The sequence below is a fragment of the Pseudomonas protegens genome (assembly GCF_003363755.1).
Classification (GTDB): domain Bacteria; phylum Pseudomonadota; class Gammaproteobacteria; order Pseudomonadales; family Pseudomonadaceae; genus Aquipseudomonas; species Aquipseudomonas danubii.
This window is the reverse complement of the sequence record NZ_CP031396.1, coordinates 57,672-113,682: the sequence shown is the minus strand read 5'-3', so window position 1 is coordinate 113,682 and position 56,011 is coordinate 57,672. Positions and strand designations below refer to the sequence as shown.

Below are 56,011 nucleotides of genomic sequence, written 5' to 3'. Positions count from 1 at the left end.
ATGAGTACCGACTTGAGGGCCGTCAGGTTCAATTCGGCCTGTAGCCCGTCATAGAGGCCGGCCAGGCGCGGTTGCGCCGAGATGCACAGATGAAGGCTGCGGCAGTAAAGAGCGGCAACTCCCTGCTCACCGATAATCGGCGTAAGGGCGAGGCTCATGCGCTGCAAGGTTGAGACAATCGCCTGAGCGATGCTTGCAACGTCAGCCTCCGGGCCAACACTTCGCGCCAGAGAAGCTACGAACTGGCGGCTCTCTTCGCTTAGCGTGGACATGGCTGGCTGATAGTGAGTGAGAAGAATTCCATGGTACACCCTATAGCCGCGTATAGAAGCGCTATTGCATGCGGCCCTGTCCCTACAAAGAGGGCTCCGGGGCCTGGCTGCTGAGAAACAGCGTCCAGGCCTCAAAAGCCTGTTGATGCCTGCGGGTTGCGTTCTCCCACTCCGGCCCGCAGGTCTGTCGTGCGGAAACCAGCATCATCATGCTCGTCGTTGCAGCATCCAGCTCAAGTAGCAGCTTGTACGCCTCAAGCCGGAAATCATCGACGGACTTCATGGTTTGTCCCTGGTGGCGACACGTCTGGGCGAAGAAATCTTGTTCCTTCTGCCGTGGAGTGCCTGCAAAACCAGTAGTTCAAATCGATCCTGCTCGGGAATGCGCCCTCGCCTGATCTCGCCCCTGATCAGACATTTCTTAAAAAACCGCTTTCCACGCACGCCGGGGCCTCTGTTAATCCGCTCTTAACGCCAGCGCAATGCAATCAGCCCGCCATTGCGGGCGCAAAGTGCGGGCGTGAATCAATGGCTTGAAAACCTCCCACGCAGAACACCGGACCGACTACCGGCCGCGGCGCGACCACTCAATGCGCCTGCCGCTGCGTGCAACAGCCTTATCCAACGGCCCAACTTGATTGATCGGCGCCAGGCAATGTGCGCGGCTATCCGTGCAGGTCGCAAGCCAGTAACCGCCGTCCAGCCCGCAATCAATCAGGTTGAGGCCTCTCAACCCTAGCCGCTGGCGCGACTGGCTGACAGTGCGTCCAGAAACCCAGACTGAGGAGTGTGCGAATGGTCCAACTGGACTTCTATGGAACCCTGGTGGCCGCATCGTTGGTGCTGTTACTGGGGCGTGGCCTTGTCACCCGAGTCGGTTTCTTGCGTGCCTACAATATTCCCGAACCTGTGGCCGGAGGCTTGGTGGTGGCCTTGCTGCTTCTGCTGCTGCGGGGTATGGGGGACATGGAAGTCAGCATTGATACCTCGCTCCAGGCGCCCTTGATGCTGGCCTTCTTTGCCACCATTGGCCTGAGCGCAGACTTTGCCAGCCTGAAAAAAGGTGGGCGCAACCTGACGGTATTCCTGCTGCTGGTGACCGGTTTTCTGCTGGTACAGAACGCCATGGGCATCGGTCTGGCCAAGGCGCTGGGGCTTGATCCCTTGATGGGGCTGTTGACCGGCTCTGTGACACTGTCCGGCGGTCACGGCACGGGCGGAGCCTGGGGCGCAGTGTTCAAGGAGCAATATGGCCTGGCCTCGGCCCCCGAAATCGCCATGGCCTCGGCCACCTTCGGCCTGGTGCTGGGGGGCTTGATCGGCGGTCCGGTCGCCCGCCTGCTGGTCAAGCGGGTGCAAACCCCTGGGGCCGTGCAAGGCGAACCGCGCTTGCCCAGAGGCTATGAGCAGCCCTACAAGGAGCGGCAGATCACCGCGCTGAGTTTCATCGAGACCCTGGCCCTGGTTGCCATCAGCCTCCAGGCCGGGAGTTTTCTCAGCGGCTTGATCCAGGGCACGGCGCTGGAACTGCCGACCTTCGTCTGCGTGCTGTTCGTCGGGGTGGTATTGCGCAATGGCCTGTCGGCGCTGGGCTGGCATCAGGTCTTCGATCAGGAAGTGTCGCTGCTGGGCAACGTGAGCCTCTCGCTGTTCCTGGCGATTGCCTTGATGTCGCTGCGGCTGTGGGATCTGGCCAGCCTGGCCCTTCCCATCCTGATTCTGCTGGCCGTGCAGACCCTGGTGATGGCGCTGTTTGCGATCTTCGTCACCTTCCGCGTCATGGGCCGCAACTATGACGCTGCGGTCCTGGCTGCCGGCCATTGCGGTTTCGGGCTAGGCGCGACGCCGACGGCCATTGCCAATATGCAGGCGGTGACCCAGCGCTACGGGCCATCGCCGATGGCATTCCTGGTGGTGCCGATGGTGGGGGCATTTTTTATCGACATCAGCAACGCCATCGTGATCAAGCTGTACCTGGCGCTGCCTTGGCTGGGGGTTGCTGCTTGATGGAGCGCTCCGCCCGCCGGACTCCTGTGCCGGCGGGCGAATCATGATCAGCACAGCCATAGAGCAAAGCTGTACAGCACAATCGCACACGTACAACCTAATCGAGCGGCTGCTGCTCTTCGCCGCCCAGACAGGCACTGGCCTTGCGCATCGGTCGCCGCACCCTCGGCCAGCGCCGGCGCAGGCAAAGGAACAGCGCCACGACCAATACCAGGCCAAGCATCAAGCAAAAACCCCACATTGCCCTCTCCTTCCATTGCCGAAGCCGGCAGCGGCTTCACCCTGAAGACTTTTTAGCCTCAATCGCTGCAAAAATCCTGTACAAAATCAAATTTTATGTACAACTATTACTCATGGATTTTGACAGTGCGAGCAGGGAGTCAGGCTCGCTGCCACGTCAATCGGTGGGTAAAACACAATGAGCACTACCTTGAACATGCAGTCCCTGGGTGCGGGCTATCGTGCTCTGGTGATTGGCGCCAGCGGCGCGCTGGGCTCGGCCTTTTGCCAGTGGCTCGAAGAGGACCCGCGCTGCGCCGGGGTGCGCGCCCTGTCCCGCGGCACGCTTCCCGCGCTCGACCTTGAACAGCCCGACAGCATTGCCCGGGCCGCCGCCGAATTGGCGGATGAGGCGCCATACCAGCTGATTGTGCATGCCGCCGGGCTGCTGCATCGCGCCGACATCAAACCGGAAAAAACCTACGCCGCCCTTGAAGACCAGGCGCTCAAGGCCGTGTTCCAGGTCAATGCCGTGGGCCCGGCCCTGGTCCTGCGGCACTTTCTGCCCTTGCTGGCGCCCCAGGGCGCGATGGCGCTGCTGTCGGCCAAGGTCGGCAGCATCAGCGACAACCGCTTGGGCGGCTGGTACGCCTATCGCGCCTCCAAGGCCGCGCTGAACATGCTGGTTAAAACCGCGGCCATCGAACTGGCGCGAACCCGGCCCGGGGCCCGTCTGCTCAGCCTGCATCCCGGCACGGTGGTGTCGCAGCTGTCGCAACCGTTTCGCGGCTCCGCGGCAGCGCGGCCGGCCAGCGTGGCGGCCTGGGAGCTGCTGACACTGATCGACCGCCTGAGTGCGGCCGACAGCGGCCAGTTCTTTGCCTACGACGGCGAGCGTCTGCCATGGTAAGCGCCGGTACTGGCGGCCGACTGGGGCTGGTGCTGGGCGACCAGTTGTCGTTCGACCTGGAGTTGCTCAAGGTCCTGGACCCGGCCCACGACACACTGCTGATGGCCGAAGTCGACAGCGAAGCGCGGTATGTCCGGCATCATCCACAGAAAATCCTGCTGATCTTCAGCGCCATGCGCCACTTTGCCGAGCGCTTGCGCGAGCAAGGCTGGCGGGTGATTTACGTCAAGCTGGACGACCCTGACAACAGCGGCAGCCTTCCTGGCGAGTTGCGGCGCTGGCAGACGGCCCTCGGCGCGGCTCAACTGCATGTCACCGAGTGCGGAGAATGGCGACTGGAACAGGCCCTGCGCGATGCCGGCCTGCCCCTGACCGTTCATGTGGATCGGCGGTTCCTGTGTTCGCGCGAAGCGTTCCGTGATTGGGCGGCCGGGCGGACGTCGTTGCGCATGGAATATTTCTACCGCGAGATGCGCAGGCAAAGCGGCCTGCTGCTGGAGCCCGACGGGCGCCCCTGCGGTGGCACCTGGAACCTCGATGCCGACAACCGCAAGGCCCTGCCCCGGGGCTTGCGCGGGCCCTTTGCGGCGCGCTTCGGCCATGACGCCATTACCCGCGAGGTACTCCAACTGGTGGGCCAGCGCTTCAGCGATCACTACGGAGACCTGGCGCGCTTCGACTATCCGGTGACCCACGAGCAGGCGCAGGAGCTGTGGCAGCACTTCCTCGACTTTTCCCTGGCCGCGTTCGGCGATTACCAGGACGCCATGGCCGAGGGCGAGCCCTTTCTGTTTCATGCGCGGATCAGCGCCGCGCTGAACATCGGCCTGCTGGATGTGCGCCAGCTCTGCGCCGATGTCGAGCGTGCCTACCGCGAGAACCGGGTGGCACTGAATGCCGCGGAGGGTTTCATCCGCCAACTGATCGGCTGGCGTGAATATGTACGCGGCATCTACTGGCTGCGCATGCCGGAATACGCCGAGCTCAACGGCCTGGGCAATACCCGGGCCCTGCCGGAGTTCTACTGGAGCGGCGCCACCGACATGCGCTGCATGTCCCAGGCCATCGGCCAGACCCTGGAACTGGGTTACGCCCACCATATCCAGCGGCTGATGGTCACCGGCAATTTTGCCCTGCTGGCCGGCATCGCCCCCAAGGCCATCTGCGACTGGTACCTGGCGGTCTACCTGGATGCCTTCGACTGGGTCGAACTGCCCAATACCCTGGGCATGGTGATGCACGCCGACGGCGGCTACCTGGGCTCCAAGCCCTATTGCGCCAGCGGTCGTTATATCCAGCGGATGTCCGACTACTGCGGCGGCTGCCGTTACCGGGTGGACCAGGCCACCGGCAGCGATGCCTGCCCGTTCAATGCCCTGTACTGGCATTTCCTGATGCGCCACCAGGAGCAACTGAGCGCCAATCCGCGCCTGGCGCTGACCTATCGCAACCTGCAGCGCATGGACGCCCCGCGCCGGGACGCCATCTGGCAACGGGGCGAGGAGTTGCTGGCGCGCCTGGACGCTGGAGAGGCCCTGTGAAGAAGTCCGAACTGCCGCGCAAGGACTGCGCCGCCTGCGGCCGGCCCTTTACCTGGCGCAAGCGCTGGGCGCGTTGCTGGGATGAGGTGCGCTGGTGTTCCGAACGCTGTCGCCGCAGCGCCCGCGCCAGGCAGCCATGAGCCCTGGGCAGGCTACAGGCAGTCTTGCGCGGCCTTTTCGAAATGGGACGGGGCAAAGCTGGAGGCCAGCAGATGCCGCTCATAGAGGAACACCTTGCCGCCATTGGGGGCCTTGTAGGCTTCCAGTACGTTGTCCGCCGCCACCTTGCTGGTGACCACGATCCGGTAGCCGCGCTGCGACTGCGAAACGGTGGCGGTCTGGTCGCTGCTCTGCAGCTTGGGGATCACGCAATCGGCGTACTGGGCGGGTGTTTTGCGGGTCTGCATGACTAGGCTCGGGTCGTTCGGCGCGGAGGCACAGCCGGCCAGCACGAGAACGGCAGAAGTCATGGCAAACAGGGGTAAAAGGCGCATCGGACAAATCCTGGAGTCAAGAACGCGGTACAGGGCGCCACGGGTTGAACCCTGCGGGCGCTATCGAGGGCGGCGATTTTCCACGGTTGACGCGTCCGACAAAATAGCTGTTTTTTGATTGTCACTATCACTTGAACCAATAGTTGCCCTCCGGGCAGACTGCCCGGCAGTCCAACTACAACTAAAAGGGATTCTTGCGTGCGAACTTTTGACCTTATCCGCGATGCCGTCCTGCCCGAATTTCGCGAGCGGGTGGCCGACTACCTGATCGAGTATGAAAGCGTATTGCGCGACGACAGCGCAGAACCGCAGGCATTGCAGGCGGTTGCCTACCAACTGCGCGGCTATTTGCGCGGCCTGAACACCACTCGGGTGCTGGGAATGGCGGACTGGGAAGAGCTGGATCGGCGGGTGGTGGCGACCTGGTTGAGCCCGGCCGCCGGTGAAACCCTCGAATAACCCGGCTTCTCAGGGTGCCGACGGCGCTCCCTTGCTGGCGGCGAGGTAGGCGGACAAACGCTTGCCCATTTCCTCTCCCAGGGCCTGCAGCCCACTCATGGGCCGCACCATGACCTCGAATTCGACAATCTTGCCGCCCTCGTCAAAGCGGATCATGTCGATCCCCTTGACCTGTTTGTCGCCGACCCGGGCACTGAACTCCAGCACCACGCTCAGGCCATCGGCGGTGGCCAGCTCGCGGTGATAGGCAAAATCCTCGAAGACATTGAGCACCGTGCCAAGGATGGTCGCCACGACCTGGGCTCCCGGGTAGGCGGTATGGGCCATGGGCGAACGAAACACCACCTTGGGGTCCAGCAGTCCGGGCAAGCCGTGCAGGTCTTGCCCGGCGACCATGGCGTGCCAGCGTTGCAAGGATACGGCGGCCAGGGGTTGCAGTTTCAGTTCTGACATAGGGGGCTTCCTTAAGCGGTCTTGTTGTTGTGGCGCCCAGGCTACGAGCCAATCTTAGCGCCGTCAAGATTATGGCTCATGATAAGATTTCGGCGTTTTTTTTGCCTTTCCGTCGACGCCATTCGGGGCCTTCCAAACATGACCAAGCACTCCTCGCGCTCACGGGATTCCTACCACGTGGGCAATCTGGCACCGCAACTGCTCGATGCGGCCCGGGACATGCTTGAGGAAGTCGGCCCGACCAAGCTGTCGCTGCGCGCTGTGTCCGAACGGGTCGGGGTCAGTGCCACGGCGGCCTATCACCATTACGCCAATCGCGCGGAGCTCATTGGCCACTTGGCCGCTCAAGGCTTTCACGAATTGGCCCAGGTGTTGCCCCGGGACAGTACCCAGAGCGGTCAGCACAAGTTGCGCGATGCCTGCCTGGCCTACTTCAGTTTTGCCCGCGCCAACCCGGCGCTGTACCAACTGATGTTCGGCCCCGAGTTCGCCACTGGCGAGATGCCGCCCCTCTTACTCGATGCCCGCAACCAAGCCTTTGGCGAGCTACGACGGATCATTGCCGAGATCCTCGAACTGGACATCGAACAACCCGAGGTCCGTCGGGCCGCCCTCGCCGGCTGGTCCTATACCCACGGCCTGGCGTCGCTGGTGATCCATGGCGTCCTGCACTTTCCCGCCGGCACCTCCGACCAGCGCTTCGTCGACAACACCCTGCAAGGCTTCCTGCAGCTGTTCCAGGCCGGTAGCCGGGAATGAAGTTCGCTGACGACAAGCTCAGTGTCATGCTCAAAAGCGCTCCCGCAGCCGACGCGCATCGGGTCCGCGATTTGCACAGGCGCCTGAGCCTGCAAGCGTGACCTGGACGATGCATGGGAGGAGGACCGGAAAAAGACCCTCACAACTTGAACTTCAATCGGCACCCACTCATCCTTGCGAACCGTTTTCCCTCGAACAAGAGACCCCCATGGCCAACCCAGACCTCATTTTCACCCCCGACCCGGACGCGGACTCCATCTCCTCCGACGTCGCCGCGTTCAACGGCATCCTGGTTTCCACCCAGATCCCGACCCGTGCCGACGGTAGCCTGGAACTGGGGGACATCACCCTGCAGAGCGAATGCACCCTGCAGGCGCTGAAAGTGGCCCTGGAACGGGCCGGCAGTTCCATGGATCGGGTCATGCACTTGACCATCTACCTCACCGACATGGCCGACCGCGCCGCGTTCAACGAGGTCTACCAGCGTTTCTTCGCCAAGCCCTGGCCGGTGCGCGCCGCCGTTGGCGTGGCCGCTCTGGCGGTGGAAGGCATGCGCGTGGAAGTCACCGCCATGGCCGCCAAGGCCTGACGCAGCGACTGTAACCGGCGGCTGCGCGCAACGCGTGGCCGCCACCGGGCAGCATACGGATGCCGGGCAAGCGTTTCGCCGCTACAATGCGCGCCTTGACCCTGATAAGCCTGACTAAAAAAACATGTCCTTGCCCAAACATCACCTGGAACTGCTCAGCCCTGCCCGCGATGTGGCCATCGCCCGCGAAGCCATCCTGCATGGCGCCGACGCGGTGTACATCGGTGGCCCGAGCTTCGGCGCCCGTCACAACGCCAGCAACGAGGTGGGCGAGATCGCCCAGTTGGTGGAGTTCGCCCGCCGCTATCACGCCCGGGTGTTCACCACCCTCAACACCATCCTCCACGACAACGAACTGGAGCCGGCACGCCAGCTGATCCATCAGTTGTACGACGCGGGTGTCGATGCGTTGATCGTCCAGGATCTGGGGGTGATGGAGCTGGATATTCCGCCCATCGAGCTGCATGCCAGCACCCAGACCGATATCCGCACCCTGGAGCGGGCCCGGTTCCTCGACCAGGCCGGTTTCTCCCAACTGGTGCTGGCCCGTGAACTGAACCTGAAAGAAATCAGCGCCATCGCCGCCGAAACCGACGCGGCCATCGAGTTCTTCATTCACGGCGCCTTGTGCGTGGCCTTTTCCGGCCAGTGCAATATCTCCCACGCCCAGACCGGTCGCAGCGCCAACCGCGGCGACTGCTCCCAGGCCTGTCGCCTGCCCTACACCCTCAGAGACGAGCACGGCGGCGTGATCGCCTACGAGAAGCACCTGCTGTCGATGAAGGACAACAACCAGAGCGCCAACATCCGCGCCCTGGTGGAAGCCGGCGTGCGCTCGTTCAAGATCGAGGGGCGCTACAAGGACATGGCCTATGTGAAGAACATCACGGCCTACTACCGCCAGCGCCTGGACGACGTCCTCGAAGACCGTCCGGACCTGGCCCGCGCCTCCAGCGGCCGCACCGCGCACTTCTTCGTCCCCGATCCGGACAAGACCTTCCACCGTGGCAGCACCGACTACTTCGTCAGCGAGCGCAAGATCGACATCGGCGCCTTCGACTCGCCGACCTTTACCGGCCTGCCAGTGGGCAGCGTGGAAAAAGTCGGCAAGCGCGACCTGCAAGTGGTGACCTTCGAGCCGCTGTCCAACGGCGACGGCCTCAACCTGCTGGTCAAGCGCGAAGTGGTGGGTTTTCGCGCCAACATCGCCGAAGCACGCGGCGAGTTCGAAGAAGACGGTGAGAAACGTTACCGCTATCGGGTCGAGCCCAACGAGATGCCCGATGCCCTGCAGCGCCTGCGGCCCAACCATCCGCTGAGCCGCAACCTCGATCACAACTGGCAACAGGCCCTGACCCGTACCTCCGCCGAGCGGCGCATTGGCCTGTCCTGGCTGGCCACCCTGCGGGAAGAACGCCTGCAACTGACCGCCACCAGCGAAGAAGGCATCAGCGCCAGCGTCGCCCTGGACGGTCCGTTCGGCGTGGCCAACAAACCGGAGCAGGCCCTCGGGCAACTGCAGGACCTGCTGGGGCAACTGGGCACCACCCTCTACCACGCCACGAACATCAAGCTGGATGCGCCCCAGGCGTACTTCATCCCCAATTCCCAGCTCAAGGCCCTGCGCCGGGAAGTCATCGAAGCGCTGGACACGGCCCGCGTCGCGGCTCATCCACGGGGCACGCGCAAGGCCGAAAGCAACCCGCCGCCGGTGTACCCGGAGTCGCACCTGTCGTTCCTGGCCAACGTCTACAACCAGAAGGCCCGGGACTTCTACCACCGTCACGGCGTGCAACTGATCGACGCCGCGTTCGAGGCCCACGAAGAGCACGGCGACGTGCCGGTGATGATCACCAAGCACTGCCTGCGCTTCTCCTTCAACCTGTGCCCCAAGCAGGCCAAGGGCGTGACCGGGGTGCGCACCAAGGTGGCGCCGATGCAACTGGTGCACGGTGACGAAGTGCTGACCCTGAAGTTCGATTGCAAGCCCTGCGAAATGCACGTGGTGGGCAAGATCAAGGGCCACATCCTCGACCTGCCGCTGCCGGGCAGCGCCGCCGCCGAAGCCGTCGTCGGCCACATCAGCCCCGAAGACCTGCTCAAGACCATCCCCCGCGCACCGCATTGAGTGCCGGGCCGGCGCAACCCTAAGCGGTTGCGCCGGTTGCAGCAGCCGACAGCCGCTCACCCAGCACCTGCTCCAGCACCGCGAAAAACTGCTTGATGTGCGGCTGCTTCAAGGCTTGCGGCCGGGTCACCAGGTAGACCTCCAGCGGCGCAAATGTCATGGGCGCAAACACCTCCAGCAGATCCCCGGCCAAAATCCGCGGCATCACCGCAACCCCCATCCCCTGACGCACCGCCTCGACCTGCGCACTGAACGAGTTGACCCGGATCTGCTTGCCGTCAAGGCCTGCGGCCTTGGCCGTGCGCATCGGCGGCAAGTTGTCCAGGGGCGGCAGCAGGCCGATGGTGGGGGCGGTGGCCGGGGTGATGCCCGGGCAGCGGCGCAGCAGCTCCGGGCTGGCGAACACCCCGTATTCAAGCTTGCCCAGGGCTCGATAGATCAGCGACGGCTCTCCCAGGTGCGCGGTTCGCACGGCGATATCCGTCACACCGCGAGCCAGCTTGTGAAACTCTGCACTGACCTGCAATTCCACCGCGCATCCAGGGTGAGCCGATGTCAGGCGCCGGGCCGCCTCGAGCACACTGGAGGCAAACCCCTCCCCGGCGCTGACCAGGATGCTGCCCTGCAGTTCGCTCGGTCGCGGCGGGTTGCCCAGGGCCCGCTGTCGCCTGAGCCCGGCCTCCGCCGCCAGGGCCACGTCCACCAGCGCCTGGCCCCGAGGGGTCAACCAGCAGCCTTCGACGCCCCGCTCCAGCAACGGCTCGCCCAGGGCCGCCTCCAGCTGGCTCAAGCGCCGGGACACCGTCGACGGCGCCACCTGCAGCAACTGCCCGGCCTGTAGCAAGCTGCCCCGTCGCCAGACCGCCAGCAACAGGCGCAGATCATCCCAATTGGCTTCCAAAGTGCTACTCCCTGCCGTCAGCTGTGCAAATTCGCAAAGCCATTATGCAGGACTCGCCATTTTTCCAGGGTCTCGTCCAAGGTATATCTAGCGCCCTCGCCTCCCCATGGAACGGATTGAATGAGCAACGCCCCCGAACACCCTGTACCCACAGACACCGATAGCGGCTATTGCCCTGAAATGCACTGCACCTTTGTCACCGGTGCCACCGGCCTGCTGGGCAACAACCTGGTACGCGAGCTGCTGGCCCGAGGCTGCAAGGTCAAGGCCCTGGTGCGCTCCAGGGCCAAGGGCGAACAGCAGTTCGGCCCCCTGCACGGCCTGGAACTGGTGGTCGGCGACCTGGCCGATGTCGACGGGTTCGCCGCCGCGTTGCAGGGCTGCGACACGCTGTTTCATGCCGCGGCGTTCTTTCGCGACAATTACAAGGGCGGCAGCCACTGGGAGCAGTTGCACAAGATCAACGTCCTGGGCACGCAGCACTTGCTGGAGCGGGCCTACGGCGCCGGCATCCGCCGCGTCGTGCAGACCTCGTCGATTGCCGTGCTCAACGGCGCGCCCGGCAGCCTGATCGATGAAACCTGCCTGCGCGACCCGGCAGGCGCGGACCACTACTACCGCAGCAAGATCCTCGCCGATCGCGTCCTGCTGGCCTTTCTCGACAGCCATCCACAGATGCAGGGGTGCATGGTCCTGCCCGGCTGGATGTGGGGCCCTGGCGATATCGGGCCGACCTCCGCCGGGCAATTGCTCATGGACGTGGTGCGCGGCCGCCTGCCGGGACTGGTTCCCGGCAGCTTCTCCCTGGTCGACGCCCGGGATGTGGCCCTGGCGCAGATTGCCGCTGCCCGCTACGGACGCCGCGGCCAACGCTACCTGGCGGCGGGCCGGCACATGACCATGGCCCAGTTGGTGCCCATCATCGGGCGTATCGCCGGGGTCGCCACGCCGACACGCCCGCTGCCGGTGCCCTTGCTCTATACCCTGGCCGCCGTGCAGGAGGTCTATGCGCGCCTGACCGGCAAGCCGGTGTTGCTGAGCCTGGCGACCGTGCGCCTGATGCTTCGGGAAGCGGACCGCAGCCACTTCGACCCCCGCAAGAGCGAACAGGAACTCGAGCTGAGTTTTCGCTCCCTGGAACGCACCATTGGCGATACCCTGGCCTGGTACCGGGATCACGGCTGGATCGCCCAGGCTGCCCCCGCCTCCTCAAGCAGCACCAACAAGGACGTAGAAAGCCGTTGAACAACACCATCATTCTCATGCGTCACGGTCAGCCCCAAGGTATCGCCACCCGGAAAGTTTCCGCCCTCGACATGCAGGGCTGGATACAGGACTACGAACGTTCCGACATCGGCGGGCAACCGGCTCCGTCCTCGAGCCTGCAACTGGCCGCCAGCGCCGGGGTGGTTGTCTCCAGCAACGCTCCGCGGGCCCTGGCGTCCGTCCAGGCGCTCAGGAGGGAGCCAACCCTGGTGGACCCGGTGTTCGGCGAGGCGCAACTGCCCTACGCACGCTGGAGACGACCACGCCTGTCGCCCTTTACCTGGGCTGCGATCCTGAGAATCCTCTGGGTGTGCGGTTACTCAAGACAGGTCGAATCGGCCGCTGCGGCCCGCCAGCGCGCCGCTGTCGCCGCCCATCGATTGCAGTCCCTGGCCGGGCAACAGCCGGTGCTGTTGCTCGGTCATGGCTGGATGAACCGCCTGATCGGCAAGCAGTTGGCCGCGGCCGGCTGGAAACGCCAGCACAGCGACGGCAGTCGCTACTGGAGTGCGGCAGTCTATCGACGGCAATAGCCCGCCCGGGGCGGCCCGGGAAATCCGCCACGCCCTGAGTCCTGATGGAATTTAACGGCACCGAACACTGTCTATTGCGCGCCGGTTGTCCGGCAAACGGGTATAGTTGCCGGCTTGCCCGGCGCGCTACAGGCAGCTTGGGCTACAGGACTTGGTCAGGACTTAATGGTTGCCGCGTGTTGGTAAGACTTCTATTGATTGCACTGCTGCTGGCGGTATCGGCCTGCAGCTCCAATTCCTCCAGCCCTGGCGGCACTGGGCCGCTCAAGGCCGGTGAATACCGGGTCAAGCGTGGCGACACGCTGTATTCGATCGCCAGCCGCAATGGCACCAACTGGAAGGAAGTGGCGCGGCTCAACGGCCTCAAGGCGCCCTACACCGTGGAAGTCGGCCAGGTACTGCGAGTTGGCGGCGCGACCAGGACCACCCGCGTAGTCAGCAGCAAGTCGCGCAGCACCGCCAGCAAGAGCAAGGTCAAGGCCGCACCGCCCGCCCCGCCCATGCCCAAGGTCACCCTACAAGGCTGGAGCTGGCCGCTGCGCGGGGTGCTGATCGGCCGTTTCTCCCCCACCGGCAAGCTCAACCAAGGCATCCGCATCGCCACCACCCAGGGCCAGCCCATCCACGCCACCCTGGGCGGCAAAGTGGCGTTCGCCGGTTACATGCGCGGCTACGGCAACCTGATGATCCTCCAGCACGGCCCCTCCTACACCAGCACCTACGCCTACAACAGCCGCTTGGTGGTCAAGGAAGGCCAGATGGTGATCAAGGGCCAGAAGATTGCCGAGGCCGGGTCCCAGGACACCGACCGCGCCCAGTTGTACTTCGAGATCCGCGCCAATGGCGTACCGGTGGACCCGTTGCGGTTGCTGCCGCCGGGGTGAGTGCACCAAGCCCCCTGCGCCCAGGGCCAAGGCACGTCAACGAAACCCGGGGCAATGGCCTCTCGCGCTATTGAGCGGAGGCCGCGCGGAGTCAAATGCCTCGCAGTTCGTGCTCGATGGCATAGGGATCGCCCTCCCACCAGGTGGGAGTCTCCAGTAATTCCGGGATCGCCACCTGCCGTTCAAGCTGCGACTTTAGCGTCTTCAGATGCACCCGCATCTGTAGGGTCGGCTCCAGCTGGCAGAGGGCCTGCCAAGCCAACCGGATATAGTCCAGATAGGGCTTGGCCTGCTCTGCACTAGTGGAGGCAGACTCCCAGCGAGTAATAAACGCATCCAGATAGGACAGGGCATTCTTCGCCAGTACTTCCCTGCTGACCAGGTCCTGGGGGTTCTCGATCAGTTGCTTCAAGGCAGCACATCCCAGCTCTTTGCATGCCTGCGTATACAGGGGGGAGCGCTCTTCTGTCAGTACCCACTTGAGCCGCGCATCATCCAGGATCAGTGCATTCATGACGCCATTGGGTATGGCGAACAGATGGATGGCACGGCGTATCAAACGAGGCGCGAGTACCTCTTGTAACACCGTCACATAGTGCTCGCGCGCACGAGAGAATTCCCAAGAAGGGACACTCAGGGTGCCATGAAAAGGTTCGGCATCCAGATACAGGCGCTGCGGATCGTCACACTGAGCGGCAATGATCGCCGCCAGTCGCAGCTCGCGCTCACGGAGCGCCCTTTCAGATGCGCTAGCGTCTTTGGCAACGCTTCCATAAAAGCTCCTGATAAAGCCAATGCACACTTCATGGTCGCCGCGCGCCGTGGACACGGCCCCTTCAATCTCGGTCGAGTAACAGAACTCGATCAATCTCAGGAGCTCTGCGGCGCTGCGCATCGCTCGTTCGAACGCCTCCCGTGAGTAGAGGGACGCGGTTCTGCCCAACTGCTCGCCATACTGGAAATTCGCCATGTTGAGCATCGCGCTGGCCACGGCAACCTCACCTTCATCGCTACGACTGGCCGCCTCACGAATGAAGTCGTTGAGGGTCTGGGCACTCGGGTATTCCCCCCAGGATTTCACCAACCGGGAAAACTCGGGAATGGTGAACTCCACCTCGCGGACCGCCAGGCTCATCTCATAGTGAATGTTTGCCAAAGACAGTTTGCTTCTGGCACGGCCCAGCTCTTCGATCAGCTTCCACAGGCGCTTGTTATTGACTTCGTCCTTGGGACATTGCGCGGCGTTGAGCGCTGCCTGCTTGTGCTGCTCCAGTTTGGCGTTATTGGCATTGCCGAACATGCTGGCACTGAAGGCCGAGTGGAAACCCAGCAGGTGCTCTTCAACCACCTGGGCCACCTTGGGTTCGGTCTCACGCAAGAGGGTTTGCAGGATGATTCCGCGCCAGTCCAGTTGCCCATCGGCATGTCGATCAGCTGCCGCGCCAAACACCGACAAGCTGCGGCAGATGCGTTTGGCCTGGCGCGGATTGGTGGGAAACCACTCGGCGGTCTGCGCGATGGCCGTGTCCGGCAGGAATGGGCAGCAGTATTTCAGGTTCCTGGCGACCATTCGCTGCACCTGCTTCGGGCTTGGCTCGGGCAGGGTCACCGGTACATCGATGATCTTGTCCAGAAAGTGCAGGGCCGACTCGCCGAAGGCTTCGGAATAGGAGCGAAGTGCCTTGCCCACCACGTCCTTGTCGAAGGCCAGGACAAAGACGAATCCCGGCCAGTCCAGGAGCTCGCGCAGCGTCAACAGGGTCGTCGGGAGCATCCGGGGATCGGCACGGTCGAGGTCGTCGACAAAAACAATGATGCGTCTATCGCCCAGTTGCTTGCGCAGGGCATCCAGGTCGCTTTTTTCCAGCTGCAGTATTTCGCTCAGTTTCTCGAAGACCAGCCCTGCCGCGCCGGCGGCCAAGGTTACGATTTCGCTGTAGCTGGCCGACTCGGGCAGTTTGAGGTCAGCGGTTTTATTGGCGGCTTTTTCCAGGATCTCGGCGATCTTTTTCGACTGACGCTTGGTCCAGTGCTTGAAGGGTTCGCCAACACCTGAACGTTGCAGTGTATCCGCCAGCGCCAGATAGAACTGGACGATGAACTCCTGCTCCCCGGTGGTGCGCCACGCGGGAAGCCGCACTACGATGTCGTCCTTCTCCTCGGCTATGAGCTGCAGAAAATTCAGCACGCTGGTCTTGCCGCTGCCCCACTGACCATAGAGGCCGATCCGCGCCGACCAGCCCAAGGGCGTCGCGGTGATCATGCGATAGACCAGCTTGGCCACCGGCCAGCGGTCCAGAAGGTCGTCGTCGCGTCGGGTCAGCGCCGCGTCGTGCCCGCCCGGGGCGGAAAAAGCCTGTGTGGCTGACATCTGCTTACGTCCTTACTGCTGCGGCTTGATCAGCTCGATGGAAATCATTTTGTGCATGCCACTGAGGGGCACCAGACGCTTGACGTCCATCTGGTAGAAACCGGCCACCGGACTGATGGACGCCGGCATGGCCGGGGTGCAACCGGTCAGGCTGTAGAGGTTCATGTAGTCGGCATTGGGGTCGCCCACGGTGCCCTGGCGCATGGACAGGCTGCAACGCAGGCTGCCCTTGAGCCCCGGGCCACCGTCACCCTGGACTTCCAGGCGCAACGAGCAGACACCCATGCGCCGCCCACCCATCCAGGGGTCCTGGGCCTGCGGGCATTCCTGGTCGCCAACGGTGGCCATGACCTGACCCACCAACTGGCGCAGGTCCTTGTTCTGGTCGGGCCAGACTTCGCCGTTGTCGACCATGCGGTCCTTGATGAACAGGGTGTAGCGCACCGGGAAGCCGACCTTGTTGCTGAGCATGAACGCACCCTGGGAATAGGCCAGCTTGTCGCCGGCCATACAACCGGCGCGATCGGTGACGGAGAACTCGGTGGTGTTGAGGTTCTTGATGTCGGTGCCGCCGTTGAATCTGATCAGGCACTGGGCTTGCCGGCCATCGCGGCAGTTGTTTTCCACCAGGCGCAACCCCTTGCCGACCACAGCGCTGTCGTCGATGACAAAACCGTTGAAGTTGGTCATGTCGCTGGGCAGCACGCGGTTGACCCGCAAGTCGACGAGAAAATCGCCGTTCTGTGCCAGCGAGGGCTCCAGGTTCATCGAGAAGCGTGCATTGCATTGCTGCTTCAGGGTCACCTTGAAGTTCTGCGCATCCGGTAGGCCACCGATCATGCCGCCCGCACCGATCGGCAGGCCGAGTACGCTGCCCAGGGTGGTCAGAATGCCCGAGATCATGGCCTTGGTCTTGGCATAGGCCTCCAGCTCGTCGTTGGTCATATCGCTGACTTGGGCTTGGCTGAAGTTGTTCGACTGGTTCCAGTTGAAGCTGGTGGTGGAGCGGATGGTGCCGCTGAGCCGGGCTTCGTCACAGGCCCCACGTTCCTGGCAGAACTTGAGGTTGAACCCCCAGTCCTTGCTGAAGATATCGAGGATGTTGAACATCGGCTTGCTCAAGGCCATCACCAGCATGCCCTGCTGGCGCGCGCCGATCACCACGGGACCGGACTCAAGGCCCTTGGCGGTGGCGTATTTGGGCACGCTTACCGGGTATTTGCGCTCGAAATCCGAAGAGTCGACGTGGAACGGCGGCTCGAACGTGATGGGATAGTCGCCTTCGTTCTCGATCACCAGGGTGATGAAATCAGGCTCCGCTGCCTGAGTCTCAGGGCTAAGAACCACCAACGGCAGGCCGAGCAGGCAGCTGGTCAATACGGCGGTTTGGCAGCGGGTCCAGAATCCGGTTGGGCGCATCGTCAATCCTTGAACGAGGATGGGGGACACTCACTTTAATGACTTTATGGCCCATTGCCACTTCTTCGTTCATGACCTCCGATTGACATCAAGCAGCACCGATCGCATCGGTCTACAGTTAATCGTCAGGCTTGCCCTCCTCCCTTGCCGAGCCGGCTCAACCGTCGAGAGCCCCCCATGCCGCCATTCGAAGCACGCCCGATTCAGGTACAGCACCTCAAGACCGCCTGCTCAAGTTGCAGCGTGCAGGAGTTGTGCCTGCCCATCGGCCTCAGCCACCAGGAAGTGGAGTGCCTGGACACCTTGATCCTGCAACGGTTGAAGGTGAAGAAAGGCCATGCGCTGTATCACGCCGGCGACCCCTTGCATTCGCTGTACGCCGTGCGCCTGGGGTTCTTCAAGACCTGCGTGCTGTCGGTGGATGGCCGCGAGCAGGTCACCGGGTTCCAGATGGCCGGCGAGATTCTCGGGCTGGACGCCATCAGCACCAACCAGCATGCCTGCAGCGCCTTTGCTTTGGAGGACTGCGAGGTCTGCCCGATTCCCTTTGCCCAGCTGGAGCACTTGTCCCAGGCCCTGCCTTCGCTGCAGCACAACCTGAACAAGATCCTCAGCCGGGAGATCGTGCGTGATCACGGCATGTTGCTGCTGATGGGCAACATGAACTCCGACGAGCGCCTGGCGGCATTCCTGCTCAATCTGTCCCAGCGCCTGAGCCTGCGGGGCTATTCGTCCCGAGCCTTTATCCTGCGCATGCGCCGCGAGGAAATCGGCTCCTACCTGGGGCTGCGCCTGGAAACCGTTTGTCGGGGCATAGCCCATCTGCGGGACCAGGGCCTGGTGACCATCAACGGCAAGCAGGTGGAGATCCTCGATCTGGAGGGCCTGAAGCAGCGGGTCGCGGGTTGCCAGAACGCGGCCAGGGACTAGGTCGCCGGGCCAGGCTGCAACTCCACGCTGTCCCGGTATTCCGGCACCGACACCGACCAGCCCAGTTCCAGGCTGATGCGCCGACGCAAGGTGTCGGCGGCGTTGGCCTCGCCGTGGACCACATACGTGTGTTTCGGCGGGCGCTTGAAGCCTCGCAGCCATTGCATGATCTCGTCGGCATCGGCATGGGCCGAGAGGTTCTGCATGGCCGTGACTTCGGCGCGGATCGGCACCTCCCGGCCATGAATGCGCACCGACTCGGCGCCGGCGATGATCTGCGCGCCGCGGGTGCCGCCGGCCTGAAACCCGGGAAACAGCAGGCTGTTGGCCGGATCGGGCGCCAGCACCTTGAGGTGGTAGAGCACCCGGCCACCGGTGGCCATGCCACTGGCGGCAATGATCACCGCCGGGCTCTTGAGCTGGTCCAGGGCCATGGACTCCTGGGTGCTGCGCACGATGTGCGCCACATGGCACATGCCTTCGCACTCCTCCCGGGACAGTCGATGGTCGCTGCGAAAGCGCTGATACAGATGGGTGGTGTCGGTGGCCATGGGGCTGTTGAGGTAGATCGGCAGGTCGGGAATCGCCTGGCGCTGGCGCAGGCGATACAGGTGGTACATCAGCAGTTGCGCGCGCCCCACGGCAAAGGACGGCACCAGGGTGATGCCGCCACGCTCGGCGGTGCGGTTGATGACATCGGCCAGTTGCTGCTCGGGGTCGTCCCGGGGATGCAGGCGGTCGCCGTAGGTCGACTCCACCAGCAGATAATCGGCTTGCTCGATGCTTTCGGGGGCGAACATCAGCGGGTCCTGCATGCGGCCCAGGTCACCGGAAAACACCAGGCTCATGCCCGCGGCGTCGACCTGGACCGTGGCGGCGCCGAGAATGTGCCCGGCGCCGCGCAACTGGATGTGCAGCCCCGGCAGCACTTCCACCCGGTGGTGCAATTGCAGCGGATGCAGGAGTTTCAGGGCCTGCTCGGCATCGCGCTCGGTGTACAGCGGCAATGCCGGAGAGTGCTTGGAGAAGCCATGGCGGTTGGCATAAGCCGCCTCCTCTTCCTGCAGGCGCGCACTGTCGCGCAGCAGAATCCTGGCCAGCTCGCAGGTGGCCGCCGTGGCATACACCGGCCCGCGATAGCCATTGCGCACCAGCAGCGGCAGGTAGCCGCTGTGATCCAAGTGAGCATGGGTCAGCACGATGGCGTCCAGCTCGCGCAGCGGCAGGCCGAAGGCTTCCCAGTTGTGCTGGCGCAGCTGCTTGTAGCCCTGGAACAGCCCGCAGTCCACCAGCACATGCCGGTCCTCATGCTGCAACAGGTATTTGCTGCCGGTGACGGTGCCGGCGGCACCGAGAAAGCTCAGGCGCATCTCCATCTCCTTCGTGTCGGGCGAGGTTGCGGGGCATGGCCGCACCTCACTCCTGGGGCTCCACCAGCATCAGGCTGCAGGGTGTGTGATACAGCAGTTGCTCGGCGCTGGAGCCGATGAAGCGTTGCAAGCCCCGGCGATGTGCGCGCCCGAGGACCATCAGGTCGAAATCGTTGTCGGCGGCAAAGCGTGCGATGACCTGATGCGGCACACCCTCCAGGCGATAGCAGTGCTCAGGGGCAATGGCGTAGCGCTCGGCCAGGGTCTCGAACGCTTCCTGCTGCGCATCATTCACCGCATCGCGCAAGCTGATGTTGGTGTCAGGACTGTAGATCGGCAGGCCGGTGGCGTTCTCAGTGGCCCAATCCACCACATTCAGCAAGTGCACCCGGGCACCGCAGTGTTTGGCCAGGGTCGCGCACATCTCGAGAATGCGTTGGTTCAGGCCCTGGGTCAGGTATTCCAGATGGGACAGGTCCAGGGCGGCCAATACCTTCAACGGCAAGGGGTGCCGACAGTCCGTCACCAGGTGCAACGGCTGGCGCAGCTCGCGCAGCAGCAACCAGTCCAGGGGCTTGTAGAAAATCCGCCGCAGGGCCGGTACTGGCTGGGCGTCCTTGATCACCAGGTCCGGGTGGTAGTCGGTCACATAATCGAGGATGTCCTGCAGCCGGGCCTTGGCCCACAACACTTCGGTGGTCACCCGCAGGCCATTGGCCCGTTCGAAGCGAGCCTGTTGCTCCAGCCACTGCCGATGCACCTGCAGGTAGCCTTCCCGGGCCTGGGCCATGGCCTGGTGATCGAACAGCCCGGCGACCTCCAGCACTTCGATGAAGTCGAAGGCGACGATGTGCAGGCTGGCGCCCATGGCCCGGGCCAGGGCACTGGCCCGGTCGAAAGCCGGCGTGCGGGACAGCGCCGTGGGGGCGATCAACAACACGCGTTGCAGTGTGGACATGAGCACCTCCCGGGCGGCGCACTGGACAACGGCCCGGGAGTCCCGAGCCGATGCGCCGATGATGCGCGCCGCTCGGGCCGCCGATTTGACAAAAGTCACAAAGCCTCGGGTTAAGCCCGCGCCGGCAGTCAATATCCGCGGCGGTGGGCCGCATCTGATCCAGATCAGATCCTGCCCCGGGCAACAGGGGTAAAGGATAGTCAGCACGCGGCCGCGGGTCGCGGGCCCACCTTCATCGTCCCCAGAGGATCGCCCCATGTTCAGCATCAAGGAACACAACGATCAGGCCGCCGCTGCCTACGGCACCGTGACCGGCCTGCACTGGATCGAGGCGCTTAACGACGGCCGCCACGTGCTGATACGGCCCTTGGCCGAGAAAGACCGCGAGCGCGAGTACAACTTCATCAAGCGCCTGTCCCCGCAATCGCGACACATGCGCTTTCTGGCGCAGATCAAGGAGCCCGACGCCGCCATGCTCGAGCAGTTGATGGATGTCGACGGCAAGCAGCGTCTGGCCTACATCGCCCTGGTGCATGAACAGGGCCAGTTGATCGAGATCGGTGTCAGCCGCTATGCCGCCACGTCCCACGATGAATGCGAATGCGCCGTCACCGTGGCCGATCAATGGCAGCATCTGGGTCTGGGGTCATTGCTGATGACCCATCTGATCCGCGCCGCCCGCCAGCATGGGTTTGTGCAAATGTATTCGGTGGACAGCGTGAACAACCAGGCCATGCGCGAGCTGGCCGCGCACCTGGGTTTCACCACCCACACCGACCCTGACGACGCCCATCAGGTGGTGCATCGTTTGCTCCTGTGACCGGCGGTGCCACGCCGGTGTGGCACCGGCGTGGCCTGGTGCGGCTCATGGCAAGGGGTCACGCGGCGGCTTGACCGCCCAGATACTGCAGGGTGCCTGCAACAGCAGATGTTCGGCGGTGCTGCCCAGGCGCTTGTGCAGGCCGCGGTGCTGGGTGGTGCCCATGACGATCACATCGCTCTGGTGCTCCTCGGCGAAACGGCAGATTTGCTGCAGCGGCATGCCCTCGATGAAGTGGCTGCGTTGCGGGGGCACGCCGTGGCGCTCCGCCAGAGCGCGATAGACATCGTGTTGCGCCGCGCCGAGGGCTTCATATAAACCACTGGCCAGGGACAGCGCGCCGGCTCCGGTGTCTTTGGCATAGACGGCCACCCAGTCATACACATGCAGCAGGTCCAGCTCGGCGCCGCATTGCTCGGCCAGTTTCACCGCCGCGTCGACGATCTGATCGTTGAACTGCAAGTCCTGCACTTCGCTGCGCAGCACGTCGATGATGGCCAGCACTCGGCGTGGCCGTGGGTGCCGGGCCTCGGTCACCAGATGCACGGGCAGCGCGCAATCGCGCAGCAACTGCCAGTCCAGCGGGGTATAGAAGATCCGCCGCATCGCCGACTCGGCATGGGCGTCCTTGATGATCAGGGCCAGGGGCATCTCGTTGGCGAACAGCTGGATCTCCTGATACGGCTGGCTGGCCCAGCGCGCTTCGCAGGTCACCGACAGGCCACGCTCGCGCATGCCTTGCGCCTGCAGCTCCAGCCATTGCCCGTGCTGTTCCAGATAGGCCGCCTGCAACTGCTCGGCCTCACGGCTCTCGAACAGCCCGGCCAGCGTCAGGGCCTGCAGATGATCCAGGGCGACGATATGCACCGGCAATTGCATGGCCAGGGCCAGTTGCTCCGTGCGTTCGAACGCCGGCGTGCGCTGCATCTGCTGGGGCGCGATCAGGAGTAAACGCGGGGTTTGCGACATGGTTCACCTCGGCACTGGAGCTTGAAGAAACCGCTAGGGGGTCATTCAAGACTGAGCGCAATGGCCAGGCACGAGTTGATCTTTATCAGGCGTCGCGGCTTTTTTTCGACCCGGCAGCCGCTTATTGCAGCCAGACACCGATCCACATCGCCAGGGTCAGCAGCGCCTGCCCGGGCACGACGTACAGCGCAAAGCGCCATCCACCGCTGAGGGCCGCCAACATGCACTTGCTCAGGGAGTTGCTGCTGACCGCCAGCATCACCGCGCTGCCGATGGCACTGCCGGGCAGTTGCCCGGACTTGACCAGCGAAGCAATGGACGCCGTGGACGCATGGGCATCGGCAAAGCCGCTGATCAAGGCGCTCAACATCAGGCCCAACTGCCCGAAGTAATTGAGCATCAGCGAACAGGCGAAGGTTATGGCGCTCATGGTCAGGGCCACGATCAAGGCCAGCTTGGGATTGAACGCGCCCTTGTCGCTGACCGGTTCGACACTGCTGGGCTGGCTGCGTGGAAACACCAGGCAAGCGGCATACAGCGCGGTGCAGAGCCCCCCCAGCACCAGGGGCAGCCACATGGTTTGCAGCAGTGCGCTGTCGACCGTTACCAGGATCAGAGCGATCTGGGTCACCGTGGCCAGGTTGGACAGCAGCGCCGCGGCGGCCAGAACCCTGACCTGCCCGGGCGCCTTGGCGACCCGCTGGCCCATGGAGGCGATGGTCAAGGTGCTGGAAACGAATCCCGACGCCACGGCGCTGAGGGCATAACCGTAATGGGCGCCCAGGGTCCGCACTGCGACGTGGCCCAGGGCCCCTACCGCCATCAGCAACACGGTCAGGGTGCCGATGGTGCGCAGGTTGAACGCCTCATAGGGGCCGATGAAACGATCCGGCGCCAGGGGCAGGATCACCAGCGCCGCCACCAGCAGCGTCAGACCGTCGGCGATTTCCCGGTCGCTCAACTGACTGCGCACAAAGTGATGGAGTGTCTGTCGATAGGCCAGCAAGGCGGTCATGACCACGGCGATGGCCAGCGCCAGCTCCGGGGCCGTGCCACACAAGGCCCCGAGGATCAGCACCGCCAGCAGCGCCACTTCGCTGGTGACCCCCGGGTCCTCTTGCTCGTTGCGCCAATAGGCCACCGTCACCAACCCGGCCACAGCAATGGCCAGCGAGGCCAACAGCAGCGGACCGCCGACTCGCTGGCCGATGAACCCCAACAGCGCGGTGATGGCGAAGGTACGCAACCCGGCGCTGCCACGCTGAGGCCCCTGCCCTTTGCGCCGCTCGCGCTCCAGGCCCACCAGCATGCCGATCCCCAGGGCCGCGGCGGCGTTGGTCAGGTCGATGGTTTCAAGCATTGCACGCCCCAAGAAGACAGCCCACACCGAGAATAGAGCGCTGCCGGCGCTTTCGCGAATCGGCCGCCCAGCGCCTTGCAGGAGCCGGCTTGCCGACGAAGGCTGAGAGTGATGCAGGGTTTGCGGGCCTCTTCGCTGGCAAACCAGTTTCTGCGGCCAGTGCTGCCGATCAGCTCGGGCGACGTTTCAGGGTCTGGCTGGGCAACTCCTTGAACAGCGCCCGATAGCTGCTGGAAAACCGTCCCAGGTGCCAGAACGACCAGTGCATCGCCACCTCGGCCACGGTGGTCTCGCTGGGCCCGCGGCTGAGCAGTTCGCGGTGCGCGCTGTTGAGCCGGCGCAGGCGCAGCCACTGGCTGGGGGCCATGCCGGTAAAGGCTTTGAACGCGCTTTGCAACTGACGCAGGGAAACCCCGGCCACCTGGGACAGCTCCAGCAGATTGAGGGTTTCCTCGGGGACGTCGGCGGCCCACTGCGCCACCCGCTGCATGATGCCCCGCTCCTCGTTGCGCCGTTGCAGGCCACCCGGGTCCAGGCGCACGCAGGCGTTGTCGAGGATGTACAGGCAGTCGTCCAGCAGTTGCTGGGTCAAGGCCTCGCGGCTGGGGGGATCGAGGGTCTGGGACAGGCGGGTCAAGGTGGCGCTCAGCCAGCGGCAGAACAGCGCGTTCTGCTGGCTGCCCAGCGGCGCCATGAACAGGCCGTCGAGGCGCTCCACCCCCAGGCCCTGGCGCTGGACGAACTCGGGGCCGAACACCACCGCCACTTCCTGGTAGTTCTCCGGGGTGATCCAGATATTGCGGCTCTCGCCATTGAGCAGGTACAGGGCGTTGTCGCTGCGGTCGAAACAGAACGCCAGGGCGCCTTGCGGGGCGCTGAAATTCTGCTCGACCCGGGTGTTCATGCACTCCTCGTAGATCTCCACGCCCTGCAGGTCGAGGTAGCGCACCAGGCCGTTGAAATGCCCGGGGGACATCTGCTGGTAGTGCTGCACCCAACCCGGGGTGGCACGGATCTGATCGGCGACATCGAAGGTGTTGAACGCTTGAACCTGAAGCGGATTGGACGCTGTCATCGGGGGACCTTGCGCACTCTTTTGGTGCGCTTTGGTGCTGCTTAAAGTGGATAGATGGAACAACAAGGCTCGCCCAAGATAGTCGCCAATGCGCCGCAGGGGAAGCCTTGCCGGGATACTCCCGCTCACCTCGGAGCAGACAAGAACAATCATCGAGGTCTTTATGAACGCCCCTTTCGATCAGCTGTCCTCCTGGCTGAAAGATCACAAGATTACCGAAGTCGAATGCGTGGTCAGCGACCTGACCGGCATTGCCCGCGGCAAGATCGCGCCCACCAACAAGTTCCTGCACGAGCGCGGCATGCGCCTGCCGGAAAGTGTCCTGCTGCAAACGGTAACCGGGGATTTTGTCGACGACGACCTGTACTACGAACTGCTGGACCCGGCGGACATCGACATGGTCTGCCGCCCCGACTCGTCATCGATCTACCTGGTGCCCTGGGCCATCGAACCCACCGCCATCGTCATCCACGACACCTTCGACAAGTTCGGCAACCCCATCGAGCTGTCGCCGCGCAACGTGCTGAAAAAAGTGCTGCAGCTGTACACCGACAAGGGCTGGCAGCCGATCGTCGCCCCGGAAATGGAGTTCTACCTGACCCAGCGCTGCGAGGACCCGGACCTGCCGCTCAAGGCCCCCCTGGGCCGCTCCGGTCGCGCGGAAAGCGGCCGCCAGTCGTTCTCCATCGACGCCGCCAACGAGTTCGATCCGCTGTTCGAAGACGTCTATGACTGGTGCGAAGCCCAGGGCCTGGACCTGGACACGCTGATCCACGAAGACGGCCCGGCGCAGATGGAAATCAACTTCCGCCACGGCGACGCCCTGGACCTGGCGGACCAGATCACCGTGTTCAAGCGCACCCTGCGCGAGGCGGCGCTCAAGCACAACGTCACCGCCACCTTCATGGCCAAGCCGGTGGCCGATGAACCCGGCAGCGCCATGCACCTGCACCAGAGCGTGGTGGACATCGCCACCGGCAAGCCGATCTTCGTCGATGCCGAGGGCCAGAAGAGCCAGCTGTTCCTGCACCACATCGGCGGCCTGCAGAAGTACATCCCCAAGGTGCTGCCGATGTTCGCCCCCAACGTCAACTCGTTCCGCCGCTTCCTGCCGGACACCTCGGCCCCGGTGAACGTCGAATGGGGCGAGGAAAACCGCACCGTCGGCCTGCGCGTGCCCACCGCCAGCCCCGACGCCATGCGCGTGGAAAACCGCCTGCCCGGTGCCGATGCCAACCCTTACCTGGCGATTGCCGCCAGCCTGCTGTGCGGCTACCTGGGCATGGTCGAGGGCATCGAGCCCAGCGCCCCGGTGGAAGGCCGGGCCTATGAACGGCGCAACCTGCGCCTGCCGATCACCATCGAAGACGCCCTGGCGCACATGGAGGATTGCCCGACCATCGAGCACTACCTGGGGCGCAAGTTCGTCCGCGGCTACGTGGCGGTCAAGCGCGCCGAACACGAGAACTTCAAGCGCGTGATCAGTTCCTGGGAGCGTGAGTTCCTGCTGCTCAGCGTCTGATTTGTCCGCAGTCCGCAATCAACAAAAACAACCCGAAGAGGTGTCGACATGCGTCTTTTGCAAGCAGTGATCCCGGCAGCACTGGTGGCCTTGATGAGCGCCGCCGTCCAGGCACAACCCAGTGTCAGCGTGTACAACTGGACCGACTACATCGGCCAGACCACCCTCGCCGACTTCCAGGGGCAAAGCGGGGTCAAGGTGATCTACGACGTGTTCGACTCCAACGAAACCCTGGAGGGCAAGTTGCTGGCCGGGCGCACCGGCTACGACGTGGTGGTGCCCTCCAACCATTTCCTGGCGCGCCAGGTGAAGGCCGGCGCGTTCCTCAAGCTGGACCGCTCGCAGTTGCCCAACTGGAAGAACCTGGACCCCAAGCTGCTGGCGCTGCTGGAGCAGAACGACCCCGGCAACCAGTACTCGGTGCCCTACCTGTGGGGCACCAACGGCATCGGCTACAACGTCGACAAGGTCAAGCAGGTGCTGGGCATCGACCACATCGACTCCTGGGCGGTGCTGCTGGAGCCAGAAAACCTTAAGAAGCTCCAGCAATGCGGGGTGTCGATGATGGACTCGCCGGATGAAGTGTTTCCGGCGGTGCTCAACTACCTGGGCCTGGACCCGCGCAGCGAAAAGCCCGAGGACTACAAGAAAGCCGAGGCCAAGCTGCTGACCCTGCGCCCCTACATCACCTACTTCCACTCCTCCAAGTACGTCTCGGACCTGGCCAACGGTGATATCTGCATCGCCTTCGGCTACTCCGGGGATGTGTTCCAGGCCGCCAACCGGGCCAAGGAAGCCAAGAACGGGGTGAACATCGCCTACGCCATTCCCAAGGAAGGCAGCAACCTGTGGTTCGACCTGCTGGCGATTCCCGCCGATGCCGGCAACGTCAAGGAGGCTCACGCCTTCATCAATTACCTGCTGGACCCGCAAGTGATCGCCAAGGTCAGCGCCTACGTCGGCTATGCCAACCCCAACCCGGCCTCCCAGCCGTACATGGACGCCGAGCTGGTGAACAATCCCGAGGTGTACCCGCCTCAGGACGTGCTCGACAAACTGTACATTTCCACCACCCAGTCGCCGGCCATCATGCGCTTGATGACCCGCTCCTGGAGCAAAGTGAAGTCCAACAAATGATTCAGCCAAGACACTCGGGCAGCGCCAGCGAGCATGCCCGCTCCTACTACGCCGCCTCCGCCGGGCCCCTGCCCGACTACCCGGCCCTCAGTGGCGACCTGCAGGCCGATGTGTGTGTCATCGGCGGTGGTTTCACCGGGGTCAACGCCGCCATCGAACTGGCCCAGCGCGGGCTGTCGGTAATCCTCCTGGAAGCCCGGCGCATCGGCTGGGGCGCCAGCGGGCGCAACGGCGGCCAGCTGATTCGCGGCATTGGCCATGACGTCACGGGCTTTGCCCGCTACGTCGGCCAGGATGGGGTGAAATACCTTGAGCGCGCCGGGATCGACTCGGTGGAACTGGTGCGCCAGCGCATCGCCACGCACGGCATCGATTGCGACCTGCGCTGGGGTTTCTGCGAACTGGCCAATACCCGGGCCCAGTTCGCGGCGTTCCAGGCTGAACAGGATCACCTGGCGAGCCTGGGCTATCGCCACCCGACCCGCCTGGTGGGGCCCCAGGACATGGCGCAGGTGGTGGCCTCCTCGGTGTATGCCGGGGGCCTGGTGGACCTGGGCTCGGGGCATCTGCATCCCCTCAAGCTGGTGCTGGGGGAAGCGCGGGTTGCGGCGTCGCTGGGGGTACGGGTGTTCGAGCAGAGCCCAGTGCTGGAGTTGACCCACGGCGACAGCGTCACCGTTCGCTGCGCGACGGGCACGGTCAGCGCCGGGCACCTGGTGCTGGCCTGCAATGCCCACCTGGAGAATCTGGAGCCGCGGCTCAGTGGCAAGGTGCTGCCGGCCGGCAGCTACATCATCACCACCGAGCCCCTGAGCGAAGAGCGCGCCCGCGCGCTGATCCCGCTGAATCTGGCGCTGTGCGACCAGAAGGTCGGCCTGGACTACTACCGGCTGACCGCGGACCGGCGCCTGCTGTTTGGCGGTGCCTGCCACTATTCGGGACGCGACCCGGCGGACATCGCCGGCTACATGCGGCCGAAGCTGCTCAAGGTGTTCCCGCAGTTGCAGGATGTGGCCATCGACTTCCAGTGGGGCGGCAAGATCGGCATCACCGCCAACCGCTTCCCCCAGGTCGGACGTCTGCGCCAGTACCCCAACGTGTATTACGCCCAGGGGTATTCCGGGCATGGCCTGAACGTCACCCACTGGACCGCCCGGCTGCTGGCCGAGGCGATCGAGGCCGGCCACAGCCAGGGCCTGGACGTGTTCAGCGCCGTCCCACACATGACCTTCCCCGGCGGCCCAGCCCTGCGCGCACCGCTGCTGGCCCTGGGCATGCTCTGGCACCGTATGCGCGAAATGCTCGGTTGAGCGACCTCCTTCGCCGGCCGCATCCGCCGCAGTGGGAGCCGGCTTGCCGAACAGGGATCGCCGCCTTGCGCCGCCCCTGCCGAGGCCTTCGCTGGCAAGCCAGCGTCCGAGGAACCGGCGGGTACTCTAGGTGAACCGTCGCTGCAGAAAATCCAGCAACAGGGCATTGACCCGCTGCGGCTGCTCATTCTGGATCCAGTGTCCGCAGTCGGTCAGCAGGTGCTGTTCCAGGTCGGCCACCTGACCGGGCATGCGCCTGAGGGTATGGGCTTCGAGCACGCCCACCGGATCACGGTCGCCCAGCAGGAACAGGGTCGGCTGCTGCACCCGGGCCTGGGCCAGGAACTCGGTGCGCTGCCAGGTGCGCTCGAAGTTGCGGTACCAGTTCAGGGCACCGCGAAAGCCGCGCCCGGCAAAGGTCTGGCGATAGGCCTGGAAGTCCTCCTCACTGCACCAATGCGGCAATTCTCGTGGCACCCTCACCCCGTCGAACAGCCGGGCATCGGCCGGTTTGGGCTCGAGCAAGGCCTGCACATTGCCCATGAACAGCCGCAGGCTGGCGTCGATATCGGCGTCCAGTTCCGCCTCGGCCACCCCGGGCTGCTGAAAGTAGAGGATGTAGTTGAAATGCCCGCCATGCACCTCGCGCATGATCTCGCTGGCCGGCCGTTTCGGACGCCCGGCAAAGGGCACGGAAAGGGTCGCCAGCGCCGCCACCCGCCGCGGCTCCAGCAATGCCAGGTGCCAGGCGACCGGGGCGCCCCAGTCGTGGCCGACCATGCACACCCGCTGATGACCAAAGGCGTCCATGGCCTGCTGGATGTCCGCGCACAGGGTCAGAAGATCGTAGGCCTCCACCGCTTCCGGCGCCGAACTGCGGCCGTAACCGCGCATCTCCGGCACGAACACGCGAAACCCGCCGCGCACCAGGGCCGGCACCTGATGGCGCCAGGAGTGCCAGCACTCGGGAAAACCATGCAGCAGCCACACCGGGGCTCCGTGCTCCGGTCCGGCGACCTGGACACTGAGTTCGATTCCGTTGACGGCCAGAAGATGCTGTTGATAGGCAGGCATGCCAGGCGCTCCAGGGCAGATGCGAGGAGCAGAACCTAGCAGATGGTGGCCGCAGCCTTGAGCAATATTGATGGTTTGAATGAGGGTGCCACGCCTGCCGACACCCTGAAGTGCGGGCAGGCGTGGCGTCCGCTCAGGCGGGAATCATGCCGGCCAGGGACTGGCTGTGCTGACGAATCAGGCGCTGGGTGTTCAAGACCTTTTCCAGGGCCTGCTCGGAGTCGGGGTCCTGCATGGGCGCACGAATCGCTGCCGACACCAGGCTGATCAGCTTGGCCATGACTTCGGCGTCGGTGGCCGGACGGCCCAGGCTCATGGCCTGCATCAGCAAGCGCAGTTCGGTGCCGGCCATCACCCCGGAAATCGCCTTGAGGGCAAACTGCAGGCGCACCCCCAATTCGTTGCGCGGCAGGTCCGGCAGCGCCAGGGCGAAGGCCTTGAAGAAGCGCTCGAACACCGGTTGGTAGTGTTCCTTGAGGTATTCCTGAATGAACGGCGAGGTATCGCTGTACACCCGCCCCAGGAAACGGATGAACGACCGGCCTTCCAGGCCACCGCTTTCATCACTGCGCTCCAGGCCCATGGCCGGGGCGAACAGCACCCCCAGCAGGGTCTCGCAATCCAGCGGTCCCTGGGCCTGCTCTTCACATTTGGCCAGCAGTTCCAGGCGTTGATCGTTGAGGGGGCCCAGGCGCTGCATCAGCAGGGCCTTCATCAGCGAATCCTTGTCGCCGAAGTGATAGTTCACCGCCGCCAGGTTGACCTGGGCGCGCTCGGTGATCTGACGCAGCAGCACGGCGTCGTAGCCGTACTTGATGAACAATGCCTCGGTCGCTTCCAGCAGTCGGGTCTTGGTGACATTGGGGGCACTGAGTTTCTTGGCGACCATGGAGGACTAACCTTTGCTGGGATGAAAAACTGACCGTTCGAACAGTGTTTTAAAAAAAAATTTGATTTTTTATACCCGCGAGAAGCCCTAAAAGCAAGCGTCCCAGGGACGTCCCCTGCGGCCCGAGGCCGTTTTGTGACCCGCCGGTTCCTGGTCGAAAAATCCCGAAAAAAGCCCGCAATTACCCGGTTCAGACAGCTGGCGCGCCAGGATGAACGCAGTTACTATTCAAACAAAGTTTTTAAAATAATAAATAAAACCAGAGCTTGGCGTTGCCCCTGAACCCCCGCTGCACGAGCCGTACGAGGTGGGAGTGTTCAAGCATTCAGTCGAGCCAGCCGGCGCGGTAAGCGATGACAGCGACGATAATCGACCCAGGTTTTATCTCCCTGCAAGGCATAGGCAAGAGCTATCGGCTGGCGGAGCAACCGCTCCACATTCTCAAGAACGTTTCCCTGTCCATCGAAGCCGGTGAAAGCTGCGCCATTCTCGGTGCCTCCGGTTCCGGCAAGAGCACCCTGCTCAACATCCTCGGCCTGCTGGACCTGCCCGACAACGGCGACTACCGCTTTGCCGGGCACGATATCTTCCGCGCCAGCCCCGACCAACTGGCGGCGATCCGCAACCAGCAGATCGGCTTCGTCTTCCAGAGTTTCAACCTGCTGCCGCGCCTCAGTGCCCTGGACAATGTCGCCCTGCCCCTGAGCTATCGCGCAGTGGCACGGCGTGAATCGCTGGAACGCGCCCAGCACATGCTCGATCAGGTGGGCCTGGGGCAACGGGCCCACCACCGCCCGGCGGACCTCTCCGGCGGTCAGCGCCAGCGGGTGGCGATTGCCCGGGCCCTGGTGGGCGAACCCTCGGTGATCCTCGCCGACGAACCCACCGGCAACCTCGACAGCCATACCGCCCAGGAGATCATGGACCTGCTGCTGTCGCTGAACCGCGAGCGCCAGGTGACGCTGATCATCGTCACCCACGACCCGGGCATCGCCCAGCGCCTGGAGCGGCAGATCCGGGTCACCAACGGCGTGGTCCAGGAGGTCTGCCCGGCATGAGCCTCAAGGTCGAGCAAAGCGCCAGCCAGTTGCTGCACGAAGCCTTGGTCAGCCTGCGCACCCTGGGCAAGCGTTCGATCCTGGCCCTGCTGGGGATCGTCATCGGCAGTTCATCGGTGGTGGCCCTGATCAATATCGGCCATAACGCCGCCGAAGACGCCGCGGCCATCTTCCAGGACATGGGCACCGACACCCTGGCAGTGCAGTTCCCCGACACTTCGGGGACGCGCACGCCCATGCCGGCGGCGCTGGACCTGGCCACCCTGTACAAGGCCCTGCCCAACCTGCTGCACATCGCCCCGGTGGCGTTGTTCAGCGGCCCGGTGGTGTTCCAGGGACGCACCACCAACGCCAACCTGGTGGGCAGCACAGCGGCATTGAACGACGCCATGCGCCTGCAACTGCAGCAAGGACGCTTCCTCTCGGAATTCGATGCCGCCGAAACCTACGCGGTGGTGGGGGCGCAAGTGGCCCAGGCCCTGAGCCAGCCCCATGCCCCACTGCGCCTGGGCGACAGAATCCGTATCAACGATTACCTGTTCCAGGTGATTGGCATCCTGCACTCGCAACCGGCTGCCGTGCTGATCCCGGTACAGACCAACGAATCCCTGTTCGTACCTCTGGAGGGCATGCGGCGAATATCCTCCAGTGCGCAGATCAGCAACCTGATAGCCCGCGCCGCTCCCTCCCAGGACATGAACCAACTGGCCACGGCCCTGGGCGATGCGCTGAAAAAACAGCTACCGGGACGGGGCGTGGAAGTACAGATACCGCAAAAGATCATCGACGGCATGACCCGGCAAAGCCGCACCTTCGGTTACCTGCTGATGGCCCTGGGGGGCATCTCCCTGGTGGGGGGCGGGGTCGGGGTGATGAACGTGATGCTGATGAACGTCTCGGAACGGCGCCGCGAGATCGGCATCCGCATGGCCCTGGGCGCCAGGCGCCGGGATATCCGCAACCTGTTCCTGCTCGAAGCCGTGACCCTGACGGCGGTCGGTGCTCTGTCCGGGGCGGTGCTGGGCATGAGCGCCGCCTACCTCTATGCCCGGGTTTCCGGCTGGCAGTTTTCCCTGGCCTCTGCATCCCTGCCCCTGGGCATCGGCAGCACCTTGTTGATCGGCCTGTTCTTCGGCCTGTACCCGGCCATCTCGGCCTCGCGCCTGCAACCGGTGGAGGCGCTGCGCGATGAATGATCGCCAACGCGCCGGGCTGTTGCTGCTGTGGCTGATCAGCCCCTTGGGGCACGCCGCCTCCCAGGACATGAATGTGGCTCGCCAGGCGTCAGCCCCGACCCTGCACAGCGGCTATGAACGCAGCGTCCTGCTGAGCCAGCAGCAGACCGACCTGACCCTCGCCGACGCGGTCTACCTGGGCCTGCGCAACAACCGCGGGATTCGCAGCGCTTACTTGCAGCGCGTGGCGCAAAAGTTCGACCTGCGGGTCTCGGAAGATGCCTTCAATCCCAAACTGCTCCTCAGTGGCACCTATCAGGCCAACAAGGGCAGTCACGACGGGGTACGCAACGCCATGCTCACGCCCAGTTCCAGTCTGCTGGGGGAGTACGGCACCCGCTTGAACATGGCCTGGCGGCAAGAGTTGAGCAATGCCAATCGGGCCGGCTACTACCGACGCGACGGCCTCGACCTGGCGATTATCCAGCCCCTGCTCAAGGGCGCCGGCTGGGATGTGACCACCGCGCCGCTACGCCTGGCGCGGATCAACGAACAGGCCTATCGCCTCAACCTCAAGGCCAACGTGGCGCAGACCATCAGCGACATCATCGGCGCCTACCGCGAGCTGCTGAGGGCCCAGCAACAGCTGGCGATCGTCGAGGATGCCCTCAAGCGCGCCAATGCCCTGCTCCAGGTGAACAAGGCGCTGATCGCTGCCGGGCGCATGGCCGAGTTCGAGATCGTGCAGACCGAAGCCGATATCGCCAGCCAGGAACTGGGGGTCGAAGAAGCGCGCAATCAGGTGGACATCAATCGCCTGTCGCTGCTGCGGCTGCTGGCCCTGGACCTGTCCACGCGCATTCGCGCCAGCGACGCCCTGGAGGCCGCCAGGATCAACATCGACCAGCAGGACGCCCTGCGCCTGGCCCAGCTCCAGCAACCCAGTTACCTGGCGACCTTGCTCGGCAGCCAGCAGGCCGATCTGAACCTGGTGATCGCCAAGGACCAGGGCCGTTGGGACGTGTCCCTGGTGGCCGGTGCCAACCAGGTGCGCAACCGCTACGACAACGACGGCGGCAATGGCGCGGGCAGGACCTGGGACAGCTATGCCGGGGTCCAGGTGCAGATCCCCATTGGCGACCTCAGTACCCGCCAGGCGGAAGTCCATGCCCGGGTCGACGTGGAAAACCAGGCGCTGGTCCTGGCCGATGCCCGCCAGGCCCTGGAGCGCAGTGTCAATGACGTGGTGCGCGACCTCGGCACCCGTTGGCGCCAGTATGAAATTGCCCAGCGCGCCGTGGAACTGTCCAAGCGCAAACTGGAGATCGAACGGGAGAAACTCAGCGCCGGACGCTCCAGCAACTTTCAGGTGCTGAGCTATGAAAGCGACCTGCGCACCAGTGAAAACGCCCGCCTCAACGCACTTATCGCCTACCTCAACGCCCAGACCCAACTGGACCTGACCCTGGGCACGACCTTGGAGACCTGGGACATTGCGCTCAATGACTACTGAGCAGAAAAGCTCGCGCAAACGCTACCTGCAAGGGGGCGCGGCGCTGGTGGTGCTGGCCTTGGCCGGCGTGGCCCTGATCGGTTACCACGCCCCGGACCACACAGCGACTGACAAGGGCCGCTGGATCGAGGTCAGCAGTGCGCCGCTGATTCATCAGATCGGCCTGGTGGGCAAGATCGAACCCCAGCGCACCATCAGCCTGACCGCGCCGTTCGACGGCATTGTCCTGGCCAACCTGGTGGAACAGGGCCAACGGGTGGAGGCCGGCCAGACCCTGCTGAAAATGGACCCCAGCCTGATCGAGATCCAGTTGCGCGAAGCCTTGTCGGTCCAGCTCAAGGCCCGACGCAGCGTCCAGGAACTGCAGGACTGGAACAACAGCGCCCAGGTTACCCGTGCCCGGCGGACCTTGCGTTCCTCGCAGATGGCGGTCAGCAATTCCGAGCGCAAGCTCAGTGAAAGCCAGAGCCTGTTTGCCCGGGGCATCATTCCCCGCAACGAACTGGACGACCTGACCCAACAACTGCAGACCCAGCGCCTGGACCTGAGCGCGGCCCAGGGCGAGCTGCAACAGGCCCTGGATCAGGGCAAGGGCGAATACCGGCAGATTGCCGAGATGGAACTGACCAATGCCACGGTCAAATACGAAGCCCTGCGCGCTCTGCTGGCGGGCAAGGACGTCACCGCGCCGTTTGCCGGCATCGTGGTGCCGGCGCCGGGCGTCAACCTGAGCCAAATCGCCTCGGCAGGGGCCTCGGGCCCGGTGCAGACCGGCAGCAAGGTCGGCCAGGGCCAGGCCCTGTTCGGCCTGGCCAACATCGAGCAACTGAAGATCGTCAGCAAGGTCTCGGAGCTGGACATCAACCAGCTGCGTCAGGGCCAGAGCGTGGAAATCCTCGGTGACGGCTTTGATGGCGAACGCCTCAATGGCCAGGTGGACATCGTCAGCAGCCTGGCCCTGCCCGGCGACGCCAGCGGCGCCAGCGCACAGTTCCCGGTGACCCTGTCGATCCCCACGCTGACCCGGGAACAACTGCAGCGGGTGCGCCTGGGCATGAGCGCGCGATTGACCATCATCACCTACCGCAACGATCAGGCAATCGTCATCCCGCCGGCAGCGATCCAGCGCGGCGCAGATGGCATGAGTGTGGAATATCGGGCGAGCGCCGATCAGCCGGCACAACGGCTGCCGGTGAGCGTCGGCCAATCGACGGCGGAGGGTATCGAAGTGTTCGGCCTGCAGCCGGGCCAGGTCCGCCTGCCCAACGCCTTGTAGGTTCAGGCTTGCCCGGCTATCACCCGAAGAACCTCTAGCGCCCTCGGGACGCATGCGCCCCTGCGGGCCGTTCGCAGCCTTCGGCAGCGGCTACAGTGATCGCCGTGGCGGTAGCCGCTGCCGAGCCCCGGCGAGGCTGCGAAAAGGCCCGCAGGGCCTTGCTTGACGATCTTCAGAAAAACCTCGGACGCCCTCGGAACTAACGCAGGGCCCGACGCAGGACCTTGCCCACGGTGGTCTTGGGCAACTCTTCGGTACGGAACTCGACGTAGCGCGGCACCTTGTAGCCGGTCAGGTACTCGCGGCAGTGGGCCAGCAACTGCTCCTGGGTCAGGTTCGGGTCCTTGCGCACCACGAAGATCTTCACCTTCTCCCCGGTCACCCCATCCTCGACGCCAATCGCCGCCACCTCGGCGACGCCCGGATGCAGGGCCACCACGTCCTCGATCTCGTTGGGGTACACGTTGAAACCCGAGACCAGGATCATGTCCTTCTTGCGGTCCACCAGACGGATGAAGCCCTGCTCGTTCATCACCCCGATATCCCCGGTGGACAGCCAGCCGTGGCGGTCCAGGACCTTGGCGGTCTCTTCCGGACGCTGCCAGTAGCCCTTCATCACCTGGGGCCCGCGCACCTGCAGCTCGCCCTCCTCGCCCAGCTCCGCTAGTTCGCCGTCCTCACGCACGAAACGCACCCAGGTCGACGGCAGCGGCACGCCGATGGTCCCGGTGAAGTCACCCTCGCGCATGCGCGCGATGTCGATCGGGCTGATGCTCACCACCGGCGAGCATTCGGTGAGGCCGTAGCCTTCGATGATCGGCACCCCGGTGACTTCCTTCCAGCGCCGGGCCACGGCGGTGTGAGTGGCCATGCCGCCGGCGATGGCCAGCTTCAGGTCGGAGAAGTCACGGCCACGAAACTCTTCGTTCTCCAGCAAGCCGTTGAACAGGGTGTTGACCCCGACGATGCCGCTGAACTTCTCCTTGCGCAGGATCATCTGCACCCGCTTCACGTCCCGCGGGTTGGCGATCAGGATGTTGCGCCCGCCCAGGCACATGAACATCAGGCAGTTCACCGTCAGTGACAGCACGTGGTACAGCGGCAGCAAGGTGACGTTGGTTTCCTGCTGGTTTTCGTCCAACTGGTCGCCAACCCAGGCCTTGGCCTGCATCAGGTTGGCGAGGATGTTGCGGTGGCTGAGCATGGCGCCCTTGGCATCGCCGGTGGTGCCGCCGGTGTATTGCAAAAAGGCGATGTCGTCCTGCTTCAGGTCCACTGGACGGGGCTCCAGCACGGCGGCCAGTTTCATCATCGCCGGGAAGCGGATCGAGCCTGGCAGGTTGAACTTGGGCACCTGCTTCTGCACATGGCGCAGGGCGAAGTTCAAGGCCGCGCCCTTGAAGGTGCCCAGCAAGTCGCCAATGGCGGCCACCACCACGTTCTTCAATTGGCTGCCCGGCATCGCCTGCTCCAGGGTGTGGGCGAAGTTCTCGAAGATCACCACGGTTTCGGCGCCACTGTCCTTGAGCAGGTGCCGCAGTTCATGGGCGGTGTACAGCGGGTTGACGTTGACCACCACCGCCCCCACCAACAGGGTGCCGAACAGGCAGATCGGATATTGCAGGCAGTTGGGCATCATCAGGGCCACCCGATCGCCCTTCTTCACCCCTTTGGATTGCAACCAGGCGGCGAAGGCGAATACGCGCTTCTCCCAGAGGTCGTAGCCCATCTCGGTGCCGATGCTGACGTAGGCCACCCGGTGGCGGTACTTGTCCACGTGTTCGAGGAACACTTCTCGCAGCGACGGGTAGCGGTCGATGTCGGCTTCGATATCGCTGGGCACACCCGGCAGGTAAGCGTTCAGCCAGATACGCTCGGCGGGTTGCAGGCTCACGACACTCATTGGCAGTCTCCTGATTATTTTATTTTTCGACGATGGCGGTGATACCCAGCCCGCCGGCTGCACAAACGGAAATCAGCCCGCGGCCGGAACCACGCTGGTGGATCGCCTTGGCCAGGGTCGCCAGCAGGCGCCCGCCGGTGGCGGCAAAGGGATGCCCGCAGCCCAGGGAGCCGCCGTTGACGTTGAGTTTGCTGCGCTCGATGCTGCCCAGCGGCCCTTCAAGGCCGAGTTTTTCCCGGCAGTAATCGGCGTCTTCCCAGGCCTTGAGGGTGCACAGCACCTGGGCGGCAAAAGCTTCGTGAATCTCGTAGAAGTCGAAATCCTGCAAGCCCAGGCCTTCCCGGGCGAGCATGCGCGGCACCGCGTAGGCCGGAGCCATCAGCAGCCCTTCCGTACCGTCGACGAAGTTCACTGCGGCAGTTTCCCCGGTCCGCAGGTAGGCCAGCACCGGCAGGTTGTGGGCGGCGGCCCACTCCTCGCTGGCCAGCAGCACCACCGAGGCACCGTCGGTGAGCGGGGTCGAGTTGCCGGCGGTCAGGGTGCCGTTGTGGCGGTCGTACGCCGGGCCCAGGCCGGCGAGCTTCTCCAGGCTGGCATCGGCCCGCAGGTTGTTGTCCCGGGTCAGGCCGCGATACGGGGTGATCAGGTCGTCGAAGAAGCCGCGCTGATAAGCGGCCTGCAGTTGCTGGTGGCTGGCCAGGGCCAGTTCATCCTGGGCCAGACGCTTGATATGCCAGCGCTTGGCCATTTCTTCACAGTGCTCACCCATTGACAGCCCGGTGCGCGGCTCGCCGTTGCGCGGCAGCAGCGGCTTGAACAACATCCCCGGGCGCACCTTGAGCAAGCTGCGCAGTTTGTTGCCGGCGCCCTTGGCGCGATTGGCCTGGAGCAAGGTCCGCCGCAGCCCTTCGTTGATGCCGATGGGCGCATCGGAAGTGGTGTCGGCACCACCGGCGATGCCCACTTCGATCTGCCCCAGGGCGATCTTGTTGGCCACCAGCAGCGCCGCCTCAAGCCCAGTGCCGCACGCCTGCTGCACGTCGTAGGCCGGGGTCTGCGGCGACAGCGTGGTGGACAGCAGGCTTTCCCGGGCCAGGTTGAAATCCCGGGAATGTTTGATCACCGCCCCCGCGGCGAACTCCCCCAGGCGCTGGCCCGACAGGCCGTAACGATCCACCAGCCCCTGCAACGCCGCCACCAGCAGGTCCTGGTTGCTGTCGTTGGCATACACCGTATTGGAGCGGGCGAACGGAATCCGGTTGCCGCCGATGATCGCCACCCGGCGCACCGGCGCCGGATTGAAACTGTACTCAGTCATTGCCCAGCTCCCCAGATAAATAGGCCGCGCATGTGGGGTTTGTCCCCCGCGTTGTTGCGCACTTCGAACGCATGGCGCGGACCGTCCGGCAGACGGCTCCACAGGGTCACCGCCGCCGGCAGGAAGATCGGCAGCTTGAACTCGCAGTCCAGCTCCGCCGCCGCCAGTGGATGGGGCGGCTGCTGCGCTGCCAGTGCCCGGCCCAGGGTCCACATGCCGTGGGCGATGGGCCGACGGAAACCGAACAGCCGGGCGCCGAGCCAGGAGGTGTGGATCGGATTGAAATCGCCGCTGACCTGGGCAAAACGCCGCCCCAGGTCGCCCCCCAGGCTCCAACGTTGAGTGCGCACCAGGGCCTGTTCATCCAGCGGCAGCGAGCCTTGCCAGGGCTCACCAATGGGCGCGCTGACGCCACGGCGCAGATACAGGCTGTCGCTTTCCCAAACCAGGCTGCCGCCACTGTGGGCCCGGGTGGCAATCGACAACGCCTGGCCCTTGGGATGGGCCAGCCAACGCTCGGCAAACACCTCCAGGCGCAGGGCCTGCCCTTCCTCCAGCTTCTGGTACTGACGGATACGGTTGGCCAGGTGGACCATGCCGCTGGCCGGATAGGGAAACGTCGGGTGGGTCAGCAACAACAGATGCAACGGGAAAGCCAGGGTATGGGGAAAGGCCAGCGGCACACCGTGCTCCCGGCGAAAGCCGCAGGCCTGGGCATAACGGGCGATTTCGGCGGCCTGCAGCTCCACCGCCGGGCGTACCAGACGCTCGCTGGGCAGCTTGGGGGCGACCTCCAGTTTGGGCTTGCGCAAGCTGCGGATGCCGTCGTACAGCAACTGGCCCCGGGACGGCGGCGGTTCGATGATGCGAATGGCAGAGTCGGCATTCATGGTTCAGGCCCCCAGCAGGCTTTGTCCGCAGACGCGGACCACCTGTCCATTGATCCCGCCGGAGGCCGGATGGGCCAGCCAGGCGATGGTTTGCGCCACATCCACGGCCTGACCGCCCTGGTTCATGGAATTCATGCGCCGTCCGGCCTCGCGAATCAGCAGCGGGATCTTCGCGGTCATCTGGGTTTCGATAAAGCCCGGCGCCACCGCGTTGACCGTGATCTGCTGACGCGCCGCCAGTGGCCCCAGACTCTCCACCAGACCAATGACCCCGGCTTTGGAAGTGGCGTAGTTGCTTTGCCCGAGGTTGCCGGCGATCCCGGAAATCGACGAGACACAGACGATCCGTCCCCCCGGGTTCAGGCCCTGGCCCTCCAGCAGCGCCTGGCTCAGTAGCAGCGGTGCTTCCAGGTTGACGGCCATGACCTTGCGCCAAGCGGCTTCGGTCATCTTCGCCAGGGTCTTGTCCTGGGTGATGCCGGCGTTGTGCACGACGATATCGAAAGCACCGTGCTCACCGACGAACTCCAGCAGCCGCTGCCCGGCACCAGAAGCGGTGATGTCCAGGGCCAGGGCGCTGCCCTTGAGGCCCGCTGCCGCCTGCTGCAACTCAGCCTCGACCTGGGGAATGTCCAGGCACACCACCTGGGCGCCTTCCCGGGCCAGGACCTGGGCAATGGCCAAGCCAATGCCGCGACAGGCCCCCGTGACCAGGGCCCGCCGGCCCTCCAGTGGCTGGGCCCAGTCGATGTGCCGGGGCACATCCACCGGCTCGCCGATGCGCACCACCTGACCCGAGACATAGGCCGAACGACGGGACAGGAAAAACCGCAGGCTGCTGTCCAGTTCAGCTTCGGCACCGGGCTCGACATACAGCAGTTGCGCGGTAATGGCCCGGCGCAACTCCTTGCCCAGGGAGCGCACGAAACCCTCCAGGGCCCGCTGCGCCACGGCCTGGGCCAGCGCCTTGCAGTGCTCCGGCGGCGTGCCCAGCACCAGCACCCGACCGTGGGCGGTCAGGCGCCGGACATTGGCATGGAAGAAGCGGTACAGCTCATCGAGCTGGGCGATATCCGCCAGCCCGCTGGCGTCGAAGACCAGGCCCTGGACCTTCACGGTCGAGGGCGCGTTGATGCTTGCGGCCTGGGCCGCCACGGTGTCGGTGGCGGCGAAGATCCGTTGCAGCTCGCCCAGAAGGCGCCCCTCGGGCGCCGCGGCGAGGACCACCGGGTTGATCAGGTTGCCGCCCTGCCCCTCGCGCTGGCGTTGCAGCGGCAGCGGTTGCGGCAGGCCGGTCCGTTGGGCCAGCCAGCGGCCCCACCCGGAATTGACGAACGAAAGATAACCGTCAGACATAAAGAGATCCCGATCCAATCCAGTAGAGGCTCAATAGGCCGAATCGCTGGCCAGCACCGCGTCTTCGCTGCTGGCGGCACGTTTGCGCGAGGCCGGCTTGGCGCTTTGCTCGAAGTGCGCCTGACGCTGTTGCAAGGCTTCCAGCAGCCCGAAGTCCTGGGGGAAGTCGTCGACCTGGATCGCGTGATCGCCGTATTCCACGTAACGACTGAGCAGCTCGTCTTCGTCCTGGCTGATCAACTGCTGTTCCAGAGCCTGGACCCGCCACACGCCGAAGGCCTCGCGGGAGATCGGCAACGGCGCCAGGGCGCCCTGCTTGATCGCCGGCTTGAGCCGGGCCTCGATCAGTTCCACTTGCGGTTGCAGGCGGAACGCCAGTTCGCCGTAGGCCAGTTTGTCGATGTCCGGTTGCGGGATGTAGGAGTCGGCCAACAGGCGGTCCCGGGTGGCGCCTGGGGTTTGCACCAGCTCGGCCACCTCGGCCAGCAAGCGGTCGCTGGGTTTGTGCTGGGGAATGCCCAGGGGGAAGCTCAGACCACGAATAATCCGCGCCGCCGCTCTGGACGGATAGTTGTCCAGCACCTCGGCCAGGGCTTCATGGGCCCGCAGCAGGGCATCCTGGGCCGCCCAATGCACCAGCGGCAGATCGGCCTGGGGCCGGCCATCGTCCTCGAAACGCTTCAGCACGCAGGACAGGATGTACAGCTGGGAAAGAATGTCCCCCAGGCGTCCGGTGATGCTTTCCTTGCGCTTGAGGGCACCACCCAGCACGCCCATGGAAATGTCCGAAGCCAGGGCCAGCACCACCGACAGACGCTGGATCTGCCGGTAATAGCCAGCCAGGGCCTTGTCGGTGTTGGCTGGGGCTTTGATCAGGCGGCCGCCGGTCAGGGCATGCACCGCGGCGCGCACAGTGTTGGCGCAGACAAAGCTGATATGGCCGAACATCGCGCTGTCGAACGCTTCCAGGCCTTTGCGTCCACCATCGCGAGCGGCTTCCATTTCACGGAACACATAAGGATGGCAACGGATCAGCCCCTGGCCGTAGATGATCAGGCAGCGGGTCATGATGTTCGCGCCTTCCACGGTGATGGCGATCGGGCTTTGCTGGTAGGCCCGGGCCAGGAAGTTGTTGGGGCCCATGCAGATGCCCTTGCCGGCGACGATGTCCATGCCGTCGTTGACGATGGCCCGGGCCCGCTCGGTGACGTGGTATTTGGCAATCGCCGAGATCACCGAAGGTTTCTCGCCGGCATCCAGGGACGCCACCGAAACCTTGCGCACCGCATCGCAGGCATACAGGTGCCCGGCCATGCGCGCCAACGGCGCCTGCACCCCTTCGAACTTGCCGATGGGCAAGCCGAACTGCTTGCGCATCGCCGCGTAGGCGGTGGTGCCGCGCACCGCCACCTTGCCCAGGCCGACGTTGGCCGACGGCAGGGAAATGGCGCGCCCGGCGGCCAGGCACTCCATCAGCATGCGCCAGCCGTTGCCCACCTGGGCGCCGCCGCCGATCACCCATTCCAGGGGAATGAACACATCCTTGCCGGTGGTCGGGCCGTTCTGGAACACCGCGTTCAGCGGCCAGTGACGACGCCCGGTATTGACCCCCGGATGGGTGGTGGGAATCAGTGCGCAGGTAATCCCCAGGCTGCCCTTGCTGCCCAGCAGGCCGTCCGGGTCTTCGGCGCGAAACGCCAGGCCCAGCACCGTGGCGATGGGGCCCAGGGTGATGTAGCGCTTGTCCCAGGTGACGCGAAAGCCCAGCACCTCCTGGCCTTCGAACTGGCCCTTGCACACCACCCCGACGTCGGGAATGGCCCCGGCGTCGGAACCGGCATAGGGGCTGGTCAGGGCAAAGCACGGAATGTCTTCGCCGCGAGCCAGGCGCGGCAGGTAATGCTGGCGCTGGGCCTCGGTGCCGTAGTGCAGCAATAGCTCGGCCGGGCCCAGGGAGTTGGGCACCATCACCGAGATCGCCGCCGCCGAGCAGCGGGTGGAAAGCTTCATCACCACCTGGGAATGGGCGTAATGGGAGAAGCCTTTGCCGCCGTACTGCTTGGGAATGATCATCCCCAGAAAGCCCGCGTCCTTGGTGTATTGCCAGGCCTTGGGCGACAGGTCCTGCCAGATCTGGGTGGTTTCCCAGTCGTTGGCCATGTTGCACAGGGTTTCCACTTCGTTGTCCATGAACGCCTGTTCTTCGGCGCTCAGGCTGGCCGGGGCGGCCTGCAGCAGGCGCGGCCAGTCGGGCTTGCCGCTGAACAGCTCGGCGTCCCACCAGACCGTGCCGGACTCGATGGCGGCGCGCTCGGTGTCGGACATGACCGGCATGATCTTGCGAAACATGGCCAGGGCGCGGCGGGTGAGCAAGGCACGGCGCAGGGGCTTGATGCTCAGCAGCGCGGCCGGCGCCAGCACCAGCAGCACGCCGAGGGTCAGTCCCAGGGTGCCCACCAGATTGAACAGATAACCTGCCGCCAGCCATACCAGGCCGCCGCCCAGCCACAGGGCCGCGGCGGCCTGGCGATAGGCCAGTGCACAGGCTGCGGCGAGTCCCACCAATAACCAGACAATCATGGAATACCTCTCTTGTTCTAACGAGACAACCACTGGGAGCCCGGGCGTTGTGCCGACCCCTCGACGATCACCCTACAAAGGAAAGAAGCATGTTTCAAATTTTATTTTTAAATATTGTTTTGAGTGTTTTCGGTAACGCATAACGGCTGAACGATGTCAGCCAAAGGTTGGAAAAGCAGGCAGGTCGAGACGGGTCCTGAGGTGACCCGTCCAGCCAACGGCAGTCGCACACTCCCTTGGTACTGCCGTTATCTCAAGGCATGGATGAAGCGCGAGACCTCAGAAGTGATAAGTCGCGGAGAGACTCACCACTTCGCCTTTGGAGTCGACTTTGCCGTCGATGGTGGAACCACCGAGACGGTCGACGTTGACGGTCTTGAGCTTGGCCTCTTTGACGAACTGCCGGGAATAGGCGCCGTCGATGGTCAGCCCGGGAATGGCCTTGATGTCATAGCCAAAACCGATGGAAGTGAACCAGCGATCGTTATCCGGAATCCGTGGGTCACGGGTCGAATTGCGAGTCGGGGTCTGGTCGAAGGCCACACCGGCGCGCAGGGTCAGTTCATCGGTGAAGCGATAGTCGCCACCCAGGGAGTACATCATCGAGTCCTTGTAGTTGTAAGGAATCGCCACCAGGGTGTTGCCATCAGACTTCAGCGTCAGGTCCTTGAACGACGACCACTGGGTCCAGAGCAGACTGGCACCCATGGTGAAGCGATCGTTGAACACGTGGACCCAGTCCAGGCCGGCGGTGGCCGGAATGTCCAGTTGGGTACTGGCGTTGGCACCATCGGGGTTTAGCTTGAGGCCCGGATAGGCCAGTTCGGTCAGGGTTTCACCGTTGGGACCGGCCGGCTGGGTCATGAAATTGCGGCCCAGGGCGTCGGCACGAATGTTGTACTTGCCCTCCATCTTGTTCTTGATCTTGGCGTGATAGTTCAGGCCCAGGGTGTCCTGCTCGGTGGGTTTCCAGGTGATGCCGGTGAACCAGCCGACCGAGGTGTTATCGACCTTGACCCGCATCAGGTTGGAGCCAATGCCCGAGGGCGCTCCAGGAAGCACCGACATGCCCGCCGAACCACTGACGTTGAGGTTCTGGCTGACGAAGCCCTTGCTGTGCTGCACGATGACCCCGGCACCGATGGAGAAGTCCTCACGGACCTTGAACGACAGGGCCCCAGTGAGGCCGACAGTCTCAATCTTGGTATCCACGGCGAAGTCACGACCTTTCCAGCCTTCGTCCCAGGTGCTGCGCATGCCCAAGGGCACGACCTGGCTGAGGCCAAAAGCAAAGCGATCGTTGATCGGCATCACCATGAAACCGGTGGGCAACCAGGCGGTGAAACCACCTTCCCCGCCATCGCCGGTCAGGGGCATCGCCGCGCCACTGGGAGCGCCGGTGTCATCCACGGGAGTGATGGAGGCCGGATTCCCCTGATAGTCGTTGACGTTGCCTTTGAACTTCATCTTGATCCGCGCGTAATCCACGGTCATCTGTGCCACGTTGTGATCGATGAACGCCATGGCCGCCGGGTTGTTGTACGCAGCACTGGGATCATTCTTGAACAGCGAACCACCACCAAACGCCCGACCCCAGCCTGGAGCGCCATAGGTCGGAGTAGAGAAACCACCCGCCTGCACCGACCCGGAACCGATCAGGCCACCCAGCACCGCCAAGCCAATAGCGGCCTGGATCTTGTGTTTCTTATTATTCATGCCCCACTCCTTATTATTATCGACCGCGATCGGCCACCACCGACCCAGGGCGTTGCAACAGGCGCCTCAAACGAGGCGCCTGTTTTTTCAGCAAGTGATCAACAGGCTGAAGTCAGATCAACTTCAAGGGGTTACGGTGAAGGCTGGGTTCGGCTTGACGCTCAACGCCGTGATTTTGCAACTGCCGACGGATTGCGCCGAAGGAATGCTCAGGGTGTTGGTGGCGTTGTTCCAAGTGGCGTTGATGGTCACCGGCGTGCTGCTGCAGTTGGAGAGGATCTTGAAGTTGACCCCGGTCACGGTGCCCGCGGTAGCGCTGGAGGCGGTCAGGGTCCAAGGCAGGTTCAGCAGAACCGGCACGCCGCACAGCGAGTTGCTACCGCTGACGGTGGCGCCGGTGATCGAGGCATTGGAGCCGTCGGCCGCCACGGTACCGGTGAAGTTGATGTTGCAATTGACCGGAATCCCAAACGATGCCGGCGAAGACACCGAGATGGTGCCCGGTGCCGAGAAGGACGCACCGGCAGGTGCAATGGTGGCAGCGTTGGCCATCGACGCGGCGCCCAGGCAGATGGCGAAAGAAGCTACGGATACCAGAGTCTTGATGCTTTGCATTGTTGTTTTCCTCAAGATTTAGGCAACAGGCAGTTGCCAGGGGGTTATCAGCCTCGCCAGGGTGTCGATGACGCCATCGGCTCTCCAGTTCGACCGAATTCGGTGCTGGAGCACGCTATGGCGATACCGACCGGGCTTGAGCTGCCGGCGCTTTCGGACTACTTGATCGCACGTTCATCAGCGTCCCTCCATGGAATCTGTTGTGACTCAGGGCGCAACCCGGAACGTGGGCGGCATCTGGATCGATACGGTCTTGATGGTGCAGCCGCCCTCAAGGCTGACCTGGGTCGCCTCCAGCTTGCCGGTGCGGTTGTTCCAACTGCCTTCGGCGGTGCTCGGCCCGCAATCGCCGCCCACCAGGGGGGCGTGTACGGTGACCTGGATGCCGGACATGGCGCCGCTGGTTTCATCCTTGGCAATCAGCTTCCAGGGCAGGTGCGTGGCTTCCACCTGGCCACACTTGAGGCCGCCGCTGAAGTCGACTTTCTCGACGCTGGCGAAGCTGCCGTCGGGGCTGACCTTGCCGCTGACCTGGATGGTGCAGTCGGCATTGATGATGCTTTTGGCGAAGCTGATGGGCCCTTTGGCGGTGAACTCGGTGTTGGCCGGCTCGATGCGCGCCGCATCGGCGGCGCCCATCAGTGACACACCCAGCATGACCACGAACAGACGGGCAGCGAGCAGAGGTGAAATAGACATCCGTGACTTCCTTACAGTTGCTTATTGTTGTTGTCGGTCAACGTGTTCAAGGACTTCTGTATTCGGGGCTCACCCTTCAAGCAGGCAAACGCAGGCGGTTCACGGGCACTTGAAGGAGTGAGCGGTCCAACTAAAGAGCGGTGTCTCAATCGGTGTCGGTGAAACCGTATTGCTTGAGCAGTTCGGCACGCTTGGCCGGATGCAGGTTGGCCAACCGCACATCTCCCGAGTAATGGGCCAGGACCCGGTGGTCCATCAGTCGCCGCCAGAGCGCCGGCACATAGGCCCAGACGATCATGGTGGCGTAGCCATAGGGCAGTTGCGGGGACTCGTCGAAGTGGCGCAAGGCCTGGTACGAACGGGTCGGGTTGGCATGGTGGTCAGAGTGACGCTGCAGCTGGAACAGGAAGATGTTGGTGACGATGCGGTTGCTGTTCCAGGAATGGCGTGGCGAGCAGCGCTCATACCGGCCGTTGGGCTGTTTCTGCCGCAGCAGACCGTAGTGCTCGACGTAGTTCACCACTTCCAGCAGGGAGAAACCGTAGATGCCCTGGATCACCAGGAAGGGAATCACTGCCGCGCCGAGCCAGGCGATCAGCACGCCCCAAAGCACCACGCTGTACAGCCAGGCACTGAGCACGCCGTTCTTCCAGTGCAGGGTCGGCAGTCCGAGCTTGTGCAGGCGCTCGCTTTCCAGGTGCCAGGCCGAGCGCAGGCTGAACCACACGGTGCGCGGCAGGAAACTCCAGAACGACTCGCCAAGGCGCGAGCTGGCCGGATCTTCAGGGGTCGCCACGCGAACGTGATGGCCACGGTTGTGTTCGACGAAGAAGTGCCCGTAGAAGGTCGAGGCCAGGGCCAGTTTGGCCAGGAACTTGGCCATCCCGCGGTTCTTGTGCCCCAGCTCATGGGCAATGTTGATGGCGATACCGGTGGCGGCACCGGTGGACATGGCCATGCCCAGGTAAGTGAACCAGCCGACGCTGCCATGCAGTTGCGCACGTTCGGTCAGAAAGGCCGCGAAGCTCGCCAGGCTGCCCTGCAGGTGCAGCTGTTCACTAAGCTGCAACAAGCCACCGGCCAGGATCCAGTCGACCCCCTTGATGGCCATCCAGGCGGTGACTACCAGGGACACCACCGAGAGCACGGCGCAGCTGTAGACGATGAAACGGTAGTAGGGTTGTTTTTCCAGATCGGGAACCGCGGACTCCGGCGGGTTGCTGGCGTCCTCTCCGAGCAGGCCGTCAATCAGGGGAATCAGGCCGAAGATCACCACCACCCCGCTCCACCAGAACACCTGGACACCGGTGGTCAGTGCGAACAGGCCTGCGAGCAAAGGGGTGATCATCGGCAAGGTGCCCAGCCACCAGAGGTGACGCTTGCCATCGGTCCAGACGCCGGGTGCCGCCACGGAGACAGTCATGGCAGCCTCCGCAGGATGGCCGTCGGCAGGGATGCCATAGAGGACAGCGCGACGGCGCTGTACGGAGCGTGAACAGACGAAAAAACAAAAGCGTGAAATGGCGTTATTTTCATTATTTTAATCGCTCAATTGCACTTTCAAAAAAAACATTCAAAACATTTTTTTAAAAAAATAGCTCGGGTTCGTTAGCTCGTCAACTATTTTCTCGGTCTGTTTTGAATGTCGCCCGTGAAGCCTTTACAGCTGCTGCCAGAGTCGTTGCGCGACGATCGCAATCACCATCTACAATGCCCCTAGCCTGCTCGGGATGCCGCGAACGGCGGGCGCAGCACGGTGGCGCTGCGCTGCGGTGCGGCTTGTGCAGCAATGTGCTCGACCATGGCCACCACTCGCTCGACGGCGCTGATGGGCAGCATGTGCCCTCGACCTGGAACGATCTCAAGTTGCAGCCCCGGCACCTTGCCCACCATGGCCTCGCCATGCCGGCGGTAATTGAGTATCGAGTCCGCCGAACCATAGATCAGCCCCACCGGCAGCTTCAGGCTGGGGTAGCGCTTGACCATGCCCGGTAAGGCGCGATTGACCACCGCGATCTCGCTGGAGGCGTTATAGAAGTTGTCCGAACGCATCCCCAGCAAGCCGCCGCCACGCTCGGCGAAGTCCTCGGGCACCGGGTCCGGGGCGAATATCGCCTTCACCAGACCGCGACGACCGAGCATCGCCATGGGCGCCGCCAGGGTCAGGGACATCCAGCGACGCAGGAAGGCCGGACGTACTCCAAGGGACAGGAACACCCAGGGCAGCATGCGTTGCGGATGAGTCAAGGGCGCCACCAGGATCAGCCCGGACACCGATTGCGGATGATCCAGCGCCAAAGACAAGGCCACGGCGCCGCCCAGGGAATGCCCGAGTACCAGCGGCTGCCCCAGGTCCAGGGTGCGAATGAACTTGGCCACCAGACTGGCCTGGGCCGGCAGGTCCGCCGCCGCACCGCGGGCCCGCGTGGAATAGCCTGAGCCGGGGCGGTCGAGGGTGATCACCCGGAACCGTTCACGCAACTGCGGCGCCAGGGAGTGGGTCAGGTTGCGACCGCAACCGGACAGGCCATGGATCATCAGCAGTGCCGGGCCGCGGCCCTCGTCGGTGTAGTGCAGGCGTTCACCGCCGACTTCGAGAAAGCGCCCGTTGATCGGCACCTGGCGTTCGATCCTGCGGTTGATACGCAAGCTCACCACCCAAAGCACCGCGCTGACCGCCAGAAATACCGCCGCCGCTACCAGCCACTGCATAACCCGTCCCCCCAGCTTCCCTGCGCCGCGCTGCAGGACCAGGATGATCCGCCGCAGTGGCTGTCGCCTTGGCCCGGTACCGCCTGTGGCGTCTCATCCCGGCTCCGGATGAGCCCTGCAAGATCCACAAGCGAATGGCGTAGGTGACTTTTTCAGGCGATTTATTTAAATTATTTTTTAAAACATTATTTTAAATTGTGCAATCCTGAGGTTTCACTCACCGACGAAAGTCACCCCAAGCATCACCACAATCGAGGTACACACCATGAATGCGTACTCGCCACCCAACGACCCTGAGGCCGTTGACATCGCCATCATCGGCGCCGGCTTCGCCGGGCTGTGCATGGCGATCAAGCTCAAGCAAGCCGGGCTGCAAGACTTCCTGGTCGCCGAACAAGCCGCGTCCCTGGGGGGCACCTGGCGCGACAATCACTACCCCGGCTGCGCCTGCGACGTGCAATCCCACGTTTACTCCTTTTCCTTTGCGCCCAACCCGAACTGGACCCGGCAGTTCGCGCCCCAGGCGGAAATCCGCGAGTACCTGGAGAACTGCGCCAGGGACTTCGCCCTGGCGCCCTTTCTGCACTTCAACATGGGCCTGGAGCAGGCGGTCTTCGATGAGGTTTCAGAGCGCTGGCAACTGAGGTTCGGCAATGGCCGCAAGGTCAGCGCGCGGGTGCTGGTGTCCGGCATGGGCGGCCTTTCGCGTCCGGCGATCCCGCAGATTCCCGGCCTGGACACCTTCACCGGCAAGCGCTTTCACTCCCAGCAGTGGGACCATCGCTACTCCCTGCAAGGCAAGCGCGTGGCGGTGATAGGCACGGGTGCCAGTGCCATTCAGTTCGTCCCGAAAATCGCTCCCCGGGTGGCGCAGCTCAAGCTGTTCCAGCGCACCCCGCCGTGGATCATGCCCAAGCCCGACCGCCCGCTCAGCGCGGCGGAACGCTGGGCCTTCAAGCACCTGCCCTTCACCCAGCGGCTGGTGCGCTCGGCGCTGTACTGGGCCCTGGAAAGCCGGGTGATCGCCTTCGCCCGCAGGCCGAAACTGATGAGAGTGGTACAGCGCGTGGCCCTGCGGCACCTGCGCAAGCAAGTCGCCGATCCGCTCCTGCGCCAACGCCTGACGCCCGACTACACCATCGGCTGCAAGCGCATCCTGATTTCCAACGACTACTACCCAGCCCTCTCCCGAGGCAATGTGGGGGTCATCAGCGATGCCATCCAGCGCATCGACAGCGATGCCGTGATCACCGCCGACGGCACCCGCCACCCGGTGGACTGCATCATCTTCGGCACCGGCTTCCAGGCCACCGACCCGATTCCCCAGGGCCTGCTCTTCGGCCGTCGGGGCCAGGACCTGATGGACGCCTGGTCCGGGGGCGCCCATGCCTACCTCGGCACCTGCCTGCCGGGCTTTCCCAACTTGTTCATGATCGTCGGCCCCAACACCGGTCTTGGGCACAACTCGATGATCCTGATGATCGAGGCTCAGGTGGACTACATCCTCAAGGCCCTGGAACGGATGCGCCTGGACGGCATCGCCAGCCTGGAGGTCAAGCCCCAGGTCGAGAGCCAGTACAACCAGCGTCTGCAACAGCGCCTGGCCGGGGCCATCTGGTCCACCGGCGGTTGCCGCAGCTGGTACCTGGACCCCCGCAGCGGCCAGAACACCACCCTCTGGCCCGGCTCTACCTGGAGCTTCAGGAAGACCGTGCAGCACTTCCAGCTCCAGGACTACCTGACCACTCACCTGCTCCACCCCGGGACTGCCGCCACGCCGGCCGCAGCGCGCCCGTTGAACCTGCAAGAGGCCGCCATCGATGAAAAATTTTAACGGTAAAGTCGCGGCCATCACCGGCGCCGCCTCCGGCATGGGGCGTGCCCTGGCCATTGCCCTGGCCCGCGAGGGTTGCCACCTGGCCCTGGCCGACAAGAACCCCCAGGGACTGGCCCAGACCGTGACCCAGGCCCGGGCCGCGACCTTGCTGCCATTGCGCATCAGCAGCCAGGAACTGGACGTCGGCGACCGCCAAGCGATGTTCGCCTGGGCCGCCGCCAGCGCCGCCGAACACGGGCAGATCAACCTGATCTTCAACAATGCCGGCGTGGCCCTGTCCAGCACCGTGGAAGGTTCGAGCCTGGCGGACCTGGAGTGGATCGTCGACGTCAATTTCTGGGGCGTGGTCCACGGCACCCAGGCCTTCCTGCCCTACCTCAAGCAATCCGGCGACGGCCACATCATCAACACCTCCAGCGTCTTCGGCCTGTTCTCCCAACCGGGCATGAGCGGCTACAACGCTACCAAGTTCGCCGTACGCGGCTTTACCGAATCCCTGCGCCAGGAGCTGGACCTGCAAGGCAACGGCGTCTCTGCCACTTGCGTGCACCCGGGCGGCATCCGTACCGATATTGCCCGCAGCAGCCGCATCAGCGACAACGTCAAGGGCTTCCTGATCGACAACGAACAGCAGGCCCGGGACGACTTCGAAAAGCTCTTCATCACCGGCGCCGAAACCGCCGCCAAGGTGATCCTGCACGGGGTGCGCAAAAACAAGCGCCGGGTGCTGATCGGCCGCGATGCGCACTTCCTCGATCTGCTGGTGCGTCTGCTGCCCGGCGCCTATCAGGCCCTGGTGGTGTGGATCAGCCGGCGCATGGCGCCCAAGCCGGGCCAGGAACGGCCGGCAGTCTACGAGGCCCAGGACGAGCGCGGCCTGTAGCGCCGCGTACCCATTTCATGTCTAGAGGAGCGCCAGCCATGCTGCCCATCCGCCGCGACATCCAGGTCGAACTGCCTGCCGAACGTGCCTGCGACTGGCACGAACAAGGCAGCCACGTGAGCCACTTCTTCAATGCCCTGTCCCTGCTGTTTCCTGCCGGCGAGCTGTTCTTCATGGACAGCGTGCGCCATTACCGCGAGCAGATTCACGACCCCGAGCTCAAGCGCGAGATCCAGGGGTTCATTGGCCAGGAAGCCATGCACAGCCGCGAGCACGTGCGCTACAACGACTTGCTGCAGGACGCCGGGCTGCCGGCCCATTTGCTGGATCGGCGGCTGCGGATGATCCTCGACTTCCAGAAAAAGCACTTTCCTGCGGCCTTCAACCTGGCCATCACTGTGGCCCTGGAACACTACACGGCGATCCTTGCCGACCTGCTGCTGCGCGACCCCAGCCGCTTCGGCGATTCGGTGGAAGGCTACCGGCAGATGTGGCTGTGGCACGCCCTGGAGGAAACCGAACACAAATCGGTGTCCTACGACGTCTTTAACAGCGTGCTCAAGCCCGGGCCCAAGCGCTACCTGATCCGCACCGGGACCATGCTCTTCACCACCCTGACCTTCTGGCTGGTGGTGTTCGACTTCCATGTGCGGATGCTCATCGCCGACCGCCGTCGCGGTGGCCACTGGCGCGGCCTGTGGCAGGTGATCAAGTACCTCTACGGTCCCAAGGGCGTGTTCCCGCGCATCGCCCTGCCCTGGCTGCAATTCTTCAAGCCGGGCTTCCATCCCTGGGACCACGACAACCGCGAGCAGCTGCAACGCATCGACGGTCTGGTGCAAGAGATCGAACGCACCCGCGCCGCCGTGGCGGCCAAGTGACCGGCCAAGTGGGCAGCCATGACACGCCGCAACAGCGGCGTGCCATGAGCGCCTGCACGCACGCCAGGGGCTGCTAACCTGCAGCGCACCCTTTGTGCTGCGAGCGCGCGCCATGATCCTGATCCTGCTGCCCCACGCCGACTACGACCCCACCGAAAGCAGCCTGCCCTGGCAGGCCGCCAGGGACGCGGGCTTTGACGCGCAATTCGCCACGCCCCTGGGGTTCCCGGCCTACGCCGACTCGCGCCTGGTGAGCCTGGGCTTCGGCCCACTCAATCCGCTGTTGATGACCCCCGCTGCCGACCTTGAGCACTACCACAGCATGACCCGCGACCCGGCGTTTCTCAGCCCCCTGAACTATGCCGACGTCGATCCGCAAGCCTTCGAGGGCCTGCTGATTCCGGGCGGGCATGCCCGGGGCATGCGCAGCCTGCTGGAGTCCGCGGATGTGAGGCGAATCATCCTGGCGTTCTTCAAGGCCGACAAACCCGTGGCCGCGGTGTGTCACGGCCCACTCGCGCTGGCCCGCTGCATCGACCCCGACAGCGGGCGCTCGGTGCTCTACGGACGCAAGGTCACCGCCCTGCTCGCAGGCCCCATGGAACTGGCGGCCTGGATCGTCACCGCGCCGTGGCTGGGGCGCTATTACCGCACCTACGACCACAGCGTCGAGCACGAGATCAAGCAGGTACTGGCCAGCCCGGCGGATTTTCTTTCCGGGCCCTGGCTGCCGCGCCGGGATTCAGCGCAGCACCCCGAGCGCGGCTTTGTGGTGCGCGACCGCAACCTGCTGACCGCGCGTTGGCCGGGAGACTGTCACCGCTTTGCCGAGGAGTGGGTGAACCTGCTGCAAGAGGCCCGTCAGGCCCAGGTTCAGCCGGAGCAGAGCAGCGCTGACCCGGCTTGAAGGCGTGGCGACACGCACGACTGTCTCCATGACCTGTTCGCCGACAAGCCGGCGCCTGCGGGAGAGGGAGCCGGATCAGGCATGGGACCAGCGCCGGTGCAGGCCACGGGCCAGGGCGTCGAGGGCAAACCCCAGCACGCCAATCAACAGCACCATGGCCATCAGTTCCGAGTAGGCCAGGCGGTCCCGGGTGTCGAGGATGAAGTAGCCCAGGCCGGCGCTGACACCGAGCATTTCGCAGGGCACCAGGACGATCCAGAGGATGCCGATGGACAGTCGCACCCCGGTCAGGACATGCCCCACCACCCCGGGCAAGATCACCTTGCGCAAGGTTTCCCAGCGGGTGGCGCTGAGGCTGCGGCTCAGTTGCAGCCAGCGCGGGTCCAGTTGACGCACGCCGGCCGCGGTGTTGAGCAGGATCGGCCACAGGGCGGCAAACGCCAGGAGGAAGTAGATCGGTTGGTCCCCTACCCCCATCAGCATCACCACCACGGGCATCCAGGACAGCGGCGAGATCATCCGCAAGAACTGGAACGCCGGGGTGGTCGCCGCCTCCAGGTGCCGGTAGCTGCCCACCAGCAGCCCCAGGGGCACACCGATCAGCAAGGCCAGGAGCAGCCCTACCAAGATGCGCTTGAGGCTCACCAGCACATGCTCATACAGCTCGCCGCGCCCCAGCAGTTCCACCAGGCTGGCGAAGGTCGCCTCGGGGGAGAAACGCGCCGCCAGGCCATTGCCGCCTCCCAGCAGGTGCACCCCCAGCCACCAGCCCAGCAGCAGGCTCAGCAGCCCCGCCAGGCCCAGGACCCAATGGCTCAGGGAGGAAGGTTGCTTGCCCATCAAAGACCAAACTCCTCGCTGCGTTCAAAGCTGTCCGCCAGGCCGAACGCCTTGAGCCCGCCCACTGCGGCGATGGCGTTGCGCACAAAGCGATCGTCCACCAGGTCCTGGGCGGTGTGCACCGGGTCGAGGTTGGCGAGAAAGCCCTTGTCGCCCTCGATCAGGGTGTCCTTGAGGCGCTTGACCAGTTCCTCGGTGTAACTGGGAAACGGATACGGCTGGAAGTCGATGCGCGACTCGTCCCAGTGGCTGTGCTGGATCGCACCGCTGGCCAGGTAGGCCTCGCGGTCGCTGGCCGCCGGCGCCAGCACTCGATTGAGGACCTGGGGCGCATGGGGCGTGTAGCGATTGCTGCCGTCCTTGGACAGCAACTGCGCAGCCTCCGCGCGGTTATCCCGGGTCCAGAGCTGAGCCTTGACGATGGCGTTGACCACTTTCTGCGACCACTCGGGGCGCTGGTTCAGGTCGTGCTCATGCATGAACACCACGCAGCAGGCGTGATTGCGCCAGACGTCCCCGGTAAAGCGCTGCACCCGCCCCACCTTGAGCTCTTCGGCCAGGGCGTTGAAGGGCTCGGCGACGATGTAGCCGGCAATGCGCTGGCTGGCCAGGGCCGGCGGCATGTCCGATGGCGGCAGCACCAGCAGGTTGACCTCGTTGGCCCCCAGGGCGCTGCCAGCGGCCTTGCTCACCGGCACCAGGCCGTTGTCGCGAAACAGTTGCTGCACCACCACGTTGTGGATCGAGTACCAGAACGGAATCGCCACCGACTTTCCCGCCAATTGCTTGATCTCGGTAATGCCCGGGGCCACGGTCAGGCCGGAGCCGCCGACATGGTTCCAGGCCACCACCTTGGCCGGCACCCGGCTGCCGTAGCGGGCCCAGACGGTCATCGGCGACAGCAGGTGAATGACATTGACCTGCCCGGAAATGAACGCCTCGATCACCTGCGCCCAGCTGCGCAGCAGCACCGGGCGTTCGGCCTTGATGCCCTCGGCCTCGAACAGGCCGTTGTTGTGGGCCACCAGCAAGGGCGTGGCGTCGGTGATCGGCAGGTAGCCGATGCGTACCGGCGCATCCGGCTCCTGGGCGGCGCGGGCGTGCAGGCTGTTGAGCAGCGGCAAGGCGCCGCCGGCGGTCAGCAGCGCGCTGAGTTTGAGGAAGTCACGACGCGTGTGAGTGAAGTCGTCCAGGCACATGGTCAATCTCCGACGGTGCAGGCAATGGGGAATT

Annotated in this window: 52 protein-coding genes (2 of these 52 only partly in view); 24 read left to right on the top strand and 28 right to left on the bottom strand. The window is 64.3% G+C overall.

Annotation, left to right across the window (positions count from 1 at the left end):
* Both DWF74_RS00475 and DWF74_RS00470 read right to left on the bottom strand, forming a co-directional pair.
* Positions 1 to 272: the 5' portion of a hypothetical protein gene (locus DWF74_RS00475; RefSeq protein ID WP_240321997.1), read on the bottom strand. Its footprint begins 163 nt before the window's first position; only the first 272 of its 435 coding nucleotides appear in the window; it begins with the start codon at positions 270 to 272; the stop codon falls past the left edge of the window.
* An 82-nt stretch (positions 273 to 354) separates the two neighbouring features.
* Entirely contained in the window at positions 355 to 555 is a 201-nt protein-coding gene (locus DWF74_RS00470) for a hypothetical protein (protein ID WP_102865069.1), read from the bottom strand.
* 512 nt (positions 556 to 1,067) lie between these two features.
* On the opposite strand from DWF74_RS00470, the gene gltS reads away from it, so the two are divergent.
* A complete protein-coding gene (gene gltS / locus DWF74_RS00465; protein ID WP_102865070.1) occupies positions 1,068 to 2,279 on the top strand; it encodes a sodium/glutamate symporter in 1,212 nt (403 codons plus the stop codon).
* A gap of 97 nt (positions 2,280 to 2,376) precedes the next feature.
* Here gltS and DWF74_RS30295 read toward each other — a convergent pair whose 3' ends face one another.
* Positions 2,377 to 2,520 (bottom strand): hypothetical protein, encoded by a 144-nt coding sequence (locus DWF74_RS30295; RefSeq protein WP_162884047.1) that lies wholly within the window; start codon positions 2,518 to 2,520, stop codon positions 2,377 to 2,379.
* 177 nt (positions 2,521 to 2,697) lie between these two features.
* On the opposite strand from DWF74_RS30295, the gene DWF74_RS00460 reads away from it, so the two are divergent.
* The 3 genes from DWF74_RS00460 to DWF74_RS00450 are packed head-to-tail and all read left to right on the top strand — an operon-like array spanning position 2,698 to position 5,089.
* The gene (locus DWF74_RS00460) at positions 2,698 to 3,408 is read left to right on the top strand and encodes an SDR family oxidoreductase (RefSeq protein ID WP_102865071.1); all 711 of its coding nucleotides are present in this window, start codon (positions 2,698 to 2,700) and stop codon (positions 3,406 to 3,408) included.
* Complete coding sequence (locus DWF74_RS00455) at positions 3,402 to 4,949, top strand: cryptochrome/photolyase family protein (RefSeq protein WP_115580013.1); 1,548 nt, start codon at positions 3,402 to 3,404, stop codon at positions 4,947 to 4,949. Before DWF74_RS00460 ends, DWF74_RS00455 begins: the two co-directional genes overlap by 7 nt.
* A complete protein-coding gene (locus DWF74_RS00450) occupies positions 4,946 to 5,089 on the top strand; it encodes a DUF2256 domain-containing protein (RefSeq protein ID WP_082729243.1) in 144 nt (47 codons plus the stop codon). The genes DWF74_RS00455 and DWF74_RS00450 overlap by 4 nt, the downstream gene beginning before the upstream one ends.
* Before the next feature lie 12 nt (positions 5,090 to 5,101).
* Here DWF74_RS00450 and DWF74_RS00445 read toward each other — a convergent pair whose 3' ends face one another.
* The gene (locus DWF74_RS00445; RefSeq protein ID WP_102865073.1) at positions 5,102 to 5,443 is read right to left on the bottom strand and encodes a hypothetical protein; all 342 of its coding nucleotides are present in this window, start codon (positions 5,441 to 5,443) and stop codon (positions 5,102 to 5,104) included.
* Between the two features lie 198 nt (positions 5,444 to 5,641).
* Between DWF74_RS00445 and DWF74_RS00440 the strand changes: the two genes are divergently transcribed.
* Positions 5,642 to 5,902 carry a hypothetical protein gene (locus DWF74_RS00440; RefSeq protein WP_102865074.1) on the top strand — a complete coding sequence of 87 codons (261 nt, stop codon included), beginning with the start codon at positions 5,642 to 5,644 and terminating at the stop codon, positions 5,900 to 5,902.
* A gap of 9 nt (positions 5,903 to 5,911) precedes the next feature.
* On the opposite strand, the gene DWF74_RS00435 is transcribed toward DWF74_RS00440, so the two are convergent.
* Positions 5,912 to 6,355: a nuclear transport factor 2 family protein gene (locus tag DWF74_RS00435; RefSeq protein ID WP_115580012.1), complete on the bottom strand. Its 444-nt coding sequence runs from the start codon at positions 6,353 to 6,355 to the stop codon at positions 5,912 to 5,914.
* Positions 6,356 to 6,493: 138 nt separating this feature from the next.
* Between DWF74_RS00435 and DWF74_RS00430 the strand changes: the two genes are divergently transcribed.
* The 3 genes from DWF74_RS00430 to DWF74_RS00420 all read left to right on the top strand — a co-directional run bounded on the left by DWF74_RS00430 (position 6,494) and on the right by DWF74_RS00420 (position 9,831).
* Complete coding sequence (locus DWF74_RS00430) at positions 6,494 to 7,114, top strand: TetR/AcrR family transcriptional regulator (protein ID WP_102865076.1); 621 nt, start codon at positions 6,494 to 6,496, stop codon at positions 7,112 to 7,114.
* A gap of 208 nt (positions 7,115 to 7,322) precedes the next feature.
* Positions 7,323 to 7,703: a RidA family protein gene (locus tag DWF74_RS00425; RefSeq protein ID WP_102865077.1), complete on the top strand. Its 381-nt coding sequence runs from the start codon at positions 7,323 to 7,325 to the stop codon at positions 7,701 to 7,703.
* 124 nt (positions 7,704 to 7,827) lie between these two features.
* Entirely contained in the window at positions 7,828 to 9,831 is a 2,004-nt protein-coding gene (locus DWF74_RS00420) for a peptidase U32 family protein (RefSeq protein ID WP_115580011.1), read from the top strand.
* A gap of 19 nt (positions 9,832 to 9,850) precedes the next feature.
* Here DWF74_RS00420 and DWF74_RS00415 read toward each other — a convergent pair whose 3' ends face one another.
* Positions 9,851 to 10,732, bottom strand: a complete 882-nt coding sequence (locus DWF74_RS00415; RefSeq protein ID WP_115580010.1) for a LysR family transcriptional regulator — start codon at positions 10,730 to 10,732, stop codon at positions 9,851 to 9,853.
* A gap of 180 nt (positions 10,733 to 10,912) precedes the next feature.
* On the opposite strand from DWF74_RS00415, the gene DWF74_RS00410 reads away from it, so the two are divergent.
* The 3 genes from DWF74_RS00410 (at position 10,913) to DWF74_RS00400 (ending at position 13,415) form a co-directional block, all read left to right on the top strand.
* The gene (locus tag DWF74_RS00410) at positions 10,913 to 11,977 is read left to right on the top strand and encodes an SDR family oxidoreductase (protein WP_102865248.1); all 1,065 of its coding nucleotides are present in this window, start codon (positions 10,913 to 10,915) and stop codon (positions 11,975 to 11,977) included.
* A 17-nt stretch (positions 11,978 to 11,994) separates the two neighbouring features.
* On the top strand, positions 11,995 to 12,531 hold the full coding sequence (locus DWF74_RS00405) for a histidine phosphatase family protein (protein WP_205413493.1): 537 nt from the start codon (positions 11,995 to 11,997) through the stop codon (positions 12,529 to 12,531).
* 176 nt (positions 12,532 to 12,707) lie between these two features.
* Positions 12,708 to 13,415: a peptidoglycan DD-metalloendopeptidase family protein gene (locus tag DWF74_RS00400; RefSeq protein ID WP_102879395.1), complete on the top strand. Its 708-nt coding sequence runs from the start codon at positions 12,708 to 12,710 to the stop codon at positions 13,413 to 13,415.
* Positions 13,416 to 13,506: 91 nt separating this feature from the next.
* On the opposite strand, the gene DWF74_RS00395 is transcribed toward DWF74_RS00400, so the two are convergent.
* A complete protein-coding gene (locus DWF74_RS00395) occupies positions 13,507 to 15,786 on the bottom strand; it encodes a KAP family P-loop NTPase fold protein (RefSeq protein WP_115580008.1) in 2,280 nt (759 codons plus the stop codon).
* A gap of 12 nt (positions 15,787 to 15,798) precedes the next feature.
* Positions 15,799 to 17,205, bottom strand: coding sequence for a hypothetical protein (locus DWF74_RS00390; RefSeq protein ID WP_115580007.1), 1,407 nt, complete (start codon positions 17,203 to 17,205; stop codon positions 15,799 to 15,801).
* Between the two features lie 177 nt (positions 17,206 to 17,382).
* On the opposite strand from DWF74_RS00390, the gene fnr reads away from it, so the two are divergent.
* Positions 17,383 to 18,135: a fumarate/nitrate reduction transcriptional regulator Fnr gene (gene fnr, locus DWF74_RS00385; protein WP_060843532.1), complete on the top strand. Its 753-nt coding sequence runs from the start codon at positions 17,383 to 17,385 to the stop codon at positions 18,133 to 18,135.
* On the opposite strand, the gene DWF74_RS00380 is transcribed toward fnr, so the two are convergent.
* Positions 18,132 to 19,505 carry an MBL fold metallo-hydrolase RNA specificity domain-containing protein gene (locus DWF74_RS00380; RefSeq protein WP_102865083.1) on the bottom strand — a complete coding sequence of 458 codons (1,374 nt, stop codon included), beginning with the start codon at positions 19,503 to 19,505 and terminating at the stop codon, positions 18,132 to 18,134. The genes fnr and DWF74_RS00380 overlap by 4 nt on opposite strands.
* A 46-nt stretch (positions 19,506 to 19,551) precedes the next feature.
* On the bottom strand, positions 19,552 to 20,463 hold the full coding sequence (locus tag DWF74_RS00375) for a universal stress protein (protein WP_102865084.1): 912 nt from the start codon (positions 20,461 to 20,463) through the stop codon (positions 19,552 to 19,554).
* Positions 20,464 to 20,719: 256 nt separating this feature from the next.
* Between DWF74_RS00375 and DWF74_RS00370 the strand changes: the two genes are divergently transcribed.
* The gene (locus DWF74_RS00370) at positions 20,720 to 21,283 is read left to right on the top strand and encodes a GNAT family N-acetyltransferase (protein ID WP_102865085.1); all 564 of its coding nucleotides are present in this window, start codon (positions 20,720 to 20,722) and stop codon (positions 21,281 to 21,283) included.
* 45 nt (positions 21,284 to 21,328) lie between these two features.
* Here DWF74_RS00370 and DWF74_RS00365 read toward each other — a convergent pair whose 3' ends face one another.
* The 3 genes from DWF74_RS00365 to DWF74_RS00355 all read right to left on the bottom strand — a co-directional run bounded on the left by DWF74_RS00365 (position 21,329) and on the right by DWF74_RS00355 (position 24,687).
* Positions 21,329 to 22,252: a universal stress protein gene (locus DWF74_RS00365; protein WP_115580006.1), complete on the bottom strand. Its 924-nt coding sequence runs from the start codon at positions 22,250 to 22,252 to the stop codon at positions 21,329 to 21,331.
* Between the two features lie 121 nt (positions 22,253 to 22,373).
* Entirely contained in the window at positions 22,374 to 23,612 is a 1,239-nt protein-coding gene (locus DWF74_RS00360) for an MgtC/SapB family protein (RefSeq protein WP_102865087.1), read from the bottom strand.
* Between the two features lie 169 nt (positions 23,613 to 23,781).
* A complete protein-coding gene (locus DWF74_RS00355; RefSeq protein ID WP_115580005.1) occupies positions 23,782 to 24,687 on the bottom strand; it encodes a helix-turn-helix domain-containing protein in 906 nt (301 codons plus the stop codon).
* Positions 24,688 to 24,850: 163 nt separating this feature from the next.
* Between DWF74_RS00355 and DWF74_RS00350 the strand changes: the two genes are divergently transcribed.
* From DWF74_RS00350 to DWF74_RS00340, 3 genes are read left to right on the top strand one after another with little or no spacing between them, the layout of a single operon-like run.
* On the top strand, positions 24,851 to 26,209 hold the full coding sequence (locus DWF74_RS00350; protein ID WP_115580004.1) for a glutamine synthetase family protein: 1,359 nt from the start codon (positions 24,851 to 24,853) through the stop codon (positions 26,207 to 26,209).
* Positions 26,210 to 26,257: 48 nt separating this feature from the next.
* Positions 26,258 to 27,346 carry a polyamine ABC transporter substrate-binding protein gene (locus DWF74_RS00345; RefSeq protein WP_115580003.1) on the top strand — a complete coding sequence of 363 codons (1,089 nt, stop codon included), beginning with the start codon at positions 26,258 to 26,260 and terminating at the stop codon, positions 27,344 to 27,346.
* Positions 27,343 to 28,656, top strand: a complete 1,314-nt coding sequence (locus DWF74_RS00340) for an NAD(P)/FAD-dependent oxidoreductase (RefSeq protein WP_115580002.1) — start codon at positions 27,343 to 27,345, stop codon at positions 28,654 to 28,656. The genes DWF74_RS00345 and DWF74_RS00340 overlap by 4 nt, the downstream gene beginning before the upstream one ends.
* Positions 28,657 to 28,782: 126 nt before the next feature.
* On the opposite strand, the gene DWF74_RS00335 is transcribed toward DWF74_RS00340, so the two are convergent.
* Entirely contained in the window at positions 28,783 to 29,730 is a 948-nt protein-coding gene (locus tag DWF74_RS00335) for an alpha/beta fold hydrolase (protein WP_115580001.1), read from the bottom strand.
* A 133-nt stretch (positions 29,731 to 29,863) separates the two neighbouring features.
* Positions 29,864 to 30,619: a TetR/AcrR family transcriptional regulator gene (locus DWF74_RS00330; protein ID WP_115580000.1), complete on the bottom strand. Its 756-nt coding sequence runs from the start codon at positions 30,617 to 30,619 to the stop codon at positions 29,864 to 29,866.
* Between the two features lie 353 nt (positions 30,620 to 30,972).
* On the opposite strand from DWF74_RS00330, the gene DWF74_RS00325 reads away from it, so the two are divergent.
* From DWF74_RS00325 to DWF74_RS00310, 4 genes are read left to right on the top strand one after another with little or no spacing between them, the layout of a single operon-like run.
* The gene (locus DWF74_RS00325; protein WP_102865093.1) at positions 30,973 to 31,677 is read left to right on the top strand and encodes an ABC transporter ATP-binding protein; all 705 of its coding nucleotides are present in this window, start codon (positions 30,973 to 30,975) and stop codon (positions 31,675 to 31,677) included.
* On the top strand, positions 31,674 to 32,873 hold the full coding sequence (locus tag DWF74_RS00320) for an ABC transporter permease (RefSeq protein ID WP_115579999.1): 1,200 nt from the start codon (positions 31,674 to 31,676) through the stop codon (positions 32,871 to 32,873). Before DWF74_RS00325 ends, DWF74_RS00320 begins: the two co-directional genes overlap by 4 nt.
* Positions 32,866 to 34,365, top strand: coding sequence for a TolC family protein (locus tag DWF74_RS00315; RefSeq protein WP_102865095.1), 1,500 nt, complete (start codon positions 32,866 to 32,868; stop codon positions 34,363 to 34,365). Before DWF74_RS00320 ends, DWF74_RS00315 begins: the two co-directional genes overlap by 8 nt.
* Positions 34,355 to 35,641, top strand: coding sequence for an efflux RND transporter periplasmic adaptor subunit (locus DWF74_RS00310; RefSeq protein ID WP_115579998.1), 1,287 nt, complete (start codon positions 34,355 to 34,357; stop codon positions 35,639 to 35,641). Before DWF74_RS00315 ends, DWF74_RS00310 begins: the two co-directional genes overlap by 11 nt.
* A 199-nt stretch (positions 35,642 to 35,840) precedes the next feature.
* On the opposite strand, the gene DWF74_RS00305 is transcribed toward DWF74_RS00310, so the two are convergent.
* The 10 genes from DWF74_RS00305 to DWF74_RS00260 all read right to left on the bottom strand — a co-directional run bounded on the left by DWF74_RS00305 (position 35,841) and on the right by DWF74_RS00260 (position 49,430).
* Complete coding sequence (locus tag DWF74_RS00305) at positions 35,841 to 37,544, bottom strand: AMP-binding protein (RefSeq protein ID WP_115579997.1); 1,704 nt, start codon at positions 37,542 to 37,544, stop codon at positions 35,841 to 35,843.
* A 19-nt stretch (positions 37,545 to 37,563) separates the two neighbouring features.
* A complete protein-coding gene (locus tag DWF74_RS00300; protein ID WP_115579996.1) occupies positions 37,564 to 38,862 on the bottom strand; it encodes an acetyl-CoA C-acetyltransferase in 1,299 nt (432 codons plus the stop codon).
* Complete coding sequence (locus DWF74_RS00295; RefSeq protein ID WP_115579995.1) at positions 38,859 to 39,752, bottom strand: MaoC family dehydratase; 894 nt, start codon at positions 39,750 to 39,752, stop codon at positions 38,859 to 38,861. Before DWF74_RS00295 ends, DWF74_RS00300 begins: the two co-directional genes overlap by 4 nt.
* A 3-nt stretch (positions 39,753 to 39,755) precedes the next feature.
* On the bottom strand, positions 39,756 to 41,108 hold the full coding sequence (locus DWF74_RS00290; RefSeq protein ID WP_102865100.1) for a 3-oxoacyl-ACP reductase: 1,353 nt from the start codon (positions 41,106 to 41,108) through the stop codon (positions 39,756 to 39,758).
* A 30-nt stretch (positions 41,109 to 41,138) separates the two neighbouring features.
* A complete protein-coding gene (locus DWF74_RS00285) occupies positions 41,139 to 43,688 on the bottom strand; it encodes an acyl-CoA dehydrogenase (protein WP_102865101.1) in 2,550 nt (849 codons plus the stop codon).
* Positions 43,689 to 43,967: 279 nt separating this feature from the next.
* On the bottom strand, positions 43,968 to 45,404 hold the full coding sequence (locus DWF74_RS00280) for an outer membrane protein transport protein (RefSeq protein WP_102865102.1): 1,437 nt from the start codon (positions 45,402 to 45,404) through the stop codon (positions 43,968 to 43,970).
* Between the two features lie 123 nt (positions 45,405 to 45,527).
* Entirely contained in the window at positions 45,528 to 46,019 is a 492-nt protein-coding gene (gene praB / locus DWF74_RS00275; protein ID WP_102865103.1) for an alkane oxidation protein activator PraB, read from the bottom strand.
* A 207-nt stretch (positions 46,020 to 46,226) separates the two neighbouring features.
* Entirely contained in the window at positions 46,227 to 46,676 is a 450-nt protein-coding gene (gene praA, locus DWF74_RS00270; protein WP_394304657.1) for an alkane oxidation protein activator PraA, read from the bottom strand.
* Between the two features lie 187 nt (positions 46,677 to 46,863).
* Positions 46,864 to 48,141 (bottom strand): alkane 1-monooxygenase, encoded by a 1,278-nt coding sequence (locus tag DWF74_RS00265; RefSeq protein ID WP_102865105.1) that lies wholly within the window; start codon positions 48,139 to 48,141, stop codon positions 46,864 to 46,866.
* Between the two features lie 293 nt (positions 48,142 to 48,434).
* On the bottom strand, positions 48,435 to 49,430 hold the full coding sequence (locus DWF74_RS00260) for an alpha/beta fold hydrolase (protein WP_110651629.1): 996 nt from the start codon (positions 49,428 to 49,430) through the stop codon (positions 48,435 to 48,437).
* 265 nt (positions 49,431 to 49,695) lie between these two features.
* On the opposite strand from DWF74_RS00260, the gene DWF74_RS00255 reads away from it, so the two are divergent.
* From DWF74_RS00255 to DWF74_RS00240, 4 genes are all read left to right on the top strand, one after another.
* Positions 49,696 to 51,264: a flavin-containing monooxygenase gene (locus DWF74_RS00255; RefSeq protein ID WP_115579994.1), complete on the top strand. Its 1,569-nt coding sequence runs from the start codon at positions 49,696 to 49,698 to the stop codon at positions 51,262 to 51,264.
* Complete coding sequence (locus DWF74_RS00250) at positions 51,251 to 52,150, top strand: SDR family NAD(P)-dependent oxidoreductase (RefSeq protein WP_102865108.1); 900 nt, start codon at positions 51,251 to 51,253, stop codon at positions 52,148 to 52,150. Before DWF74_RS00255 ends, DWF74_RS00250 begins: the two co-directional genes overlap by 14 nt.
* A 38-nt stretch (positions 52,151 to 52,188) precedes the next feature.
* Entirely contained in the window at positions 52,189 to 53,031 is an 843-nt protein-coding gene (locus DWF74_RS00245; RefSeq protein WP_102865109.1) for a metal-dependent hydrolase, read from the top strand.
* Positions 53,032 to 53,143: 112 nt separating this feature from the next.
* On the top strand, positions 53,144 to 53,938 hold the full coding sequence (locus tag DWF74_RS00240; protein ID WP_115579993.1) for a type 1 glutamine amidotransferase domain-containing protein: 795 nt from the start codon (positions 53,144 to 53,146) through the stop codon (positions 53,936 to 53,938).
* 75 nt (positions 53,939 to 54,013) lie between these two features.
* On the opposite strand, the gene DWF74_RS00235 is transcribed toward DWF74_RS00240, so the two are convergent.
* The 3 genes in view from DWF74_RS00235 to DWF74_RS00225 are tightly spaced (each overlapping or abutting the next) and all read right to left on the bottom strand, a layout consistent with a single transcriptional unit that may run on beyond the window.
* The gene (locus DWF74_RS00235) at positions 54,014 to 54,778 is read right to left on the bottom strand and encodes an ABC transporter permease (protein WP_102865111.1); all 765 of its coding nucleotides are present in this window, start codon (positions 54,776 to 54,778) and stop codon (positions 54,014 to 54,016) included.
* On the bottom strand, positions 54,778 to 55,977 hold the full coding sequence (locus DWF74_RS00230; protein ID WP_115579992.1) for an ABC transporter substrate-binding protein: 1,200 nt from the start codon (positions 55,975 to 55,977) through the stop codon (positions 54,778 to 54,780). The genes DWF74_RS00235 and DWF74_RS00230 overlap by 1 nt, the downstream gene beginning before the upstream one ends.
* Positions 55,943 to 56,011 carry the 3' portion of an ABC transporter ATP-binding protein gene (locus DWF74_RS00225; RefSeq protein WP_115579991.1) on the bottom strand. Its footprint extends 771 nt past the window's final position, so 69 of the gene's 840 nt are visible here — the last part of the coding sequence; the start codon falls outside the window, past its right edge; its stop codon occupies positions 55,943 to 55,945. The genes DWF74_RS00230 and DWF74_RS00225 overlap by 35 nt, the downstream gene beginning before the upstream one ends.

Bases quoted from the DNA above. Each gene is read 5' to 3' on its own strand.
- DWF74_RS00330 (WP_115580000.1), bottom strand. From the start codon at position 30,619: ATGGTCGCCAAGAAACTCAGTGCCCCCAATGTCACCAAGACCCGACTG.
- praA (WP_394304657.1), bottom strand. From the start codon at position 46,676: ATGCTGGGTGTGTCACTGATGGGCGCCGCCGATGCGGCGCGCATCGAG.
- DWF74_RS00375 (WP_102865084.1), bottom strand. From the start codon at position 20,463: ATGTCCACACTGCAACGCGTGTTGTTGATCGCCCCCACGGCGCTGTCC.
- DWF74_RS00350 (WP_115580004.1), top strand. From the start codon at position 24,851: ATGAACGCCCCTTTCGATCAGCTGTCCTCCTGGCTGAAAGATCACAAG.
- DWF74_RS00320 (WP_115579999.1), top strand. From the start codon at position 31,674: ATGAGCCTCAAGGTCGAGCAAAGCGCCAGCCAGTTGCTGCACGAAGCC.
- DWF74_RS00445 (WP_102865073.1), bottom strand. From the start codon at position 5,443: ATGCGCCTTTTACCCCTGTTTGCCATGACTTCTGCCGTTCTCGTGCTG.
- DWF74_RS00305 (WP_115579997.1), bottom strand. From the start codon at position 37,544: ATGAGTGTCGTGAGCCTGCAACCCGCCGAGCGTATCTGGCTGAACGCT.
- DWF74_RS00290 (WP_102865100.1), bottom strand. From the start codon at position 41,108: ATGTCTGACGGTTATCTTTCGTTCGTCAATTCCGGGTGGGGCCGCTGG.
- DWF74_RS00345 (WP_115580003.1), top strand. From the start codon at position 26,258: ATGCGTCTTTTGCAAGCAGTGATCCCGGCAGCACTGGTGGCCTTGATG.
- fnr (WP_060843532.1), top strand. From the start codon at position 17,383: ATGCCGCCATTCGAAGCACGCCCGATTCAGGTACAGCACCTCAAGACC.
- DWF74_RS00380 (WP_102865083.1), bottom strand. From the start codon at position 19,505: ATGCGCCTGAGCTTTCTCGGTGCCGCCGGCACCGTCACCGGCAGCAAA.
- DWF74_RS30295 (WP_162884047.1), bottom strand. From the start codon at position 2,520: ATGTGGGGTTTTTGCTTGATGCTTGGCCTGGTATTGGTCGTGGCGCTG.
- DWF74_RS00285 (WP_102865101.1), bottom strand. From the start codon at position 43,688: ATGATTGTCTGGTTATTGGTGGGACTCGCCGCAGCCTGTGCACTGGCC.
- DWF74_RS00420 (WP_115580011.1), top strand. From the start codon at position 7,828: ATGTCCTTGCCCAAACATCACCTGGAACTGCTCAGCCCTGCCCGCGAT.
- DWF74_RS00245 (WP_102865109.1), top strand. From the start codon at position 52,189: ATGCTGCCCATCCGCCGCGACATCCAGGTCGAACTGCCTGCCGAACGT.
- DWF74_RS00325 (WP_102865093.1), top strand. From the start codon at position 30,973: ATGACAGCGACGATAATCGACCCAGGTTTTATCTCCCTGCAAGGCATA.
- gltS (WP_102865070.1), top strand. From the start codon at position 1,068: ATGGTCCAACTGGACTTCTATGGAACCCTGGTGGCCGCATCGTTGGTG.
- DWF74_RS00455 (WP_115580013.1), top strand. From the start codon at position 3,402: ATGGTAAGCGCCGGTACTGGCGGCCGACTGGGGCTGGTGCTGGGCGAC.
- DWF74_RS00355 (WP_115580005.1), bottom strand. From the start codon at position 24,687: ATGACAGCGTCCAATCCGCTTCAGGTTCAAGCGTTCAACACCTTCGAT.
- DWF74_RS00335 (WP_115580001.1), bottom strand. From the start codon at position 29,730: ATGCCTGCCTATCAACAGCATCTTCTGGCCGTCAACGGAATCGAACTC.
- DWF74_RS00240 (WP_115579993.1), top strand. From the start codon at position 53,144: ATGATCCTGATCCTGCTGCCCCACGCCGACTACGACCCCACCGAAAGC.
- DWF74_RS00365 (WP_115580006.1), bottom strand. From the start codon at position 22,252: ATGTCGCAAACCCCGCGTTTACTCCTGATCGCGCCCCAGCAGATGCAG.
- DWF74_RS00250 (WP_102865108.1), top strand. From the start codon at position 51,251: ATGAAAAATTTTAACGGTAAAGTCGCGGCCATCACCGGCGCCGCCTCC.
- DWF74_RS00260 (WP_110651629.1), bottom strand. From the start codon at position 49,430: ATGCAGTGGCTGGTAGCGGCGGCGGTATTTCTGGCGGTCAGCGCGGTG.
- DWF74_RS00430 (WP_102865076.1), top strand. From the start codon at position 6,494: ATGACCAAGCACTCCTCGCGCTCACGGGATTCCTACCACGTGGGCAAT.
- DWF74_RS00340 (WP_115580002.1), top strand. From the start codon at position 27,343: ATGATTCAGCCAAGACACTCGGGCAGCGCCAGCGAGCATGCCCGCTCC.
- DWF74_RS00360 (WP_102865087.1), bottom strand. From the start codon at position 23,612: ATGCTTGAAACCATCGACCTGACCAACGCCGCCGCGGCCCTGGGGATC.
- DWF74_RS00310 (WP_115579998.1), top strand. From the start codon at position 34,355: ATGACTACTGAGCAGAAAAGCTCGCGCAAACGCTACCTGCAAGGGGGC.
- DWF74_RS00295 (WP_115579995.1), bottom strand. From the start codon at position 39,752: ATGAATGCCGACTCTGCCATTCGCATCATCGAACCGCCGCCGTCCCGG.
- DWF74_RS00460 (WP_102865071.1), top strand. From the start codon at position 2,698: ATGAGCACTACCTTGAACATGCAGTCCCTGGGTGCGGGCTATCGTGCT.
- DWF74_RS00235 (WP_102865111.1), bottom strand. From the start codon at position 54,778: ATGGGCAAGCAACCTTCCTCCCTGAGCCATTGGGTCCTGGGCCTGGCG.
- DWF74_RS00395 (WP_115580008.1), bottom strand. From the start codon at position 15,786: ATGTCAGCCACACAGGCTTTTTCCGCCCCGGGCGGGCACGACGCGGCG.
- DWF74_RS00370 (WP_102865085.1), top strand. From the start codon at position 20,720: ATGTTCAGCATCAAGGAACACAACGATCAGGCCGCCGCTGCCTACGGC.
- DWF74_RS00280 (WP_102865102.1), bottom strand. From the start codon at position 45,404: ATGAATAATAAGAAACACAAGATCCAGGCCGCTATTGGCTTGGCGGTG.
- praB (WP_102865103.1), bottom strand. From the start codon at position 46,019: ATGCAAAGCATCAAGACTCTGGTATCCGTAGCTTCTTTCGCCATCTGC.
- DWF74_RS00425 (WP_102865077.1), top strand. From the start codon at position 7,323: ATGGCCAACCCAGACCTCATTTTCACCCCCGACCCGGACGCGGACTCC.
- DWF74_RS00410 (WP_102865248.1), top strand. From the start codon at position 10,913: ATGCACTGCACCTTTGTCACCGGTGCCACCGGCCTGCTGGGCAACAAC.
- DWF74_RS00300 (WP_115579996.1), bottom strand. From the start codon at position 38,862: ATGACTGAGTACAGTTTCAATCCGGCGCCGGTGCGCCGGGTGGCGATC.
- DWF74_RS00265 (WP_102865105.1), bottom strand. From the start codon at position 48,141: ATGACTGTCTCCGTGGCGGCACCCGGCGTCTGGACCGATGGCAAGCGT.
- DWF74_RS00405 (WP_205413493.1), top strand. From the start codon at position 11,995: ATGCGTCACGGTCAGCCCCAAGGTATCGCCACCCGGAAAGTTTCCGCC.
- DWF74_RS00230 (WP_115579992.1), bottom strand. From the start codon at position 55,977: ATGTGCCTGGACGACTTCACTCACACGCGTCGTGACTTCCTCAAACTC.
- DWF74_RS00435 (WP_115580012.1), bottom strand. From the start codon at position 6,355: ATGTCAGAACTGAAACTGCAACCCCTGGCCGCCGTATCCTTGCAACGC.
- DWF74_RS00255 (WP_115579994.1), top strand. From the start codon at position 49,696: ATGAATGCGTACTCGCCACCCAACGACCCTGAGGCCGTTGACATCGCC.
- DWF74_RS00470 (WP_102865069.1), bottom strand. From the start codon at position 555: ATGAAGTCCGTCGATGATTTCCGGCTTGAGGCGTACAAGCTGCTACTT.
- DWF74_RS00315 (WP_102865095.1), top strand. From the start codon at position 32,866: ATGAATGATCGCCAACGCGCCGGGCTGTTGCTGCTGTGGCTGATCAGC.
- DWF74_RS00390 (WP_115580007.1), bottom strand. From the start codon at position 17,205: ATGCGCCCAACCGGATTCTGGACCCGCTGCCAAACCGCCGTATTGACC.